The organism is Ruegeria sp. HKCCE3926 (assembly GCF_017872515.1).
In the GTDB taxonomy this organism is placed as follows: domain Bacteria; phylum Pseudomonadota; class Alphaproteobacteria; order Rhodobacterales; family Rhodobacteraceae; genus Ruegeria.
Genome location: NZ_JAEDOU010000012.1, coordinates 1 through 56,591, shown reverse-complemented (window position 1 = coordinate 56,591; position 56,591 = coordinate 1). Strand labels below are relative to the sequence as shown.

Below are 56,591 nucleotides of genomic sequence, written 5' to 3'. Positions count from 1 at the left end.
GAAATCTGCGCATCCGTGGACGTAATCGATGTAGCGGAACCATCCGGCAAGCGGACCGATGCCACGACGCCATTCTTCAGGTCTCCGTTCACCGGAGTTGCAGACAGTACCGGGACGGTCAGGAACGCCTCATGCTCGTGTTCGCCTTCATCCCCCAGCAGGAACAATGTCGTGACGATGGCAATCATGACAACGCCGCCGGCCAGACCAAGCCCCCACGTTTTCAGAAAGGCATAGATTGTGACGGCGCGATGCGGGCCAAGAACCGCAGATAGAACGTTCAGCATGGCAAGTCCGTGAAAAAAGCCCCAGCCGAAATGGCCGAGGCTGTTTGCGTGTTATGTGCGAGGATCTTCTTCGTCTTCGTCATCCGCCCCACCCTTGGGCAGGTTGAAGAAGCTGTCTGCGTCGAGGATCGGCTCGTCGTCTTTCTCGTCCGACGGCTCGTCGGACAGCGAGAAGGTTTCCAGACCTTCAATTGCGGTCGGGATTTTCGGCGCTGCGTCCATTTCCAGCGACTGCTCGGTCGACACCAGCTTGCGACGTTCGTCATCGCTCATCACGCCGCCTTCAGCCGCTTTCTTGGCCGCCGCTTTCTGCACGGCGGTGTCCAGTTCGGACTGTTTGCACAGACCCAGAGCAACAGGATCAATCGGCTGCATGTTGGCGATGTTCCAGTGCGTGCGTTCGCGGATCGACTGGATGGTGGGTTTGGTGGTGCCCACCAACTTAGCAATCTGGCCGTCGCTGAGTTCCGGGTGGAACTTGACCAGCCACAGGATCGAGTTCGGACGGTCCTGACGTTTCGAAAGCGGCGTGTAGCGCGGACCACGGCGCTTTTCCTCACCGGCGGCCGATGGGTTGAACTTGAGCTTCAGCTTGTGAAGCGGGTTGTTCTGTGCCGCGTCGATTTCTTCCTGGGTCAGCTGGTTGTTGGCGATCGGGTCAAAGCCCTTGACGCCGGCGGCGACGTCGCCATCAGCGATACCCTGCACTTCCAACTCGTGCATTCCTACGAAATCCGCGATCTGCTTGAAGCTGATCGTGGTGTTATCCACCAGCCATACGGCGGTTGCCTTGGCCATAAGCGGTTTTGCCATCAGCCCGTCTCCTATACATACATCTGTCCCGTCGCCGGAATTCGGCGGCCCCTTGGTTTTGGGGCAGGTTTCCGTTGTCGGGGAACTTGGCCCGTATATAGTCGCGCAAAGGCAAGAAGGGAAGAGGCGAATGCGCCAAGGGATTACGGGGCTGGTTTTGTGGGTCTTGAGCGCGGTCGCTGCGCCGGCCGAGGGCGAAAAGGCGGGCGAGTTCGATTACTACGTGCTGTCGCTCAGTTGGTCGCCCAACTGGTGTGCCCGCGAAGGTGACGCGCGCGGCTCGGATCAATGTGACGATCGGCATGATCACGGCTGGATACTGCACGGGCTATGGCCACAGTTCCATCAGGGCTGGCCGTCCTACTGCCGTACCCCGGAAGGCCCACCTTCGCGACGCACGACGCGGGAAATGGAGGACATACAAGGCAGTTCCGGCCTTGCTTGGCATCAATGGAAGAAACACGGCACATGCTCGGGATTGTCGGCATCCGACTACTTTGCCTTGTCCCGGCGGGCTTACGAAGCCGTCAAGCGCCCTGAGGTGTTCCGCAAACTGGATTCATCCGTCAAACTGCCGGCTTCGGTGGTCGAGGAGGCATTCCTGAAGGCCAACCCGGAGTTGGAGCGCGACATGATCACGATCACCTGCAAACAGGGCTATATCGAAGAAGTCCGCCTGTGTCTGTCCCGCGATCTTGATTCCGTACCCTGTGGCCGCGACGTGATCCGCGACTGCACGGCCAAGGACGCGCTGTTCGATCCGATTCGTTAAAGCTTTTTGTTCTGGCAATCCCGCGCATAGTCCAGCGCCTTGGCGGTGCCTTTCAGATCGATGGCCATCACCACCTCACCTGCCGGATTGTAGACGGTCATCGTTTTGTTCTGAGCGATGGCGTTCACAAAGCTCCGGTCAGTGAAAAACACGGTTGCGCCCGGCACGTCGCGTTCGTTGAACCCGATGGCCGTCGCATCATAGCTTTTGCCGTCCAGATCAAAGCGGATCGGATAACTCTCACCCTGTTTAATGTCGCCCCATGCCTTGTTGTACACGGCGAAATACCCACGATTGCCCAAGGCATCATAGCCCAGCCGCACCACCGAGAGATCCTGATACACCGTCTGGATCAGGCACCCGTTGCCAAGCGCGGGGTCCATCATGATGTTCCAGCCGTCGACAAAGCCCTTGTCGATGAGGTCTTGGGCTAGGGCGGAGGTGGCTGTCAAAGCGGCGAAGGCGAGGGCGAGAAGGCGGGTCATAGTATATCCACAAATCAGACAATCTATTCATGTCATTGTAAATTGTTGTAGAAGTTAGACAATCCATTTATTTCCCGCGGGCCGTGTCAGGTCTCCTCGCCGTTGGAACAGATCTCAAGTCTCAGGTTAACAATTGCCTGGTTTGGAACGTCTTCTGAATTCAGCGATCCTCCGACAGCTAACCATTCGGAGAATTCAGGGTTAATGCAATCAACGTATAGAACGCCGAAAAAATCGCCGTACTTACCTTCACCGCGAACATAGACGTGCCTGTGTGTTTGTTCATCATACCTTTTGTCTTCTGGAATGGCGCTCCACCATTGTTTGTATGGCGGCGGTAAATCGTGCGTGTCTTCGAATAAGTAGAGAGTTTCAGCGGCAATAGGCGAGGCGAAAGCACCAACAATTGCAAAATACGCTAAGTGTTTCATCGTGTTTGATAATCCGTGGAATTAACAGAAAGAAACTCATCCAATAACTGTACAGCTGTCAAGCTAGTTACCGCGATACTTGAGCGTGCATCGTGCGTTGCGCTGGCACCGCCTAGCGCAAAGGCCTCGCGAAAAAAGAACCGGTAAGTTAGAGCTACAGTTCCTTCCGCGCCCTGAGCGCCGCCGTAATCGTCCCGTCGTCCAGATAATCCAGTTCGCCTCCAATCGGAACACCCTGCGCCAGTGAGGTCAGGCGGACCTGCCCCTCGAGCTGATCGGCGATGTAGTGGGCGGTGGTCTGGCCATCGACGGTTGCGTTCAGGGCCAGAATGACTTCGGAAATCCCTTCGGCCATCACCCGATCCTTGAGTCGGGGAATGCGCAGTTGGTCCGGGCCGACCCCATCCAAAGCCGACAGCGTGCCGCCCAGAACGTGATAGCGACCCTTGAAAACTGCAGCGCGTTCCATCGCCCAGAGGTCGGCGACGTCTTCGACCACGCACAGCTCTCCGGTCGCGCGATCCGCGCTATCGCAGATGTCGCAGATATCGGTGGTGCCGACATTGCCGCAGTTCAGGCATTCGCGGGCGGTGGCGGCCACTTGTTGCATCGCGTCCGAGAGGGGCGTCAGCAGCAGGGCGCGTTTGCGGATCAGGTGCAGAACCGCGCGGCGGGCCGAGCGCGGGCCCAGGCCCGGCAGTTTGGCCATCAGGTCGATCAGGTTGTCGATGTCGCTGTTCGAACTCATGGCCAATCCTGCATTGCGCCAGAGGGAGCCTCCGGCGGGAGTATTTGGGAAAAGATGAAGCTCAGAACGGCAGCTTGATGTCTTTGGGCAGGCCCATGCTTTCGGTCAGCTTGGCCATTTCAGCCTGCGAACGTTCGGTTGCCTTGGTCTGCGCATCCTTGATGGCGGCCAGGATCAGGTCTTCGACCACTTCCTTGTCATCGCCGTTGAAGATGGAAGGGTCGATATCCAGACCTTTGAGTTCACCCTTGGCCGTCGCCGTTGCCTTGACCAGGCCTGCACCGGATTCGCCGACAACCATCATGTTGTTCAGCTCTTCCTGCATTTCGGTCATCTTGGTTTGCAGGTCCTGCGCGGATTTCATCATCTTGGCCATGTCGCCCAGACCGCCAAGCCCGCCGAGTCCTTTCAGCATAGTATTCTCCTGTGTCTCCGTTTGCGCTCTAGATACGGGCAGCAGCGACATGGCACAAGGGTTCTCCCGCCGGTCGGAGGCTCATCCGTTCCGGTCGGCATGTTGATCAGCGCAGGCGTCAGCAGGAACGTGCTAACCATCTGCGACACCATATTTGCCAGCAGGCCCGACAAGCGCAGATCGTCCTTGGCGCGCATATGGTCTGCTGCCGAGACTGATTGCACGGAACACAGAAAATCTGGGCGGGGTTCGAATGGCTACGCAGTATCCGGATCAGAATTGTCACGGGCCGCCTTCCGCTGGCCGGTGTCGCAACAAACGATCTGAGACATGCGGGCGGATGTGTTCGATCGAAACCTCGGTCAGCTTCGTTTGAACCAGGGGATGACGGGCGGCGAGGTCAGTCTTCCTCGAACGGGTCCCACTCGTCTTCCACCTCGGGAAGCGCTTCGGTCTCGACCTTGGCGGCGCGTTGCTCCGGCGTTTCGATCCTAGTGATTTTCGCCTTTGGGAATTGCGCCAGTACCGCCTGCACCAAAGGATGTTGTTCGGCCTCGGATTTCAGTGCGAGCTCGGCCTCATCCCGTATTTCTGCAATCGTGGGGGCTTCTCCGTCCGAGACGATCGAGACAGCCCACCGATTTCCTGTCCAGCGTTGCAAGGCAGTGCCCAGTCGTGGCGCCAGATCCGCCGGTGCCTGGGTGGCGGGTGTGAATTCGATTCGTCCGGGTTGATAGGAGACGAGGCGCACGCCGTTTTCCACCTCGACCAGCAACTTTACGTCGCGATTGGTCCGGATCAGTTCCACCACGTGGTCGAAGGTCGGGTAATGGGCAAGGGCCGTCTGGGCATCCTGCGCCAGGGCTGCAACCGGTGCGCCACCGGAACCGCGAGGGGACGGCGCGTAGGCAGGTGGATGGGTCGCGCCAGCCGGCGCCGGACCGGCGCCCGGTCGGGATATCGAAACGCCGCCATTGGGCCCGCCCGGCGGCGGTGGCGGGGTATCTTGCAACCGTTTGATCAGCTCTTCGGGGCTGGGCAAATCCGCCACATGGGTCAGGCGAATAACGGCCATTTCAGCGGCCATCATGGCGTTGGGCGCAGCCGAGACTTCCTCGAGCGCCTTCAGCAGCATTTGCCACATCCGGGTCAGAACCCGCATCGGCAGAGCCTCGGCCATGTGTTGGCCCCGGGTCCGTTCGTCCGGAGAAACCGTCGGATCCTGCGCCGCGTCAGGCGTGATCTTCACGACGGACACCCAATGCGTGATCTCGGCCAGATCGCGCAGCACCGCCAGCGGGTCTGCGCCTTCGGCGTATTGGCCGCTCAACTCGGTAAGTGCTCCGGCGGCATCGCCGCGCAGGATCATATCCATAAGGTCCAGAACCCGGCCACGGTCTGCCAGTCCAAGCATTGCACGGACCTGATCGGCGGTCGTCTCGCCAGCCCCATGCGAAATCGCCTGATCCAGCAACGAGGTCGCATCCCGGGCCGATCCTTCCGCTGCTCGGGTGATCAGCGCCAGCGCGTCTTCGGCGATCTGGGCGTTTTCCGCTTCGGCGATCTTGCGCAGCAGGCCAATCATGTCTTCGGGTTCGATCCGGCGCAGGTCGAAACGCTGGCAGCGGGACAGCACAGTGACAGGGACTTTGCGGATTTCAGTGGTTGCGAAGATGAACTTCACATGCGCGGGCGGTTCTTCCAACGTCTTGAGCAGCGCGTTGAACGCACTGGTCGAGAGCATATGAACCTCGTCGATGATATAAATCTTGTAACGCGCGCTGGCGGCGCGATAGCGGACACTGTCAATGATCTCGCGGATGTCGTTGACGCCCGTACGGCTGGCGGCGTCCATCTCCATCACGTCGACATGGCGGCCTTCCATGATGGCGACACAATGTTCACACTGACCGCAGGGTTCGGTCGTGGGGCCACCGGTTCCGTCGGGTCCGATGCAGTTCATCCCCTTGGCGATGATCCTTGCGGTCGTGGTTTTGCCGGTGCCGCGAATACCGGTCATGATGAAGGCCTGCGCGATCCGGTCGGCCGCGAACGCGTTTTTCAGGGTGCGCACCATGGCATCCTGACCCACCAGATCGGCAAAGGTTTCCGGGCGATATTTGCGGGCGAGAACCTGATAGGCGGGGCTGGAGCTGTCTGTCATGTCTTCTCGTTGGGATTCGGTGCTTGGGCACAGCGTAGTGGCCACCGTTGCCCGCGTCCACAGCGGGGCGCGATGATTTTTGATTTAGAAACGAGTCGCTTTCGCACTAAACTGCATCAGCGGATTTAATGGCTCATTTTTGTATAGAGTTCTTTGGGGAGGACAGGATTCATGTCGCAGTTGGTGATCTACGCCCTGCAAGTCGGTGGCGGAACGCTGGCGCTGACCTCGATGCCCGGACGCGGCGGAGATTACTCCAGCGATCTGGATATGATCGCAGCCTGGCAGCCTGGGCTTGTTGTTTCGATGACGACGGATGTCGAAATGCTTCAGGACGGGGCGCAGGAATTTGGCAGCGATATTCAAAGCCGCGCCAGCCGTTGGGTTCACCTGCCGATCGAAGATTTCGGAGCGCCGACAAAAGCGATTGATGACGCGTGGCCGTCCGTCAGCGCCGCGGCCCGGCACGCGCTGTCCGGCGGAGGTCGCGTATTGGTACACTGCCGCGGGGGCTGTGGCAGGTCAGGTATGATTGTCCTGCGGCTGATGGTCGAATGCGGCGAAGGCGCGGACACGGCGCTGCAACGATTGCGGGCGGTGCGCCCTTGCGCCGTCGAAACGGATGCGCAACTGGCCTGGGCCTCTCGGCGTGCCCAGGCACAGGTCAGTCTGGATTCAGATTGAAATCTGCGCGGGCGCGCAAGCAGGTTTTCGAGGCCGGATCGTAGAAACTTCGATCATCGCGCAGGGTGGGGTTTTCACGACGCCGGATGGCATCGCACTGAACGTGTTTCCGAAGATCAGGTCGGCATAGCCGTTCAGCGGCTCAATCGTGGTTTCGGGCTGCGTCCCGCAAAAGACACGAATGCGGTCTGATTGCGCGCGGAAAATTGCATGACATCCTTCGCTGCAATGTGACAGCTCGCTGCTGCCCTCAATCTCGAAATCGTCACTTGTGGCCGAGGTCGCCTGGGCCATGGCTTCGGATATCGAGCGCGCCAGCCGCGCCAAAGCGGGACAGGTTTTGCCCGTCCGCTGACATACTGTTGCACTGAATTCATGTGTCTTTGTCTTCCAGATCATCCTGCGCCCTCCGCGCTTGGTGGACAGGATATTTGGGACAGGTGGGACAGCGTGATGCCGTCAGGACCTGCCCGGACACCCCGCCCGAGTTTCGGTTTCGTTTCCGATGGCAGGTCTCCTGACTTGCGGGTCATCGCTTTGCCGACCTTCCCAGCCTTTGGGCCAGTGGTGTTTCGGCATCGCTTACCGCTTACAGTTGCGGGGGCAGTCGCGGATTTGGTTGTTGCCTGCATGACCAGACATTACCGCACCGTGTTCCCTTTTCATTCCGACCCCTTGTGGAGGCCGGAAACCATCACACAACCGCTAGCGTTTGAGCACGCATCGAGTCAAGCCGATCTTTTGACCGGACGCTTGGTCATGCTGGATACGGTGTTGGTTCATGCATAGTGTCGAGGGCGTTGAGGTTCGGAAACCGGATTTACCAAGCGCAAAGCCAGAGATCATGTTGGACACAGAGCAAACGGTAATGACCGAAGAATTTCGCTTTCCGTCCGGGCAGAAAACACTGTCTGCCCGGTTGTACAGCCCGCTGTCTTCGCCCGAAATCGTCGTCGTGCTGAACAGTGCAACGGGTGTGCCGCGCGATTATTACCGTCATTTCGCACGATGGCTTGCTGCCGAGCGGGGTATGGCCTGCCTGACCTATGACTATCGCGATTACGGGCATTCCTTGACCGGCCGCCTGAAAGATTCGCGTGCGACCATGGCGGATTGGGCCTTGATCGACATGCCCGCGGCACGGGCAGAAATGCGCAGACGGTTTCCCGATTCGCAGCATTGGACCATCGGCCATTCGATCGGCGCGATGTTGGGGCCTGTGCAGCCGGATATCGATCTGATTGATCGCATGATCTGTGTGTGTTCGGGGCTGGTAACCCTAAGCGACCATCCATGGCCCTATCGTGGTTTGGCAGGATTGTTCTGGTATGGTCATGCCCCGCTTTTGGCCCGAGCCCTTGGCTACCTTCCCGGAAAGGCGATCGGGTTCGGCTCGGATCTGCCGGCATCGGTCTATTGGCAGTGGCGCAAATGGTGTACGGCGCCTTTGAACTATGTGCCTGAAATCGGGCATGAGTTACCTGCGGCGCAGTGGAAGGATTCTGGAACGCCCGTGGATCTGTTCACCTTCGAGGACGACCAGATGGTGCCGCCGGAAGCGGTTTGGCGGCTTGCGGATCTTTACGGCCCCGATGCCAACCGCCACCTGCTGAGCCCTGCCGATTTCGGGTTGCCTGAGGTTGGTCATATCGGAGCATTTGCCCGGCGCAATGCAGCGGTTTGGCCGCGACTGATCGCTTGATCAGACGCGGCGCAGGACGGGCCGGGCACCGTCCAACGATCACCGGTTGCGAAGTTTCTTTTCCTTCATGACGCCACGGACCATCTTGCCGAACGCTTTGTCCCGCGCCCGGGACTGCGCGACGGTTTCAGAATTGCGCTGATCTTCGCGCCGAAGCTTGCGCCACCGGTCCAATCGAGCCGGATCAAGCGTGCCGTGGCTTATTGCCTTTTGCACGGCACATCCGGGCTCGGAGCTGTGCTGGCAATCCGAAAAACGGCAGTCCCGGCTCAACTCGGCAAGGTCCGAGAAAACGTCGTCGATCCCGTCCCGAGCGTCCAGCAGGCGCAACGCGCGCATTCCGGGTGTATCGATCAACCAGCCACCGTTGCGCATCCGGTGCAATGCGCGTGCGGTCGTCGTGTGCCGGCCCCGCGCGTCATCCTCGCGAATGTCCGAGGTGGCGAGATCCTGATCGGTCATGGTATTGGCAAGTGTCGTCTTGCCAACGCCCGACGATCCAACCAGCGCTCCGGTCTGGCTTTTGGGGCACCAGGACAGAACCTTTTCAACCTCTGCCGGGTCCAGCGCGTTGATCGCCAGAACCGTCAGGAACGGATCCAGAGATTGCACCTGCCCCGAGAAACTGTCGGGGTCCGCCGATTTGTCGGCCTTCGTCAGAACAACGACCGGGTAACACCCGGCCTGATGCGCGAGCGCCAGATATCGTTCCAGCCGGGGCAGTTTGAAATCGGCATTGCACGAGCTGACGATGAACAGCACATCGACATTGGCTGCGATCAGTTGCGTCGCGGCGCCTGTACCCGCGGCGCGTCGGTGCAGCAGGCTGCGCCGGTCGAGCAAATGGCGCACGCGTTTGTCGTCATCGGCGAGAACCCAATCGCCAACAGCATAGCTGCCGGTCGTTTGATCGGGGGTCAGTAACGGGACTTCGCCGTCAGGGTTAAGCCCTATCAGGCGGTCCCGATGAACGGAAGTGATGCGAAAAGGCGTGCAGGAAGGATAAGCCGCGTGTTGCGCGGCAAAGTGAGAGGACCATCCCAGGTCCGAAAGTGCAAGAAACATTGGTTTGCCTGTCGTCAGAAACAGCACTCCCGACGGATGGCGATCGCTCATCCCCGGGTCATGTGTTCAGGCAGTCAGTCGATACCGTGAGGTCAGAACCGTGCTGCCCGAAGGATCTTTGCTACAATCATAAAGCCCTCCTGCGGCCAAGGTTCGTAAAGTGAGAGGTTGGACATCGACCCAAGCGGGGCTCGTTGTGGCTGCTTCCTTCCGGACCTGACCAGGTTGGCGAGGCGCTCGCCCGCGCCAACCTCTCGACTCTGGATATAGGGAAGGCTTCGGCAAAAGACAACCCGTCAGAGCGTCAGCCGAATGCGAGCAAAACCGTTTTCGTCAGGTTCCAGAATCTTGGGGGCAAACCTGTTCAATTCGTCAACATACTTCAAAGCACCGGGACCGGTCCGAAGAATGGTCGTCACCCCCGATTTCGGCATCAGAGAGAACGGGTAAGGTTGCCGGGCCAATGGGTCGGGTGGCAGGCGGTGCGTCATGTAGTCCCGCAAAATGTCCCGGATATCCAGCGGGGGCAGATCGATGGCCGGGGCCGACGACACATGCGGGAAATGTCCGCCCCCGCTTGCGCGATAATTATCGAGCGCGACGACAAATGCCTGATCAGGTTGCACGGCTTGGCCTGCGCAAGTCAGATGATGCACCCGCCTGTGGCCGGGATGGATCATTTGCCCCCCGACATCGTAACGCGCCGGTTGCGACGGGTCGATCTGATAGGACAGGCCAAAGATGACATCGAAATTGTACCCCGCCCGATCCCGGTCGAATAGCTCTGCCTCGGCGTCGGGGAATTGTTGGTTGAAGGCGCTGGCTGACATCTCCAACCACTCCAGCAGCTGCGCGCCCGTGATCTGAACCGCGCGCAATTCGTTTGGAAAGACATGCAGGTCCGCCACGTGACGCAGACAGATTTCACCGGGCGGCACGTCCGTATAGTGCCTGGGGCCAGAGCGTCCGCCGCATTTGGCCGGCGACGCGGCTGACAACAGCGGCAGCTCTGCAAGCGTGGTGCCGTGTAAAAAAGGGCGCAACGCGGCTGCCTGTGCGGCGGCCACAAGCGTCAATCCACGATCCGGCGCACAGAAACTGAAATAGCTGTGCAATGTGTCCGAGACGCGCGCAACGGGCGCGGCCATGTCCTGACGGGTCTGCTGATGTGCGGGTTCAACCAGATGCGCGATTTCCAAATCTTCGCCAATCGCGGTGCCGTCCACCGAAACCGGGCGCAATTCGGCGTGGCTGTCGACAACGCGCAGCCTCGACTGGGGCTGTAGGGTAACGGCCAGATCGATTACTCCAAGATATGCGCCTGCCGAACCGGGCATGACAACCGGCGTTCCATGCACCAGCCCTTTCACGTAATCCACATTCGGGGTTTGCGCGCCGGTGCGTGCGGGAAGGGTCAGGTGCGTGTGCCCGGCGACGACAGCGTCGATGCCCTCGTTCGCGGCCAGGGGAATAACGGCATTTTCAATGTCGGTCGCTGCGTCCGGGTGTCCAAGCCCGGAATGGGCGAGCGCCACGATCAGATCGCACCCCTTTTCGCGCAAGATACGCGTCAGGGACTGTGCCGCGACAACGATGTCGTCCGCCTCTACGGTTTCGTTCAGATTGTGTTCTTCCCAACGTGTTGTCTGCGGTGGCAGAACCGAAAACACGCCGACGCGAATGGGCACATCCTTGTTTCCCACCCTAACGAGACGGTCAAGGATTGCAAAACGCTGCCAAGATTGGTGTTCTCCGGACCGATGAAGATTGCCGCACAGAACCGGGCACGGGGCTTGTGCAAGGGTCTTGTCCAATGTCGGCAGCCCGAACCCGAAATCATGGTTGCCCAGACCAATCGCATCATAGTCCAGCGCCTTGAATGCCTGCATCATCGGGTGGGGATTGTCGTTCCGAACGGCCCATTCGCCCATCGGCGTTCCCTGAAGCGAATCCCCGTTGTCGAACATCAGCACCAGCGCGTCTGTGGCCTCGTGTCGGGCCTTGCGGATCAGGCTGGCGGTGCGTGTCAGCCCAAGCGTCGGGTCCGGTGTGTCCGCGTAATAGTCAAAACCAGTCAGATGCATATGCACGTCGGAGGTGGCAAGAATACGAATACGCCCACGGTCTTTTGTGGGTTGCACCTGCGTCGATGGGGTTTGCTTCACTTTTGTTGTTCTGCTTTTGAGTGTGGTAATGGGCTAAAATCATCAAAACGCAGTCTAGATGATTTTTCCGAGGCCGCCATGCGGCTTTTCGGTGGCGTGTCCCTGCGTTTTGCGCCTTGAATTGCCATTGCAACAGGGCCTGAGACATGGCAGCCCTGTGCGCAAGACCAGAAGGAATTCCAATGAAAAACGCAGAGCAGGTGACTTTCGGCGGCTCGGGCCTGAATCGGGCAGCGCATCTTCGTGGGGATTCAGAGAAGCTGTCCGAGATGGCGGGCGACCCTGCTGCGCGATGCATATTGTTGTGGCGAGGCAAGCTTCTGGTCGTGGGCGCGGCGCTGGATCAGCTTGCCCTGACGCAGATGACCCACCCGCTGGTATGCGATGGCCCCGGCGGCGTGATCGAAGCACCGGTTTTTTTGGGCCTGAGCGCAGAGGGCGCACCCCTGTTTGCCGCAGATATCTCGGCCTGGGGGGCAGAGGGATTGGATCTGACCGGCCTGGGAGAGTTCGTGGACAGATCCGAACAGCAGCACCCGGATTTGCCTGAAGGGCATGTTTTTGCCGAGCTCCGCCGGATCATGGCGCGATTGTCGCCTCGTGATGCCGAGTTGGCCGCATCGGCCAAGGCGGTTGTCGGTTGGCACGAAACACATCGCTTCTGTGCTCGCTGCGGCGCAGCCAGCGATATGTCGCAAGCGGGATGGCAGCGCAGTTGCCCGTCATGCGGCGGGCAACATTTTCCGCGCACGGATCCGGTTGTGATCATGCTGATTACGCATGGGGACAGCGTGCTTATGGGGCGGTCTCCGGGTTGGCCCGAGGGAATGTTTTCCTTGCTGGCGGGATTTGTCGAACCCGGCGAAACGCTCGAAGCGGCGGTGCGCCGCGAAGTGATGGAAGAGGCAGGCGTACCGGTTGGTGCGGTGTCGTACCTGTCCAGCCAGCCCTGGCCGTTCCCGGCATCCCTGATGTTCGGATGCGCCGGCGAGGCCCTGTCGCGTGACATCGTTATCGATCCGGTCGAGATCGAAGAGGCGATGTGGGTCAGCAAATCCGAAATGATGCAGGCATTTGCCGGCGAACATCCCCGGTTGTTGCCGGCTCGCAAGGGGGCTATCGCTCATTTTCTGCTTCAGAACTGGCTTGCGGATACGCTGGACTGAAGAAAAACTGGTGAAGCCATAAACAGCAAAGGTCATTATGCAGTTTTCAGCGCGCGAAGATATCGAAGCCCCGATCAATTCGGTGTTCGACATGGTGTCGGATTTCGAAAGGTTCGAACGTATGGCGATGCGTCGTGGCATCGACGTGCGGCGTCTGGACACTGATGCGATGGTGGTTGCCGGCACTGAATGGAAAACCGAATTCAAGTTGCGTGGAAAGCCGCGCCAGATGTCGGTGGTGATGACGGATTTCGACAAGCCGTCGCAAATGCGGTTCGAGGCGGCCAGCAAAGGGATGACCGGCCTGACGACAGTAGATTTTCTGGCCTTGTCTCCGCGCCGGACACGCCTGAGCATCGAGATGTCCTTGGCCGCAAAGTCCTTGCCCGCGCGGTTGCTGTTGCAGTCCATGAAGCTTGGACAGTCAAAGTTCCGCAAGCAATTCCAGGTGCGGTTCAGCGAGTTTGCGCGTGAACTGGAACAGCGTCACCTGCACGGGGCGTGAACGGCGTCCGCTGGGCTGATCGGGGCAAGGATTGGAAAAGAAACCTCGGATGTCGCACATTATTTTTCTGCATGGCGCATCAAGCAGTGGAAAATCGACAATCGCGCGGGCTTTGCAGCAGAAGATAGAGAAGCCGTTCTGGCATATCTCGATCGACCACCTTCGCGATTCTGGTGTTCTGCCGCTGGATCGCTATCGCCGTGGCGAGTTCGATTGGTCCGACGACCGATCGACTGTCTTTGATGGGTTTCATCAGTCGCTAGCTGCCTACGCGGCCTCGGGCAACAATTTGATTTTGGAACATATTCTGGATACGCCGGGGTGGGACAAAGATTTGCGCGACCTCTTGCGCCCGTTTGATGTTCTGTTCGTAGCTGTCCATTGCCCGGTTCCCGAGTTGAACGCGCGCGAACGATTACGCGGCGACCGTCCGGTGGGAAGCGCCCAGCGGGACCAAACCATGATCCATGCTGGTAGAGTTTACGATATCGAGATTGATTCCATGGACGGCATTGAAGCCAACGTGCAGACAATTCTTCAGGCATGGCGCAGTGACCTGCGCCAATCGGAATTCAGCCAGTCTTTCGCGTGACCTGTCAGCCGCGAGGATGGGCCGCAGGGTAGACGCCAAGAACCTCGACATTGGTCGTGAAGTGTTCCAGTTCGTCCATTGCCAGCTGCACGTTGCGGTCTTCGGGATGTCCAACAATATCCGCATAAAACTGCGTTGCCGTGAAGGACCCGTCGACCATATAGCTTTCCAGCTTGGTCATGTTGATCCCGTTGGTGGCAAAGCCACCCATGGCCTTGTACAGCGCGGCCGGGATGTTGCGGACCTGAAACACGAAACTGGTGATCATCCCATGATCGCCCCGGCGGGACAAATCCGTTTCGCGTGACATGACAAGAAAGCGGGTCGTGTTGTCGTCATTGTCCTCGATATGGCGGGCCAGCACGTTCAGGTCGTAGATTTCAGCCGCAAGCTCGCTTGCCAGAGCGGCGGAATGCAAGTCCCCGATTTCGGCCACTTCGCGCGCGGCGCGGGCATTGTCGGGACTGACACGGCCACGAATACCGTGTTCTTTCAGAAATTCTGAACATTGCGGCAGCAGCACCAGATGCGAATGCGCTTCGGTGATGTCTTCCAGTTTTGCGCCGGGTACACCAAGAAGGTTGATGTGAACACGCACGAACGCTTCATCGATGATGTGAAGCCCGCTATGGGGCAACAGCCGGTGAATATCGGCAACCCGACCGTAGGTCGTATTTTCGACCGGCAGCATCGCCAGATCGGCCGCGCCCGAGCGAACTGATTCGATCACATCCTCGAATGTGCGGCAGGGCAAGGCCTCCATTTCGGGTCGTGCGTTGCGGCAGGCCTCGTGACTGTAGGCGCCGGGTTCGCCCTGAAAAGCAATGCGATTGGTCATTTGGTCGATTCCATGCAACAAGTTCGCGATTTGGTCGTTTCGTCGCGGTGTCTATACCTTGCCTCTCGCAAGTGGAAGCCTTAGACACCTGCGCAGACAGCTGAAATGGACACGCGATCAATGTTCGACACGATGACAGTTACGAAGGCCGCCGCAGGCCTGTTCGGCACTTTCCTGGTGCTGCTTCTGGCCAAATGGGGGGCTGACATCCTCTATTCTTCCGGTGGCCATGGCTCGGCTGAGGCCGCCTACATTATCGAAACCGAAAGCTCGGGCGAAAGCGCCGACGGCGAAGAAGTGGTCTTTGAAGATCTGCTGGCCGCCGCTGACGTTGAGAAGGGCGCGAAAGTATTCCGCAAGTGCACCGCGTGCCACAAGCTGGAAGACGGGGCGAATGGAACCGGCCCTTACCTGTATGGCGTAGTTGATCGCCCGGTTGCCTCGGCAAAAGGTTTCACCGGTTACTCAGCCAGTATGCAGGCCCATGGCGGCAACTGGACGCCCGAAGCGTTGGATGCTTTCCTGGAACGCCCAAGCGCCTATATCTCGGGAACATCGATGAGTTTTGCTGGCTTGAAAAAACCTCAGGACCGCGCGGACTTGATTGCTTATCTGCAGACAATTGGCAACTGATTGCCTGAGAGACCATTGAAGTTCAGAGCCGCTGCCCCGCGCAGCGGCTTTTTTGTCTGAAGGGAACTTCACAAAGCGCTCACGCATTCTAAACTTGAAACTGTCAGCGTTGGCACATTAGCTAGCGTATGCGACATAAAAGATTACAATAACCCAGAGGATGAGCCCCATGATGTCCCTAATGCCTGCTGCATGTGATCTTAAGGTCAGGCCATTGGCTGGCATATTCGGGCTTTGTGCTGTTCTGCTCTCACCGCAAGCTGCTTTGGCATTGGATGAGGGGGTTACCCGCAGTCATGGATATTCGTATTTCGGCAATCTGGATTACCCTGCTGACTATCCGCATCTGAATTACGTGAATCCAGATGCGCCCAAAGGTGGTGAGTTGTCCTTGGCGGCTTCGGGGACGTTCGATTCCTTGAATCCCTATTCCCGCAAGGGGCGCGCAGGCGCCTTGACGACGCTGCAATATGACCGCCTGTTCGAAAGCTCTGATGACGGTGTCGGGCAGTATTACGGCGTGCTGGCGGAAAGTCTGGAATATGATGAAGGGCGCAACTACGTCATTTTCCATTTGCGACCCGAAGCAACCTTTTGGGATGGCACGCCGGTGACGGCCGAAGATGTTGTCTACAGCCATCGCCTGTTCATCGAACAGGGCCTGCCTTCCTACGCCCAAGCCGTGGGCCGCATGGTGACGGGGGCCGAAGCGCTGGATGATCACACGGTCAAATTCACGTTCAATCCGGAAGTCACCCGCCGCAGTTTGATCGAGACCGTCGGGTCGACCCCCGTCTTTTCGAAAGCATGGTTCGAAGCGGACGAGTCCCGGCGTCTGGATGAGCCGCGTCTGGAAGTGGCGGTCGGCTCGGGTCCCTATAAACTCGACAGCTATGACATCAATCGCCGTATCGTTTACAAGCGACGTGACGACTATTGGGGTAAGGATCTGCCATTCAATGTCGGTCGCAACAATTTCGATACCATTCGCGTCGAGTATTTCGCCGATCAGACAGCGGCGTTCGAGGGGTTCAAGGCCGGTGAATACACGTTGCGGATTGAAAGCGATCCCAAGCTTTGGGCGACGGCGTATGATTTTCCGAAGCTGAACGAAGGTGTGATCGTACGGGACGAGATACCGGATGGCAGCCCGCCAACACCGTCCGGCTTCGTCTTCAATCTCGGAAAACCGCAGTTTTCCGACAAGAACGTACGCAAGGCCCTTGCCTTGGCCTTCAATTTCGAATGGGCAAATGAATCCCTGCTGTTTGGTCTGAATTCACCGCGCAATTCCTTTACACAAGGCACCCCGCTGGAAGCGCAAGGCCTGCCCGAGGGCGATGAACTGGCGTTTCTTCAAGCGCTGGGTGAGGTTGTGCCCGAGGACCTTCTTTCAGAACCTGCCGTGACGGTTCACGAGTCAAACCCCGCGCGCCTGAACGATCGCAGAAATCTGCGAAAAGCCGCGAAACTGCTGGACGAGGCCGGGTGGCCGGTCGGCGATGGCAATGTGCGGCGTAACGCGGAAGGGCAGACACTGAAGGTTAATATCCCCTATCCTTCAAACCTGCCGACTTCGACGGCCACGATGATTGAAACCTATGTCCAGAACCTGCAAGCCATTGGCGTGGATGCGTCGGCGGAAAAGGTTGACCCGGCGCAATACACGCTGCGCAGCCGCGAGCGGGACTATGACATGGTCTATTCCACTCGTTACGGGTCTTTTTTGTCGACCGGTGGCGGGTTGAGCCAGATGTACGGGTCGGAAGAGGCCGCATTCAGTCTTTTCAACCCGGCCGGATTGGCAAGCCCATTGGTTGACGCAATCATCGAAGCATCCTTTGATACTGACAATCAGGCGGATCAGGACATGGCGTTGAAGGCGTTGGATCGCGCTTTGCGGTACGAGTTCTTCGTGATCCCCGTAGGATACATCGCTGACCACTGGGTGGCATATTACGATATGTATGAATACCCGGAAAACCTGCCGCCTTATTCGCTGGGCTATTTGGATCTGTGGTGGATCAATCCGGAAAAAGAGACTGCACTGAAAGCGAAAGGCGCGCTGCGATAACATGGGCGCCTATATTCTAAGACGTTTGTTGCTGATCATCCCGACCCTTCTGGGCATCATGATCGTCAACTTCACGCTGGTACAATTCGTGCCTGGCGGGCCGGTTGAACAGATCATTGCCCAGATCGAAGGTCAGGGGGATGTTTTCGCCGGTTTTGCGGGTGCGGGCGATGCCGGCGCGGGGTCAGAGCCGGCGGGCGGCGTTTTCGACGACAAATATGTCGGTGCACGGGGCCTGCCGCCCGAGTTCATTGCTGAACTTGAAAAGGAATTCGGCTTCGACAAACCGCCCCTGGAACGTTTTCTGATCATGATGGGCAACTATCTGACGCTGGACTTCGGCGAGAGCTATTTCCGCTCGATCAGCGTGATTGATCTGGTGCTCGAGAAAATGCCGGTCTCGATCTCGCTGGGTCTGTGGTCAACGCTTATCGCCTATCTGGTTTCGATCCCTCTGGGCATTCGCAAGGCGATCAGGGACGGTTCGCAGTTCGACACGTGGACCAGCGCAGCGATCATCGTGGCTTATGCGATCCCTGGCTTCTTGTTTGCCATTCTGCTGTTGGTGCTTTTCGCCGGTGGATCCTATTGGCAGATCTTCCCGCTTCGGGGGCTGACATCTGACAACTGGGACAGCCTGAGTCTTTTTGGCAAAATCGCAGATTATTTCTGGCATATCGCGTTGCCGACCATCGCGCTGACGATCTCGGCCTTTGCGACATTGACGCTGCTGACCAAGAACTCGTTTCTCGATGAAATCAAAAAGCAATATGTCATGACCGCCCGCGCCAAAGGCCTGAGCGAACGCAAAGTGCTGTATGGCCATGTGTTCCGCAACGCGATGCTGATCGTCATAGCCGGATTTCCGGCCGTGTTCATCGGCGTGTTCTTCGGAGGTTCGATCATCATCGAAACGATCTTCTCACTTGATGGTCTAGGACGTCTGGGTTTTGAAGCCGCCGTGGCGCGGGATTACCCGGTGATTTTCGGCACGCTGTTCATCTTTGGCCTGATGGGGCTGGTGGTCGGCATCATCAGCGATCTGATGTATGTGCTGGTCGACCCGCGCATCGATTTTGAAAAGCGGGAGGGGTAAATGGCATTGTCCCCCCTGAACCAGCGCCGCTGGAGCAACTTTTGCCGCAACAAGCGCGCCTTCTGGTCGTTGATCATCTTCGCCGTGTTGTTCGGCCTGTCGCTGTTTGCCGAGTTCATCGCCAATGACAAACCGATTCTGGTGAAATACCGGGGCGAGTTCTACATGCCGGTCTTCAACTTCTACGCGGAAACCGATTTTGGCGGAGACTTCCAGACAGAGGCGATCTATCGCGACCCCGAGGTTCAGTGTCTGATAGACAGCGGCGGCCTGGAAGACTGTTTTGACGATCCCGAAGGCATTATCGAACAGATCGACGCCGGTACGTTCCAGGCGGAGGGGTTCGAGCGTGGCTGGTCGCTTTGGCCGCTGATCCCTTATTCCTACAACACGTCTGTGGACCGCCCCGGGGCTGCACCCTTGCCGCCCAACGGCCAGAACCTGCTGGGCACCGATGACACCAAGCGCGATGTGCTGGCACGGGTGATTTACGGCTTCCGCCTGTCGATCCTGTTCACGCTGCTGGTGACGGGTGCTGCCAGCCTGATCGGTATTTTCGCCGGTGCCGTACAGGGTTTCTTCGGCGGTTGGCTGGATCTGATCTTTCAGCGGATCATCGAGATCTGGTCCGCAACCCCGTCGCTTTATGTCATCATCATCATGTTCGCGGTGTTGGGGCGAAGTTTCTGGCTGCTGGTCGCGTTGATGATCCTGTTCAGCTGGACCGGGCTGGTTGGCGTGGTGCGCGCAGAATTCCTGCGGGCGCGAAACCTTGAATATGTGCGCGCTGCACGGGCATTGGGTGTGGGCAACATGACGATCATGTTCCGCCACATGCTGCCCAACGCAATGGTGGCCACGCTGACCTTCATGCCCTTCATCGTCACGGGCACCATAGGCGGGCTGGCTTCGCTGGATTATCTGGGTTTTGGTCTGCCGTCTTCGGCCCCCTCGCTGGGGGAGCTCACCTTGCAGGCAAAACAGAACCTTCAGGCCCCATGGCTGGCTTTCACGGCCTTTTTCACCTTTGCTATCATGCTGTCCCTGCTGGTCTTCATCTTTGAAGGCGTACGGGATGCGTTCGATCCCAGAAAGACCTTCTCATGAGCCTGCTGGATGTAAACAACCTGAAAGTCTCGTTCCGGCAGGACGGTCGGATCAGTGCTGCGGTTCGGGGCGTGTCATTCCATGTCGATCGCGGGGAAACCGTGGCGCTGGTGGGCGAATCCGGGTCGGGCAAATCTGTCACCGCGCTCAGCACCGTATCGTTGCTGGGCGACAGCGCGATCGTCGAAGGGTCCGTCACCTATGACGGGCAGGAGATGATCGGCGCCTCGGAGCAACGCCTGATGGATGTGCGCGGCAATGACATCAGCTTTATTTTCCAGGAGCCGATGACATCGCTGAACCCGCTGCACACGATCCAGAAGCAGATGGCGGAATCGCTGGCCCTGCATCAGGGGGTCACGGGTGATGTCGCGCGCGAACGAATTCTTGAACTGTTGAACAAGGTCGGTATCCGCGACCCCGAAGACCGGCTGGACAGCTATCCGCACCAGTTGTCGGGCGGACAGCGGCAGCGCGTGATGATCGCCATGGCGCTGGCGAACAAGCCGGACATCCTGATCGCCGATGAACCGACGACGGCGTTGGATGTAACCATTCAGGCACAGATCCTCGAGTTGCTGGCCAGTTTGCAGAAATCCGAAAACATGGGGATGCTGTTCATCACCCACGATCTGGGCATCGTGCGGCGCATCGCCGACCGGGTTTGCGTGATGAAGGATGGTGAGATCGTCGAGACCGGCGCGACCGCCGAGATCTTCGACAACCCGCAGCACCCCTATACCCGCAAGCTCCTGGCCGCGGAACCTTCGGGTCAGCCAGACGCCGTTGCAACAGATGCCGAGGAAGTCGCGCGTACGGATCATCTGAAAGTCTGGTTCCCGATCCAGCGCGGGTTTCTGAAACGCACGGTCGGCTATGTGAAGGCGGTGAATGACGCCACGCTGAGTGTACGCGCGGGTGAGACCTTGGGGATCGTGGGCGAAAGCGGGTCGGGCAAGACCACGCTGGCGCTTGCGATCATGCGCCTCATCGCGTCCGAAGGCGGCATCACCTTCCGCGATCAGGATGTGCGAAGATGGTCTACCCGCGAATTGCGCCGGCTGCGCAAGGATATGCAGATCGTGTTTCAGGACCCGTTCGGCAGCCTCAGCCCACGCATGACCTGTCAGCAGATCATCGCGGAAGGTCTGGCCATTCACAACATTGATCCTCATCGCGCGCCGCGCGAGCTGGTCGCTGAGGTGATGGCCGAGGTGGGCCTGGATCCTGCGGCCATGGACCGATATCCGCACGAGTTTTCGGGCGGTCAGCGTCAGCGCATCGCGATTGCGCGCGCGATGGTCTTGCGGCCCAAGCTGCTGGTTCTGGACGAACCGACCAGCGCGCTGGACATGACGGTTCAGGTTCAGATCGTCGATCTGCTGCGCGATCTGCAAAAGAAATACGGGCTGGCGTATCTGTTCATCAGCCATGACCTGAAAGTTGTGCGGGCGATGTCGCACAAGGTGATCGTCATGCGAAACGGAGATGTGGTTGAAATGGGCACGGCCGAGGATTTGTTCGAAAACGCCCAGACCGACTATACCCGCGAATTGATTGCTGCGGCGGGCTGAGATCAGCCCGCCATCGTCAGGCCATCAGGCGCTGGCTTTTTCTTTGGCCGCCGTTTTCGGCACCGGCCCGCGCAGTTCTTCATAGTGATCAAAGCTCAGCTTGACCCACCCGGTTCCGCGCGTGGCACTGGCAAGAGTGCGATGCAACTCATCTTCGGCAACGGAGGGAATCAGAGCGTTGAAAATCTCCCAGCCTGATGCGTTCGGGTTGCCCTCAAATCCCAGAACCTGCCCTTGCAGAGAGCTGATCGTCGGTACGAGGTCGCCGACAAAATCAGAAGGCAGGTGGATTTCAGCGTTCAGGATCGGCTGCAAAACAACGGGCTTGGCCTGAGGCAGCGCTTCGCGCACGGCGTTCTTGCCCGCGGTACGGAAGGCATAATCCGAACTGTCTACGTTGTGATGCTTGCCGTCATGCAGCGTGACCTTCACATCCACCACCGGAAAACCCTCGGGGCCTTGCTCCAGCGCGTCTCTGGCGCCCTGTTCCACGGATGGAATGTAATTCTTGGGCACCGCGCCGCCCTTGACCACCTCTTCGAACTGGAACCCAGATCCGCGCGGCAGCGGCGCGACCGAGATCACCACATCCGCGAACTGCCCAGCCCCGCCGGATTGTTTGCGGTGTCTGTGGCGATGTTCGACAGGTGTTCGGATGGTTTCGCGATAGGCGGTTTCGACCGGGTCGGCTTCAATCTCGATCCCGAAATCCTCGGCCAGCTTGGCGGTCACGCGTCGCATGTGCTGCGGACCTTGAGACCCAAGAACGGCATGGCCGGTAAGCTCATCCTGTTGCAGGTGAAGGCCAGGGTCGATTTCGGCCAAGCGGCTCAGGGCGTTTGACAGGCGCACATCGTCCCGCTCATGCGCGGGCGAGACGATCTGACGATGCGCCACCGGATGCGAGGCCGCCCATTCCGGCAGTTCCGTCGCCGAATTGCTGTCGTAGATGTAGCCGGGTTCGAGGTGATCGGATTTCACCGCCAGACCAATCTGCCCGGCCTCCAGCGTGGCGATCTGGGTTTTGGCATCCAGCGTTGTCAGATTGCCGACGGTCTCACCGCCCAAGGCTTCATGGGCTTGCACGCCGTCCCCCAGGCCGCGCAGAACCACGATTTTTCCGATGTGTTTTTTGACATCCGCGAAACCGGCAATGGCGCGGGCGCTGTCAGCGGCCTCGTCGCGCCCGGCGGCGATGTCAAATTCGGGGGCTTCGTGCCGCAGCGCCTTCATCAGACGCGTCAGCCCGTTGCCGTGACTTGCGGCACCCAGGCAGGCGGGAATCAACTGATGGTTCTGCAAAACCTGTGCCGCCAGATCATAGACCTCGCCACTTGGCGGCTGTTTGTCTTCTATCAGCTGTTCCAACAGGTTGTCATCAAAATCGGACAGGGTTTCGAGCAGCTCGGTTCGCGCTTCCTGCTCGCGGTCTTCGACGGATTGAGGCAGTTCGATCAGGGCCGAGGGCTGGCCCTCCTGATATTTCCAGGCCCGTTCCGAGATCAGATCAACCGCCCCGATGATCGTATCCCCTTCGCGGATCGGCACCTGACGCAGGGCAATGTGGTGGGTGCAGTATGTTTGCAGAGCGGCGATGATATCGCGGACGCGGCCATTGGGGTTGTCCATCCGGTTGATGAACAGAAAACAGGGGATGCCGGCCTCTTCGACCAACCGCAGGTAGGGCGCGCACAGAACGGCGGCATTCGGGTCGGGGGGCACCACGACCACGGCGGCGTCCGAAATCGCCATTGCGGGGCCGACATAGGCCAGCGCATCGCCGCCCCCATCGACGTCGATCGCGCACCAGGGCTCGTCCAGGTAAGAAAAACCGTGCAAATGCACGGTTCCGGAAACATCGAATGTGGTGGGGCGCCCGTCGAGGCGGCTGATGGCCTCGACAAGCGTAGATTTGCCCGATTGGCTGGGCCCGAGGACGGTGAAAACGCGCATGAGTGTTGTCCCTCTTTCAGGTTGCAGATTGGCTACACGAAAGGGACCGACCGACGCGTTGGCGCCGACAAGGGTTGTCTGTATTTTGCCCGCCTCAGACCGCAGAGCGAGATGCCGCCCTACAGCATGAGTGTGGGAAAAACCGCAGGCGTGCGTCAAGCCCCTGATGTGTTTTGCGCGTCACGGGCCGAATGTTGCCCGCCGAAAAAGGGTCAGATGGCCGAGCTGTGCCCGGCTTTGCTGAGGTCATAGGCGTCAAAGCTGCGGGCGATCATCCGGGTCAGCGCGCGCGCTTCGGGCGGTATGAAAAGCCCGGCTTCAGTGATTTGCAGCATCCCGTCGAAAGATGCATTGGCTGCGTGATACATCTCGTCCAGGTCAGAGGCTGAAATATCGTGATCCCGCAGGATTTCTGCTGAGTCGATCTTGAAATCGCACATTAATGCTTCGATCAGGCGGGCACGCAGAATGTCCTGACCTTTGAAAAGGTGCCCTCGGGATGTCGAAAACTGCCCATCGCGAATGGCTTTGGTATGGGCAGAGGTGGCCGGAGCGTTCTGCGCGTAACCTTGCGGGAAACGAGAGATCGAGCTGGCCCCGACACCAATCAGAACATCGGCCTGATCGTCGGTGTAACCCTGGAAGTTCCGCTTGAGGCGGCCCGCGCGCAACGCGTGGGTCAGCCCGTCATCCTGAGTGGCGAAATGGTCGATGCCGATTTCGGCATAATTGTCCCAAAGGAACAAACGCCGGGCTGTGTCGAACAGTTCAAGGCGTTGTTCGGGCGTTGGCAGTGCGTCCGACGGAATCAGCTGCTGCCGCTTGGCCATCCAGGGTACGTGGGCATAACCATAAAGTGCCACGCGATCCGGGCTGAGCGACAGGAGTTTCTGTACGCTTTCCGTCATGCGCGCCTTGGTCTGATGTGGCAGGCCGTAAAGAATATCCGCATTCAGGCTGGTGATGCCACGTTCACGGATCATGTCGATAGCGTCGCGCGTGGTGTCATAGCTTTGAATACGGCCTATGGTTTTCTGGATTTCGTCATCGAAATCCTGCACCCCAATCGAGGCGCGGTTCATGCCCGCGTCAGCCAGCGCATCCAGACGCGCCTCGTCAATCTCGTTCGGATCGATCTCGACCGAGAATTCGGCATCCGACCCCATGGGGACGATACCCAGGATGTGTTGTGCCAATTCGCGCATCAATTGGGCGTTCAGCAACGTTGGTGTGCCGCCGCCCCAGTGCAGACGCGACAGGACCACACCCTCAGGCAGACGTGCCGCCAGAAGGTCCAGTTCGGCCTTCAGAACATCGACATAGGCGATTACCGGGTTGTCGGTTTGTGTGCCTTGTGTCCGGCAGGCGCAGAACCAGCATAACCTGCGGCAGAATGGGACATGAATGTACAGCGAAATTGCACTGCCGGGTTTGATCCCGGAAATCCAGTCGCCAAACATATCTGCTCCCACGTCGTTGTTGAAGTGGGGGGCGGTGGGGTAGCTTGTGTAACGCGGTACTTTCGCGTCAAAAAGTCCAAGCTTTGCCAATTGTGGTTTCACTATCATGGCGATACCCTTATGCGACAGGCGACACAGGTGCTTTGATGGAGATCAAGTGGGAACGCGCATGACAGTAAAAGCACAATTTGACCATTCAAATTGCGGAGATTGCCCGATTCGTCATCGCGCCGTCTGTGCCCGTTGTGATGCCGATGAGCTGGAAGAGCTTGAAAGCATTAAATATTACCGCAGTTTTGAGGCGGGTCAGACGATTATCTGGTCGGGGGATCAGATGAGTTTTGTCGGCTCGGTTGTGGCCGGAATCGCGTCGTTGACCCAGACGATGGAAGATGGCCGCACCCAAATGGTTGGTCTGCTGCTGCCAAGCGACTTTGTTGGCCGCCCGGGTCGCGATACTGCGCCTTATGATGTTCAGGCCACGACGGATGTCGTGATGTGCTGTTTCCGCAAGAAACCGTTCGAAGAGTTGATGGACCACACCCCGCATATCGCCCATCGTCTTTTGCAGATGACTTTGGACGAGCTTGATGCCGCCCGCGAGTGGATGCTGGTTCTGGGGCGCAAAACGGCGCGTGAGAAGATTGCCAGTTTGTTGTCAATTATCGCCCGCCGGGACGGTTCAATCAGTCAAAAAGCTGTATCAGGACCCATTGTGTTCGACCTGCCCCTGACCCGAGAAGCAATGGCGGATTACTTGGGTTTGACATTGGAAACGGTCAGTCGCCAAATATCAGCTTTGAAAAAAGACGGGGTGATCACGCTTGAAGGAAAGCGGCACGTGACCATCCCCGATTTGGGCCGCCTGATGGAAGAGGCGGGTGACGATTCGGATGGCGGCTTTCCGGTCTGACGTAATAGGCTTTTGACCACTGACAGCCGCCGCAGTCTTTTTCGCGGGATATCTAATTCAGGAGCTCGGCATGGAATTTACCAGTTTGTTGGCAATGCTTTTGGTCGGCGCAATCGCCGGTTGGCTTTCCGGAAAGATCATGGAGGGCAGGGGTTTTGGCCTTTTCGGAAACGTAGTTGTCGGAATCGTAGGCGCGTTTCTGGCGGGGTTGATATTTCCGGCGCTTGGATTTGCCGTTGGCGGCGGCCTGTTATCGTCTATCCTATTCGCAACAGCGGGTGCCGTGATCCTGTTGTTCCTGATAGGCCTGATCCGCAGAGGATGACAAAAGAGAGGATGACAAAAGCCGCCAAGTCGGGCGGCTTTTGATGGGCGTATCAATGGGCCAGGAATACCGGTACGCCAGACTGCTCCAGCATGTTGCGTGTTGCGCCGCCCAGAATGGCCTCGCGAAAACGGGAATGACCGTAAGCGCCCATGACGATCAGATCCGATTCTGTATCGGATGCGTGACGGTTGAGAATATCCGACACGCGCGTCATGCTTTTGCTTAGCACATCAATCTCACATTTGACCCCGTGACGGGACAGCATCTGTGACAGCATTCCGCCCGGATCAGACCGGTCCGGACCATGGCGAGGCGGATCGATGACCACGATTCGGACCAGCTCGGCCTGTTTCAGGAAGGGCAGGGCGTGACGAATGGCGCACATGGCCTCTACGCTTTCGTTCCAACCTATCATGATATTGCGCGGCACCGTCAGGGGCTCGACGTCGTCCGGTACGACCAGAACCGGGCAATGCCCTTCGAACATGGCGGCTTCGATGATGGGCTCGGCCTCGGCACCGCGGTCTTTTCCATAAGGGTGCGGCAGGACCACCAGATCGGAAAACCGTGCCCTATGCGCGACATGGCGTCCGATATCGGCAATCTGCGCGACACCATGCTCGGCGGACCAGCGAACGCCGGACGTGCCAAGGTAGTCATTGGCAAAATTTAACAGCTCCTGGGCCTCGGCGTTGGCCCGGCTCAGTGTTTCCTGAACGATCAGCGCATTGGCACCCGCATAGTAGTAACCTGTCTGACTGCGATCGACGCCAAGGCACAGGGCTTCGGCATGTGCATCCTGCGATTCCGCCAGGGCCACCATCTGCGCCAGAGCGGCGGGTGCTGTCTGCGTTTCGGTCATGACAGTGAGTAGAGATTTGTAAGTCATTGCGACCTCATGATTCGGGCATTTGGTCTCATGTGACCAGTTGGCCTGTTTCCTTTACAATGCGTGTCACAGAAAACGCAGAACTGTCTTGATACAGATCAAAGCAGTAACAGCCGCCGTGCTTCAGAACGGCAGCCAGTCAAATGGGTTTCGCGCGTATAAGAATCAAAAACGCGCGGGGCATGGCAAAGGGACGCAATATGTCGAATTACATCAAGCTGATCGTGCTTGGTCTGATCGCGCTGTTTGCAGCGATCGGAACCAATTATGCACGCGATTTGGCGTATCAGGTACATGCACTGCTGGTGATGCTTATCGCCGGTGGCCTGTTTATCTGGACGCTTCGAAACACTGACGAGCCAGATATTCTAGTCGACCGCTCGGGCGAATACATGGATGACGTGATCCGCTATGGCGTGATCGCAACCGCCTTCTGGGGCGTGATCGGGTTTCTGGCCGGGACCTTCATCGCATTTCAGCTGGCTTTTCCGGTGCTGAACTTTGAATGGGCGCAGGGGTATCTGAATTTCGGTCGTTTGCGTCCGCTGCATACGTCGGCAGTGATTTTTGCCTTTGGCGGAAACGCATTGATCGCAACGTCGTTCTACGTCGTTCAGCGTACCAGCGCGGCGCGGCTTTGGGGCGGCAATCTGGCCTGGTTCGTTTTCTGGGGCTATCAGCTGTTCATCGTGCTGGCGGCGACGGGTTATGTTCTGGGCGGAACGCAGTCCAAGGAATATGCCGAACCTGAATGGTATGTCGATCTGTGGCTGACCATTGTCTGGGTCGCCTATCTGGCTGTCTACTTGGGTACGATCATAAAGCGGAAAGAACCCCACATATATGTGGCCAACTGGTTCTATCTGGCCTTTATCGTCACCGTCGCCATGCTGCATCTGGTCAACAACATGACCGTTCCTGTCAGCATCTGGGGTTCGAAATCGGTCATCGTCTGGTCGGGCGTGCAGGATGCCATGATCCAGTGGTGGTATGGCCACAACGCGGTGGGCTTTTTCCTGACTGCCGGCTTCCTGGGCATGATGTACTACTTCATTCCGAAGCAGGCCGAGCGTCCGGTGTTCTCGTACAAGCTGTCGATCATCCACTTCTGGGCGCTGATCTTCCTGTACATCTGGGCCGGCCCGCACCACCTGCATTATACTGCGCTACCTGACTGGGCCTCGACGCTGGGCATGGTGTTCTCGGTGATCCTGTGGATGCCGTCCTGGGGTGGTATGATCAACGGTCTGATGACCCTGTCGGGCGCGTGGGACAAGCTGCGCACCGACCCTGTGATCCGGATGATGGTGATCTCGGTCGGCTTCTACGGCATGTCCACCTTCGAAGGCCCGATGATGTCGATCCGCGCGGTGAACTCGCTGTCGCACTACACCGACTGGACAATTGGTCACGTGCACTCGGGCGCGCTGGGCTGGAACGGCATGATCACCTTTGGTGCGCTGTACTTCCTGGTGCCCGTCCTGTGGAAGCGTGAGCGTCTGTACTCGCTGCAGATGGTCAGCTGGCACTTCTGGCTCGCCACAATCGGCATCGTTCTGTACGCCGCGTCGATGTGGGTCACCGGTATCATGGAAGGCCTGATGTGGCGCGAAGTGGATGCCAACGGCTTCCTGGTGAACTCGTTCGCCGACACCGTGGCTGCCAAGTTCCCGATGTATGTGGTGCGTGCTCTGGGTGGCGTGATGTTCGTCGCCGGTTCGCTGATCATGTGCTACAACCTGTGGATGACTGTGCGGAAAGCGCCGGCCAAAGAGGCCAGCCTGACCGTCGCGGTCCCGGCTGAATAAGGAGGGCCGGAGCAATGGCAATTCTCGACAAACACAAGATCCTCGAGACCAACGCGACCCTCCTGCTGATCTTCAGCTTTTTGGTCGTGACCATCGGTGGCATCGTACAGATCACCCCGCTGTTCTATCTTGAGAACACAATCGAAAAGGTGGAGGGCATGCGCCCTTACACCCCCCTCGAGATGGCGGGTCGCGAGATCTACATCCGCGAAGGCTGCTATGTCTGCCACAGCCAGATGATCCGTCCGATGCGGGATGAGGTCGAACGCTATGGCCACTACTCGCTGGCGGCGGAATCGATGTACGATCACCCGTTCCAGTGGGGGTCCAAACGGACCGGACCGGATCTGGCGCGTGTCGGTGGCCGCTATTCCGATCAATGGCATGTCGACCACCTGCGGGATCCGCAATCCGTTGTACCTGAATCGGTGATGCCGAAATACGGCTTCCTCGAACATCGCAAAATTGACGGCAAGTTCATCGGTGATGTGATGGCCGCCAATGCTCTGGTCGGGACGCCTTATTCCGAAGAGATGCTGGAAAACGCACAAGCCGACTTCCTCGCTCAGGCTGACCCGGACAGCGACTATGACGGGCTGCTGGAGCGCTATGGTGACAAGGTCAACGTGCGCAACTTCGACGGCCAGCCCGAGTTGACCGAAGCTGATGCGTTGGTTGCCTATCTTCAGATGCTGGGCACGTTGGTCGATTTCTCGACCTTCACCCCGGACGCAAGCCGCTAAAGGAGGATCGTGATGGAAGAATACACAATTCTCAGGCAGTTCGCGGATAGCTGGATGCTGCTGCTGTTGTTCGCCTTCTTCGTTGGTATCGTCATCTGGGTATTCCGCCCCGGTGCCAGCAAGGAATACAAGGACACCGCCAACATCCCCTTCCGGCATCAAGACAAACCCGCCACATCCAAGGAGGCGCGGCAATGAGCAAGACACCTGAAAAACAGCCGGGTGATCCGAACACAACCGGGCACAGCTGGGACGGGATCGAAGAGTTCGACAACCCGATGCCGCGCTGGTGGCTGTGGACCTTCTACGCCACTATCTTCTGGGGCGTGATCTACACGATCATGTATCCAGCATGGCCCCTGGTCCAGTCGGCCACCGCCGGCGTCATGGGCTGGTCTTCACGGGCTTTGGTCCAGCAGGAGATGGTCGCATTCGAAGAGGCAAATGCACCCTGGAACGCCAAACTGGTGGAAACACCGCTGGAAGACATCGCGCAGGACGCTGAGCTTCAGCAATATGCCGTGAACTCTGGCGGTGCCGTGTTCCGTACATGGTGCGCGCAGTGCCACGGTTCCGGTGCGCAGGGCGCGCCGGGTTTCCCGAACCTGCTGGATGACGCCTGGCTGTGGGGTGGTACGATGGAAGATATCGTCTACACCGTCAGCTATGGTATCCGGAACGAAGAAAGTGACGATGCGCGCTATTCCGAGATGCCTGCCTTCGGTGAAATCCTGGAGCATGGCGAAATCACGCAGGTGGTTCAGTATGTCATGTCGCTGAGCAATGCTCAGACCGATGACGCGGCGGCACAGGCGGGCAAGGTTGTTTTCGAAGACAACTGCGTGTCCTGCCATGGTGAAGATGGCAAAGGTGACATCTTCCAGGGGGCGCCGAACCTGACCGACGCGATCTGGCTTTATGGCGGTAGCGAAGAAGCTCTGACCGAAACAGTGACCTACAGCCGCTTTGGCGTCATGCCGAACTGGGATACCCGCCTGACCGAGGCGCAGATCCGTGCGGTATCCGCCTATGTCCACCAGTTGGGTGGTGGCCAGTAAGACCTAGAGGGCACCTTCGGGCGGCTGGCCGCCCGAAGGCTGTAGCACCGGCTGTTCCATCTGTTCGCGCGTTTCCTGAACAGCCGGTGCTTTTTTACACTGAATTCCTTTTGTTTTGCCATTCTGTTCTTCGCAACGACGGCTGATCACCCGCGTTCGGGCAGGGCTGACCCGGGGCTGCGACAATTGGTCGGTACTTGGAAAACTGCATGTACCACGTGCAGCTGGTATCGTGCCACAAGCAGATATTCCGCCAAAATAGGCTCAAAATCGGGTAAAATACCTGATTTCCAGCGCCGGTAAGAAGGGGGGATCTTCAAAAGATGTTTACTCGATGCGCTTTTTGACCCATGTCAAAGTTCGCCTAGGCATGATCTGGAACAAGACGTCTTCAGAAGACCCATTTGTGGAGCCAGCCAGTGAGCGATTCCGATCCCGCCCCCAGCCTTTACGCCGCGCGTGAGCCGATTTTTCCAAGACGTGTTTCGGGGCCGTTTCGAAACCTGAAATGGATCATCCTCATCGTGACGCTGGGCATTTACTATGTGACGCCCTGGATCAGATGGGATCGTGGCCCCAGCCTGCCTGATCAGGCTGTCCTGCTGGATCTTGCAAATCGACGTTTTTATTTCTTCTGGATCGAGATCTGGCCGCACGAATTCTACTTTGTCGCTGGTCTGCTGATCATGGCAGGTTTGGGTCTGTTCCTGTTTACGTCGGCTCTGGGTCGCGTTTGGTGCGGATACGCATGCCCGCAAACCGTCTGGACGGACCTGTTCATTCTGGTCGAGCGGTGGATTGAAGGCGACAGAAACGCCCGCCTGCGCCTGCACCGTCAGGAAAAGCTTGATTTCCGAAAGGCTCGCTTGCGGGTCACCAAATGGGCGGTCTGGTTTCTGATCGGTTTGGCGACAGGTGGTGCCTGGGTGTTCTATTTCGCGGATGCACCCACGCTGGCCCGTGATCTTGTGACGGGCAACGCGCATCCCGTTGCCTACACGACGATGTTGATCCTGACGGGTACAACCTTCTTTTTCGGCGGGTTCGCCCGCGAGCAGATCTGTATCTATGCCTGCCCTTGGCCGCGCATTCAGGCGGCGATGATGGATGAGGACACGCTGGTTGTCGGCTATCGTGAATGGCGGGGTGAACCGCGCGGCAAAGGCAAGCGGACGGCCGATTCTGAGTTGGGGGATTGCATCGACTGTATGGCCTGCGTGAATGTCTGCCCTGTCGGGATCGATATTCGGGATGGCCAGCAGCTGGAATGTATCACCTGTGCCCTTTGTATCGACGCGTGTGATGACATGATGGCCAAGATCGGAAAGCCACGAGGGCTGATCGACTACATGGCGCTGAGCGATGAAGCCCATGAGCGATCCGGCGAGCCCGCCAAGAATGTCTGGAAGCACATTCTGAGGCCGCGTACGATTTTGTACACCGCATTGTGGGCGCTGGTCGGGTTCGGGCTGCTGTTTGCGCTCTTCATCCGTTCTGACATTGATCTGACTGTTGCACCGGTTCGCAACCCCACTTTCGTCACCCTGTCGGACGGTACAATCCGCAACACCTATGACGTTCGTCTGCGCAACAAGCACGGTGAGGACCGTCTTTTCAAACTGTCATTGGCGGGCGATCCGGCGATGCGACTGGAAATCGAGGGAACCAATATCGATACTGTGAATGTCACGGCGGATACGGCACAATTGACCCGTGTATATATCGTGGCCTCCCGCAATAGCGATCCGGCCGCAGCAGATGCGACACCAGTACGGATCTGGGTCGAAGACCTCAGCAGCGGCGAACGCGCATACAAGGACACCACGTTCAACGGACGAGGGAACTGATCATGGCCGAACGTAAATTCACCGGAAAGCACGCCCTTGCCGTGTTTGTCGGCGCTTTTGGCGTGATCATCGCGGTGAACCTCGTGCTGGCGTACAATGCGGTGAAAACCTTTCCCGGGCTGGAGGTCAAGAACTCCTACGTCGCCAGCCAGGAGTTCAACGAGCGCCTGAAAGAGCAGCAGGCGCTGGGCTGGACAGTTCGGGCGGAAACCAAAGGCGGCCTTCTGATCCTGCACATCACCGACGAAAGCGGTGCGCCGGTTGAGGTGAGCGAATTGCAGGCCGTGGTCGGTCGGGCAACCCATGTGCGCGACGACTTCGTGCCGGATTTTACGTTCGACGGTACAGCCTATGCCACGCCTGCTACACTGGGCAAGGGCAACTGGAACATCCGGTTGGTGGCGCGTGACGGAAACGGCGCCGAATTCTCGCAGCGCGTCCCGCTTTACGTAAAGGGGTAAGCATGACGGCTCAGCTTTCATCCGGCACAGCAGCCTGCCCGGGCTGCCTTGCGGCCCCGGCAGAACCGGCCCGGCCCATACCGGAGGATGTGCAGATCGCTTTGTCGCTGCCGGGCATTCATTGCTCGGCCTGTATCGCGACGGTCGAGCGTGAACTGAACGCGCATCCCGGTGTCGAAGACGCCCGGGTGAACCTGACGCTCAAACGCGCGATGATCAAAGCCACGCCGGAAACGCGTGCAAGCGATCTGATCCCGGTGCTTGAACAGGCAGGATTCGAAGCACATGAGCTTGATCCGGGGGCTTTGTCCGCAACCCAGACGGACAAGGCCGGGCGTGATCTTCTGATGCGGCTGGCCGTGGCCGGGTTTGCATCCATGAACGTGATGTTGCTGTCGGTGTCGGTCTGGTCCGGTGCGACGGATGCAACGCGGGACATGTTCCACTGGATTTCAGCGGCCATCGCGCTGCCGGCCATTGCGTTCTCGGCCCAGCCGTTCTTTGCCAATGCCTGGAGCGCCCTGCGCGTGCGACGGCTGAATATGGATGTGCCGATTGTACTGGCGATCCTGTTGGCGCTGGTCACGTCGCTGTGGGAAACCGCGTTGAGCGGCGAGCATGCCTATTTCGACGCAGCCCTGACATTGACCTTCTTTCTGCTGGCCGGGCGGTATCTGGATTACCGCACCCGTGCCGCGGCGCGATCTGCGGCCGAAGAATTGACCGCGTTGGAAGTTCCCCGCGCCGTTCGTGTCGCCGATGGGGTTGAAGATGAAGTTCCCGTTGCCGAGTTGCGCGTCGGTGATCTGATCCTTGTCCGACCGGGTGGGCGCATGCCCGTGGACGGCCAGATCGTGTCGGGTCAGTCCGAACTGGATCGATCCCTTCTGACGGGCGAGACGGTGCCAGTCTTTGCCGAGGCCGGGCAGGCTGTGAGCGCGGGTGAAGTCAACCTGACGGGTCCGTTGACAATCCGGGCAACGGCGGTCGGGGAAGACACGTCGCTCCATCGTATGGCTGATCTGGTCGCCATCGCCGAGTCTGGCCGGTCCCGGTACACCTCGTTGGCCGATAAGGCTGCCAAGCTGTATGCGCCCGGCGTTCACATTCTGTCGGCGCTCAGCTTTGTTGGGTGGTACATCTATTCCGGTGATTTGCGCACGGCGCTGAACATCGCGGCGGCTGTTCTGATTATTACCTGCCCCTGTGCGTTGGGTCTGGCCGTGCCAGCGGTAACCACGGCCGCGTCGGGCCGGTTGTTCCGCAAGGGAATGCTGATCAAGCACGCCACAGCACTGGAACGGCTGTCCGAAGCTGACACAGTTGTATTCGACAAGACGGGAACGCTGACATCCGGCGCACCGGAACTGGTCAATCTGGCAGACCATGCACGGGCCAAGGTCGAGGTCGCTCTGGCGCTGGCCGAGGCTTCTGCACATCCCTTGTCCGTATCATTGGCAAAAGCGGCGCGTGCGGCAGGCATCAAACCAGCAAATGTGCGGGGAGTAGCCGAGGTTCCCGGCTATGGCACCGAGGGCGAATTCCGTGGTCAGCGTGTTCGTCTGGGGCGGGCCGCCTGGGTCGGCGCGGATCAGAGCACAGACACTTCGGCCTGGCTGGCAATCGGCGAGGAAGCACCCGTGGCCTTCCGATTCTCGGACGCGTTGCGCCCGGGCGCCGCTGAGGCGGTGGATGCCCTGCGTGCTTCGGGCAAGCGTGTACTTCTGATTTCAGGGGATTCGCAGGGGGCAGTGCGCGCCTTGGCGGAAAAACTGGGAATTGAGGACTGGATTGCCGAGGCTTTGCCGCAGGACAAGGCAAGACGCATTCAGGATCTCAGCGATGAAGGCCACAAAGTTTTGATGGTTGGCGACGGGCTGAACGATACCGCCGCTTTGGCGGCGGCGCATGTGTCGATCTCTCCGGCCTCTGCGCTGGATGCGGCGCGGGTCGCGTCAGATATCGTGCTGTTGGGCAATGATCTTTCGCCCATTGCGGATGCGTGTGACACGGCCGTCAAAGCCACCAGACGCATTCGCGAAAACTTCCAGATCGCAACCGTTTACAATGTGATCGCCGTTCCTCTGGCCGTGATCGGACTGGCGACACCGCTGATCGCGGCCTTGGCGATGTCGACCTCGTCCATTACCGTGTCCCTGAACGCCCTGCGGTTGAGGTAATCTGAATGGAAGTGCTTGCTTATCTGATCCCGATTTCCCTGTTTTTGGGGGGCGTTGGTCTGGCGGCCTTCGTATATACCGTTCGTACGAACCAGTACGAAGACCCCGAAGGTGACGCGCGCCGGATCCTGAGCGACGAATGGGATGACAAACCCAAACCCTGAACGAATGCCCCATATGGGCAGAGTTGAACCAACTGCCCTTGAAATTGCCGCAATGCCCGGCTATGTCCGGCCCATCCGCTAGCAGAGAGAACACGCCAAATGGCCACCACCAATCCGATCCAGTTCATTCAGCAAGTCCGTGCCGAAGTCTCCAAGGTCGTCTGGCCGACCCGGCGCGAGGTGCTGTTGACCACGGTAATGGTCTTCATCATGGCGGCGCTGACGGCTGTATTTTTCGCTTTGGTCGATTTGGGTATCCGGGGTGGTCTTCAACTGATCCTGGGTGCTTTCAGCTAGACGGGATCAGCGCGCTGAAACGTCTCTGCCCCCTTGCGCTGCGGGCAATGTCAGAGTAGGTGACGCGGTACTATTCGGAATGGGCGTGTGGCGATTCGGGCTGCGCGCCGCTTTTTATTCCGGATGGCGTGGCAAGATTTTAATGACGGGTGTGTCCGGTACGCTTGATACCCCGAAGACAAACAAGGACGACAGGTTCATGGCGAAACGGTGGTACTCGGTCAGCGTTCTTTCGAATTTCGAAAAGAAGATCGCAGAACAGATCCGCACGTCGGTGGCTGAACAGGGCCTTGAGGACGATATCGACGAAGTTCTGGTGCCCACCGAAGAGGTGATCGAAGTGCGCCGGGGCAAGAAGGTCACGACCGAACGCCGATTTATGCCTGGTTACGTTCTGGTGCATATGGAAATGTCGGATCAGGGGTACCACCTGATCAACTCGATCAACCGCGTCACCGGTTTCCTGGGCCCGCAAGGCCGCCCGATGCCGATGCGCGACGCCGAAGTGAACCAGATCCTGAACCGTGTTCAGGAAGGTGAAGAAGCACCCAAGCTGATGATCAGCTTCGAGGTCGGTGAGAAGGTCAAAGTCAACGATGGCCCGTTCGAAGATTTCGACGGCATGGTCGAAGGTGTGGACGACGAAAACCAGAAGCTGAAGGTTTCGGTTTCGATCTTCGGCCGGGAAACTCCGGTCGAGCTGGATTTCACGCAGGTCACCAAGCAGAGCTGAGGAAACGTTCCTCGAGAATTGAAACGCCGCGATGCCAAGGGCAACGCGGCGCTTTTTGTTTGGGTATTCGCTGAAAACGTAACGACCTATTGCGCCTGAACCATGGCCGCGCGCAAGAGTTGCGGGCGGTCGGTCTGGGAAGGCAGGAACACAGCCTGCGATCCGGCGTCCAGGGCCGACAGGCTCGCGTCATACCACTGCATCGCAAGATCGCGACGTTTCTGTACACCGAAGCCTTCGCGCAGATGGTGGCCAATCAGTTCGCCATAGGCGGGCTCACCCATTGCGACCAGCATAAGGGCAGACCCAAGTGCGGCATCCATGTTGTCCTGACGATAGCCAATCGCAAGGCAAACCTTACTTGTCGCGGCAAGATCTTGGGGGCTGAGGCCCGAGTCCAGCGCCAGCTTGCGCATCTGGGTTTCAGCCTCGGTTTTCGAATTGATAGACAGAGCATCAACCTGAGGCGCCACCATTTCACCATACGAGTCGCATTGAGCACTCACCTGCTCCGGCGTCAGCCCCTGGATATCCTGAATCAGATCTTCACCGCGCGCCATCGCGTAGCTGCGGGCAAGACAGAACTGCTCGCTGAGCGCAAAGTCGGGATCGGACATGTTCGCCAGGGTCGTATAGCCGCCATTGGTAGATGTTTGCAGCATGACCCCGCTACAGCGATTGGCCAGCGACGGGCCTCCGGTGCCGCCGGAAAACAGGCTCGGCAGGCTGGCAGACGTTGTTTCGGTTGTCTCCGGCTCAGGTTCTTGCGGTGTCGCAACCGGAACAGGTTGTGCCGGGGCGGCTTGTGCCGGCGCCTGAGGGGCAGTAGCCAAAGCAGATCCCGTCTGCACCTGACGGCGATACGCCATCAGAAGCGGTTGGCCCGCAAGTTGAGTCGTTGCCTGTCCACCGCTTGTGGCCCAATAGTAGGCTTGCATCAGAAAATCATACTGATACGGCTGAAAATCATAGCCGTTTATAGGATAACCCATCGAGGCCTGATAGCGTTCGATTGCGGACCGGGTGCCACGACCGACCTGACCATCGACCCTTCCTGCATTGTACCCGAAGTAATTGAGCGCAGTCTGGGTTTGCGCGCCTTGCGTGGTCGACGGAATGCCTGACCGATAGGTGCGGTTCGATGTAGTTGTTCTCTGAGATTTCTTCTTTTGTTGGTCCTTGCCGATTGCGTAACCAACGATCCCGCCGACGACCGCACCACCAAGAAACTCTCCAGCGTCGGCCCGCGCCGTTTGAGGGATGGCAGCAGCAAGAGAAAAGGCGATGCCAAGAGTTAAAGCTAAACGAAGTATCATAATTAACCTCCACCAATAATCACAATTTTTAAGGAGTATAGCACGGTCATCTGCGTTGTGGCGAAGCAAGCGCCAATGTCGCGTTCAATTGGCTGAAAACTGGCGGTTTTACATGTCTTTGCAGATTGTTAGAGGAATTTGGAACCGCGCGGACATTCGCGTGTAATCACGCAGGCAGCAAGAATCCTCTCAGGGTTTGATTCGGTACAACCCGAATGGTGCGCCAACCACTTGTCATCTCTCCTGATCCCATGTAAACGCCGCCTCTATCGTCTTCGGGCGAGATTCTCTCGTGGGAGGTTGCCGGGGTCGCGATCCCGGACCGGACCACGCAACATAATCTGGGTGGGACGCGTTTCACCCAAGTTGAAAGGAAAACCAAATGGCCAAGAAGCTTGCTGGTACAATGAAACTGCAGGTTCCTGCAGGTCAGGCGAACCCGTCACCGCCAGTTGGTCCGGCGCTGGGTCAGCGCGGCATCAACATCATGGAATTCTGCAAGGCGTTCAACGCCAAGACCGCAGACATGGAGCAGGGCGCACCTTGCCCAACCGTGATCACCTATTATCAGGACAAGTCCTTCACCATGGACATCAAGACGCCGCCCGCGTCTTATTACCTGAAAAAAGCAGCTGGTCTGAAGCCGGTCGGCAAGCGTAACCGCCCCCGTGGCGCGGAAAACCCCGGTCGTGAGACCGTGGCCACCGTGACCTCGAAGCAGGTTCGTGAAATCGCCGAAGCCAAAATGAAAGATCTGAACGCCAACGACGTCGAAGGCGCAATGCAGATCATCCTGGGCTCGGCCCGCTCTATGGGCATCGAGGTGAAGTAAGATGGCAAAACTCGGTAAACGTACCCGCGCTGCGCGCGAAGCTGTCGCCGGCAAGGAAAACCTGTCGGTTGAAGAAGCAGTTGCCCTGGTCAAAGCCAATGCAACCTCGAAATTCGACGAGACCATCGAAATCGCACTGAACCTGGGCGTTGACACCCGCCACGCAGACCAGATGGTTCGCGGCGTTGTCGGTCTGCCGAACGGCACCGGTAAAGCGATGCGCGTTGCTGTTTTCGCTCGCGGCCCCAAGGCCGACGAAGCGAAAGAAGCAGGTGCGGACATCGTTGGCGCAGAAGACCTGATGGAAACCATTCAGGGCGGCACCATCGAATTCGATCGCTGCATCGCAACCCCGGACATGATGCCGATCGTCGGTCGTCTGGGTAAAGTTCTGGGCCCCCGCAACCTGATGCCGAACCCCAAGGTTGGCACCGTGACCATGGACGTGAAAGCGGCCGTGGAAGCAGCCAAGGGCGGTGAAGTTCAGTTCAAGGCGGAAAAAGGCGGCGTTGTGCATGCCGGTGTTGGCAAAGCGTCGTTCGACGAAGCCAAACTGGCTGAAAATGTCCGCGCGTTTGTCTCGGCTGTTGCCAAGGCGAAACCGTCGGGCGCCAAAGGCACCTATATGAAGAAAATCGCGCTGAGCTCGACCATGGGCCCCGGTGTGACCGTTGATGTAGCAGAGGCCTCGGGCGAGTAAGCCAGACAAATCTGCTGTAAAGTATTGATCCCGGGTGGTGCAAACTGCCCGGGATTTTCATTTTGCCGGGTTCGGTGCGAAGATAAATCGCATGCATTTCAGTTCTGGCAATCGAACGGACCATGGCTATGGAAACTAAGCGCGAACTCCTTCAAAGATTTCTTAAGGGTTTGGAAACCGGTGACGCCATGGCGGCAGCGGTTGTGAATGAAGAGAAGTACATCCAGCACAACCCTCAAACTCACGAAGGCAGCGAAGGTATTGCCGACCTGTTCGCAAGGCTGTCCAAAACCTCGCCCAAGGTTACATTCAAAAGGGTTTTCGAGGATGGCGACTTTGCCTTTGCGCATATCGAGTACGATTTCAGTAGCCTGCGCGCCGCGTTTGAGGTGTTTCGGTTCGAAGATGGCAAAGCCGTAGAGCATTGGGACAACATTCAGCCCTTGCGCGGTCCAAACCTTTCTGGGTGTGGAATGCTGGATGGTCACACCGAAGTAACGGACCTGGAGAAGACGGAAGAAAACCGAGCCGCTAGCAGCATGTTTGTCACAGACGTTCTGATAAAGCGCAGGTTTGACAGATTGGCGGACTTTGTTGCAGAGGATCTAAAACAGCACAATCCGGACATGGCCGACGGAATCGTAGCGCTCAAGAACGTGTTGGAAGGAACAAGCGAAAGCGGGACAAAATTTGTCTACAAGCATTTGCATCGGGTTTTGGCAGAGGGAAATTTCGTCCTTTGCGTGTGCGAAGGGGAAAGAAATGGGGTGCATTCCAGCTTTTATGATTTGTATCGCTGGGACGCTGATCGGATCGTCGAACATTGGAACACCATCGAAGCGGTTCCGCCGCGCGAGGAATGGAAAAACGACAACGGGAAGTTCTGAAACATGCCCTTGGAATTTGGGTGTTGTATGATCTGAATTGGGTGTAATTTACCCCTTGGAAACCTCCTCTATCTGCCCTAAGAAGACCTGCGGAACAAAGCGTGCGATTCGTCGTGCGCTTTGTTTCGTTTCGTCCAAGACGGTGGGTGGGTCCATTCGGCCCCTTAATTCCCTGCCTGAGACGGGTAAGACCAAAGAATTCTGGGGGTCCCACCCTCGGGCGCATTTTGGCCAATCCCGTAACAAGGACCTGAACGCCGGAGCGAAAGCTGCGGCAAATATGAGCCGGGGTGAGATTTCGCCCCTAACTTGGAGAGAACTGTGGATAGAGCCCAGAAAGAGAAAGTGGTCGAGGAACTCGGCCAAATCTTCGAAAGCTCTGGCGTCGTAGTGGTTGCCCACTACGCCGGTCTGACAGTTGCCGAGATGCAGGACCTGCGCGCGCGTGCACGCGAAGCGGGCGGTTCCGTGCGTGTTGCCAAAAACAGGCTCGCCAAAATCGCCCTTGAGGGTAAGCCGTGTGAAAGCATGGCCGACCTGCTGACAGGGATGACCGTTCTGACCTATTCCGAGGACCCTGTGGCAGCAGCCAAAGTGGCCGAGGACTTCGCCAAGGAGAACAAGAAGTTCGAAATCCTTGGCGGTGCAATGGGCGAGAACGCTCTGGACCGCAAAGGCGTCGAAGCTGTTTCGAAAATGCCGTCTCGCGAGGAGCTTATTGCTTCGATCGTGGGCTGCATTGGCGCACCTGCTTCGAACATCGCCGGCGCGATTGGCGCACCTGCAAGCAATATCGCAAGCATCCTTTCCACCATCGAAGAGAAGGCGGAAGCTGCGTAAGCGGTTGGCACTGAATGATCTGCGTGGGGCATTTGCCCTGACGTTGGAACACACACTGTAAACGGAAAGAGCTGATAAAATGGCTGATCTGAAAGCACTCGCAGAAAGCATCGTGGGTCTGACCCTGCTGGAAGCACAAGAACTGAAAACCATCCTCAAAGACGAATACGGCATCGAGCCCGCAGCTGGCGGCGCCGTAATGGTCGCAGGTGCAGCTGGCGACGCCGGCGGTGCAGCTGAGGAAGAAAAAACCGAATTCGACGTCGTTCTGAAGAACGCCGGCGCATCGAAAATCAACGTCATCAAAGAAGTTCGCGGCATCACCGGCCTGGGCCTGAAAGAAGCCAAAGAACTGGTCGAAGCCGGCGGCAAGATCAAAGAAGGCGTGGACAAAGCAGAAGCAGAAGACGTCAAAGCCAAGCTGGAAGCAGCTGGCGCCGAAGTCGAGCTGGCCTAAGCTTGGTCTCAGGTGCATCGCTGATGTGCCGAAAAATTTGGCTGGGTCCGGAGAAATCCGGGTCCAGCCGAACCTGTCTTAGAAAGGGCCTCAAGACGCGAGGCGTTTTCTAAGACACGGTTTTCGGATCGGGAGGCCGCCTTCGGGACGGTGGCCATGAATTGATCCGGACGTGTTGTCTCGATTGTGCAAGATGCCGGGGCCCGACGGTGTCTTTGCCCGCTGAGAACATCGAAAGGTGACATCTGACATGGCTCAAACGTTCCTTGGCCAGAAACGTCTTCGTAAATATTACGGCAAAATCCGCGAAGTGCTGGAAATGCCGAACCTCATTGAGGTCCAGAAATCTTCTTATGATCTTTTCCTGCGCTCCGGCGATGCAGAGCAGCCCACTGACGGCGAAGGCATCAAAGGCGTGTTCCAGTCGGTTTTCCCGATCAAGGATTTCAACGAAACCTCCGTTCTGGAATTCGTGAAATACGATCTGGAAAAACCCAAATACGACGTCGAAGAGTGCATGCAGCGCGACATGACCTACAGCGCACCGCTGAAGGTTACCTTGCGTCTGATCGTGTTCGATGTCGATGAGGACACCGGCGCAAAATCGGTAAAGGACATCAAGGAGCAGGATGTCTTCATGGGCGATATGCCTTTGATGACGCCGAACGGCACTTTTGTCGTGAACGGGACCGAGCGTGTGATCGTATCGCAGATGCACCGTTCGCCCGGCGTGTTCTTTGACCACGACAAAGGCAAGACGCATTCCTCGGGCAAGCTGCTGTTTGCCTGCCGCATCATCCCGTATCGCGGCAGCTGGCTGGACTTCGAGTTTGACGCCAAGGACATCGTGTTCGCCCGGATCGACCGTCGCCGCAAACTGCCTGTGACAACCCTGCTTTATGCGCTGGGTCTGGATCAGGAAGCGATCATGGACGCGTATTACAACACCGTGTCCTACAAGCTGGACAAGAATAAGGGTTGGGTGACACCGTTCTTCCCCGAGCGCGTGCGCGGCACCCGTCCGACCTATGATCTGGTTGACGCCAAGTCCGGTGAAGTGATTGCCGAAGCGGGCAAGAAAGTTACCCCACGCGCGGTCAAGAAGCTGATCGACGAAGGCACCGTCACTGATCTGCTGGTTCCGTTTGATCACATCGTCGGCAAGTTTGTCGCCAAGGACATCATCAACGAAGAAACCGGCGCGATCTATGTCGAAGCCGGTGATGAGCTGACCCTGGAATACGACAAGGATGGCGACCTGATCGGCGGTACCGTCAAGGAACTGATCGACGCGGGTATCACCGACATCCCGGTACTGGACATCGACAACGTCAATGTCGGCCCCTACATGCGCAACACCATGGCTCAGGACAAGAACCTGAACCGTGAAAGCGCGCTGATGGACATCTACCGCGTCATGCGTCCGGGTGAGCCGCCCACCGTCGAGGCTGCGTCGGCTCTGTTCGACACGTTGTTCTTCGACAGCGAGCGGTATGATCTGTCCGCTGTTGGCCGCGTGAAGATGAATATGCGTCTGGCACTGGATGCGCCTGACACCCTGCGTACCCTGCGCCGCGAAGACATCGTGGCCTGCATCAAGGCGCTGGTGGAGCTGCGCGACGGCAAAGGCGATGTGGACGATATCGACCACCTCGGCAACCGTCGTGTGCGTTCGGTCGGCGAACTGATGGAAAATCAGTACCGCGTCGGCCTGCTGCGCATGGAGCGCGCAATCAAAGAGCGTATGTCGTCAGTCGAGATCGACACCGTCATGCCACAGGACCTGATCAACGCGAAACCGGCGGCGGCCGCGGTTCGTGAATTCTTCGGCAGCTCGCAACTGTCGCAGTTCATGGACCAGACCAACCCGCTGTCCGAGGTTACCCACAAACGCCGTCTTTCGGCGCTTGGCCCCGGTGGTCTGACTCGTGAACGTGCGGGCTTTGAGGTGCGCGACGTTCACCCAACCCACTATGGCCGGATGTGCCCGATCGAAACGCCCGAAGGTCCGAACATCGGTCTGATCAACTCGCTGGCCACCTTCGCCCGCGTGAACAAGTACGGCTTCATCGAAACCCCTTATCGCGTCGTACAAGACGGGCAGGTGACCGACGAGGTCCACTACATGTCCGCGACCGAGGAAATGCGTCATACCGTGGCACAGGCCAACGCGACGTTGGATACGGATGGCAAGTTCATCAACGATCTGGTTTCGACCCGTCAGGCGGGTGACTACACGCTTGCCCCGCGCGAGAATGTGGACCTGATCGACGTGTCGCCGAAACAGCTGGTCTCGGTTGCTGCATCGCTGATCCCGTTCCTTGAAAACGACGACGCCAACCGCGCTCTGATGGGTTCGAACATGCAACGTCAGGCGGTTCCGCTGCTGCGGGCCGAGGCACCGCTGGTCGGTACCGGCATCGAGGAAAAGGTTGCGATCGACTCGGGTGCTGCGATCCAGGCGAAACGCGCCGGTATCATCGACCAGGTCGATGCCCAGCGTATCGTTATCCGTGCCACTGAAGATCTGGAACTGGGCGACGCTGGCGTTGACATCTATCGTCTGCGCAAGTTCCAGCGTTCGAACCAGAACACCTGCATCAACCAGCGTCCGCTGATCAAGGTGGGTGACACCGTCCAGAAGGGCGAAGTCATTGCCGATGGTCCGTCGACCGATATGGGTGAACTGGCCCTGGGTAAGAACGTGGTCGTCGCGTTCATGCCGTGGAACGGTTACAACTACGAAGACTCGATCCTGATCTCGGAGCGTATCGCGCGTGACGACGTCTTTACCTCGGTTCATATCGAGGAATTTGAAGTCGCCGCCCGTGACACCAAGCTGGGTCCGGAAGAAATCACTCGCGACATCCCGAATGTCGGTGAAGAAGCGCTGCGCAACCTCGACGAGGCGGGCATCGTTTACATCGGTGCGGATGTTGAACCGGGCGATATTCTGGTCGGCAAGATCACTCCGAAGGGCGAAAGCCCAATGACCCCGGAAGAAAAGCTGCTGCGCGCCATCTTTGGTGAAAAAGCATCTGACGTGCGCGACACCTCGCTGCGCGTGAAGCCGGGCGACTACGGTACGGTCGTTGAGGTTCGCGTCTTCAACCGTCACGGTGTCGAGAAAGACGAGCGTGCGCTGCAGATCGAGCGTGAGGAAGTCGAACGTCTGGCCCGTGACCGGGACGACGAGCTGGCGATCCTTGACCGCAACATCTATGCGCGTCTGCAAGGTCTGATCCTGGGTAAAACCGCTGTCAAAGGCCCGAAAGGCGTCAAGGCAGGGTCGGTGATCACCGAGGAGCTGCTGGAAACCCTGACCCGTGGTCAGTGGTGGCAGCTGGCGCTGGAAGACGAGCAGGATGCACAGATCGTTGAGGCTCTGAACGAGCAGTACGAAGTGCAAAAGCGCGCTCTGGATGCCCGTTTCGAGGATAAGGTCGAGAAAGTCCGTCGTGGCGACGATCTGCCGCCGGGTGTGATGAAGATGGTCAAAGTCTTCATTGCCGTGAAGCGCAAATTGCAGCCGGGCGACAAGATGGCTGGTCGTCACGGGAACAAGGGTGTGATTTCCAAGGTTGTTCCGATGGAAGACATGCCGTTCCTGGCCGATGGTACGCCGGTTGACTTCTGTCTGAACCCGCTGGGTGTGCCGTCGCGTATGAACGTTGGTCAGATCCTTGAAACCCACATGGGTTGGGCCGCACGCGGTCTGGGTCTGAACATCGATGAGGCGCTACAGGAATACCGCCGTTCGGGCGATCTGACGCCGGTACGTGACGCGATGAAACACGCCTATGGCGAGGATGTCTATGAAGAGGGCATCAGCGGCATGGACGAGGACCAGCTGATCGAAGCGGCCAGCAACGTCACTCGCGGTGTTCCGATCGCAACCCCGGTCTTTGACGGCGCCAAAGAGGCTGACGTCAACGACGCGCTGGTGCGCGCGGGCTTCTCGGAAAGCGGTCAGTCGATCCTGTTCGACGGTCGTACCGGTGAGCAATTCGCGCGTCCGGTCACCGTGGGCATCAAGTACCTGCTGAAACTGCACCACCTTGTGGACGACAAGATCCACGCGCGTTCGACCGGGCCGTACAGCCTGGTGACCCAGCAGCCGCTGGGTGGTAAGGCGCAGTTCGGTGGTCAGCGCTTTGGTGAGATGGAGGTCTGGGCTCTGGAAGCTTACGGCGCCGCCTACACCCTGCAGGAGATGCTGACGGTGAAATCGGATGACGTCGCCGGCCGGACCAAGGTCTATGAGTCGATCGTCAAGGGCGAGGATAACTTTGAAGCGGGCGTGCCGGAATCGTTCAACGTTCTGGTGAAAGAAGTCCGTGGCCTCGGCCTGAATATGGAACTCCTGGATGCGGAGGTTGAGGAGTAAGGGCGCTGCCCTTTCTCCCGTCCCCCCTTCCGCAAGATTTGAGGTAACAAATGAACCAGGAAATCACCAACAACCCGTTCAACCCGCTGACGCCGCCGAAAGTATTCGACGAGATCAAGGTCTCACTGGCGTCGCCCGAGCGGATTCTGTCTTGGTCCTATGGCGAGATCAAGAAACCCGAAACCATCAACTACCGGACGTTCAAGCCTGAACGTGACGGCCTGTTCTGCGCGCGCATCTTTGGCCCGATCAAAGATTATGAATGTCTGTGCGGCAAATATAAGCGGATGAAGTATCGCGGCGTTGTCTGCGAGAAATGCGGTGTGGAAGTCACCCTGCAAAAAGTCCGCCGCGAGCGTATGGGTCATATCGAACTGGCCGCGCCCGTTGCGCATATCTGGTTCCTGAAATCGCTGCCGTCCCGCATTGGTCTGATGCTGGACATGACGCTGCGCGATCTGGAACGCGTTCTGTACTTTGAAAACTACGTCGTCATCGAGCCCGGTCTGACCGACCTGACCTACGGCCAGATGCTGACCGAAGAAGAGTACATGGACGCGCAGGATGCTTATGGCATGGACGCGTTCACCGCGAATATCGGTGCTGAAGCCATCCGTGAGATGCTGGCCCAGATCGATCTGGAAGCCGAAGCCGAGCAGCTGCGCGCTGATCTGGCCGAAGCAACCGGCGAGCTGAAGCCCAAGAAGATCATCAAGCGTCTGAAGGTTGTTGAATCCTTCCTCGAGTCGGGCAACCGTCCCGAATGGATGGTGATGACCGTGATCCCGGTCATTCCGCCGGAACTGCGTCCGCTGGTTCCGCTGGATGGTGGCCGTTTCGCGACCTCGGATCTGAACGATCTGTATCGCCGCGTGATCAACCGGAACAACCGTCTGAAGCGTCTGATCGAACTGCGCGCGCCTGACATCATCGTCCGCAACGAAAAGCGGATGCTGCAGGAATCCGTTGACGCTCTGTTCGACAACGGCCGTCGTGGCCGCGTGATCACCGGCGCCAACAAGCGCCCGCTGAAATCGCTGTCGGACATGCTGAAAGGCAAGCAGGGTCGCTTCCGTCAGAACCTTCTGGGGAAACGCGTCGACTTCTCGGGCCGTTCGGTCATCGTGACCGGTCCGGAACTCAAGCTGCACCAGTGTGGTCTGCCCAAGAAGATGGCGCTGGAACTGTTCAAGCCGTTCATCTACTCGCGCCTTGAAGCCAAGGGTCTGTCTTCGACTGTGAAACAGGCGAAGAAACTGGTCGAGAAAGAGCGTCCCGAAGTGTGGGATATCCTCGACGAGGTGATCCGCGAACACCCTGTCATGCTGAACCGTGCGCCGACGCTGCACCGTCTGGGCATTCAGGCGTTCGAGCCGGTCCTGATCGAAGGTAAAGCCATCCAGCTGCACCCGCTGGTCTGTTCGGCCTTCAACGCCGACTTCGACGGCGACCAGATGGCCGTTCACGTCCCGCTGAGCCTTGAGGCGCAGCTGGAAGCCCGTGTTCTGATGATGTCGACGAACAACGTTCTGTCGCCTGCAAACGGCGCGCCGATCATCGTTCCGTCGCAGGATATGATCCTGGGTCTGTACTATGTGACCCTGGAACGCGAAGGCATGCCGGGTGAAGGCAAGGTCTTTGGTTCGATCGACGAAGTTCAGCACGCGCTGGACGCGGGTGAGGTGCATCTGCACTCGAAAATCACTGCCCGGATCACGCAGATCGACGAGGAAGGCAACGAAGTTCAGAAGCGCTATGAAACCACTCCGGGCCGTCTGCGTCTGGGTGCGTTGCTGCCGATGAACAACAAGGCGCCGTTCGAGCTGGTCAACCGCTTGCTGCGGAAGAAAGAAGTGCAGCAGGTGATCGACACTGTCTACCGTTACTGCGGTCAGAAAGAGTCGGTTATCTTCTGTGACCAGATCATGTCGATGGGCTTCAAAGAAGCGTTCAAGGCGGGCATCTCGTTCGGCAAGGATGACATGGTCATCCCAGGCGACAAGTGGAGCATCGTCGATGACACCCGCAGTCAGGTGAAAGACTTTGAACAGCAGTACATGGACGGCCTGATCACTCAGGGCGAAAAGTACAACAAGGTTGTTGATGCCTGGTCGAAGTGTAACGACCGCGTGACCGAGGCAATGATGAGCACGATCTCGGACGTTGCCAAGGCCGAAGACGGGTCGGACATGGAGCCGAACTCGGTCTACATGATGGCCCACTCGGGTGCGCGTGGCTCGGTTACTCAGATGAAACAGCTGGGCGGTATGCGTGGCCTGATGGCCAAACCGAACGGTGACATCATCGAGACGCCGATCATCTCGAACTTTAAAGAAGGTCTGACCGTTCTCGAGTACTTCAACTCGACCCACGGTGCCCGTAAGGGTCTGTCGGATACCGCTCTGAAGACGGCGAACTCGGGTTACCTGACCCGTCGTCTGGTGGATGTGGCGCAGGACTGCATCGTTCGTGAGATCGACTGCGGCACCGAGCGTGCGATCACCGCCGAAGCAGCCGTGAACGACGGTGAGGTTGTCGCCTCGCTGGCCGAACGTGTGCTAGGCCGTGTGGCGGCTGACGATGTTCTGCGTCCGGGCACCGATGAGGTGATCGTCGCAGCCGGTCAGCTGATCGACGAACGTATGGCCGACACGATCGACGAAGCCGGCGTTCAGTCGATGCGCATCCGCTCGCCTCTGACCTGTGAGTCCGAGGAAGGCGTCTGTGCAACCTGCTATGGTCGTGACCTTGCACGCGGTACGATGGTGAACACAGGTGAAGCTGTCGGCATCATCGCGGCGCAGTCGATCGGTGAACCCGGTACACAGCTGACCATGCGGACCTTCCACATCGGTGGTGTTGCGCAGGGTGGTCAGCAGTCGTTCCAGGAAGCCAGCCAGGAAGGTATCGTTTCCTTCGAGAACCCGCAGATTCTGGTCAACGCAGCCGGCGAAAGCCTGGTCATGGGCCGGAACATGAAGCTGGTGATCAAGGACGAACACGGCGAAGAGCGTGCCAGCCACAAGCTGGGCTACGGCTCCAAGCTGTTCGTCAAGGACGGCACCAAGGTGGCCCGTGGCGACAAGCTGTTCGAGTGGGATCCCTACACCCTGCCGATCATCGCCGAGAAAGCCGGTACTGCAAAATATGTCGATCTGGTTTCGGGCCTCGCTGTCCGCGACGAGACCGACGAAGCAACTGGCATGACCCAGAAGATCGTGATCGACTGGCGCGCCGCCCCCAAGGGCAGCGACCTCAAGCCCGAGATCATTCTGGTTGGCGAAGATGGCGAGCCGGTCCGCAACGATGCGGGCAACCCGGTTCACTATCCGATGTCGGTGGATGCGATCCTGTCGGTCGAAGACGGCCAGAAGGTCGAAGCCGGTGACGTCGTCGCGCGTATCCCGCGCGAAGGTGCCAAGACCAAGGACATCACAGGTGGTCTGCCGCGTGTGGCCGAACTGTTCGAAGCCCGCCGTCCGAAAGATCACGCGATCATCGCCGAGGCCGATGGTTACGTGCGCTTTGGCCGCGACTACAAGAACAAACGCCGCATCAGCATCGAGCCGGCTGACGAGTCCATGGAGACCATCGAGTACATGGTGCCCAAGGGCAAGCACATCCCGGTCGCCGAAGGGGACTTCATCCAGAAGGGTGAATACCTGATGGACGGTAACCCGGCTCCGCATGACATCCTGTCCATCATGGGTGTCGAAGCGCTGGCGGATTACATGATCGACGAGGTGCAGGACGTGTATCGTCTGCAGGGCGTGAAGATCAACGACAAGCACATCGAGGTCATCGTGCGCCAGATGCTGCAGAAGTGGGAGATCCTGGATTCGGGTGACACCACCCTGTTGAAGGGCGAACATGTCGACAAGCAGGAGTTCGACGCGGCCAACGAAAAGACCATCGCCCGCGGTGGTCGCCCTGCTCAGGGTGAGCCGATCCTGTTGGGGATCACCAAGGCCTCGTTGCAGACGCGCTCGTTCATCTCGGCGGCGTCGTTCCAGGAGACCACCCGCGTGCTGACCGAAGCTTCGGTTCAGGGCAAGAAGGACAAGCTGGTCGGCCTGAAAGAGAACGTCATCGTCGGTCGTCTGATCCCCGCCGGTACCGGTGGGGCGACGCAGGCTGTCCGCCACATCGCGCAGTCGCGTGACAATGTGGTGATCGAAGCCCGCCGGGAAGAGGCCGAGGCCGCCGCCGCCCTGGCCGCACCGATCATGGATGATGATATGGTCGGGGATGAGCTGGACGTTCTGGTCGAAACACCGGAAAGCCGCGAATAAACCGCGTCATTCAAAACCAAAAAAAGGCCCTGCGATTTCGTGGGGCCTTTTTTGTTGCCGCTCCAGGTGCGCAATTGTGAACCGTCGTGACAGAGCACAGCCTTTGACCCGATTGCATCAGGCTTGTGGTTCTGCAATCGGTGGTTTAGCGATATTCTGTGTTTTCGGATTATATTGAGCTGAACAATGGACACCAAAGGCAACTCTTTCGAGGACCGTGTGGCACGGATCAAGAAGCGTTCAGAAGAAAGCACACGCAAGTCGCCTCTGCCTCGAACCGAGAGTATCTGGCAACGTCTGGGTTATCCCGCTGCGTTTCTGGGGGCTTTTATACTGGGTGTTATTGCGGTCTTCCTGTCCCGCCTGATTCAATATCAATCGGTTGGCATTCCGGTGCCCGGCAAAGTGGGAACGCAGGATTTCGTCAGCCTCGGCCTCGCAGGCGGGGCCTGCATCATGGTTATGCTGTTTTTGAAAGGTAAACTGCGAGAGTTCGCCGGGGCGCTCACGGTTGGTGCGTTGGTGACGACCTTTTCCTTTCATAATTTCGTGTGGAAATATCCTGTGTTTTTCGAACTTGTATACGGGGAAGACTGGGTTGAGTTTGTAAAAGACACGACAGAGCCTTCCAGCCTGAACCTGTTCGGGACCATCCTCCCATTCGGTTGATGATCTCTGTACCCCGTGGTGCGTTATTGACATCCAGCCCGACTCGGCGGCCAATGCGGGGCGATCAATAGCCCTGGAGCCCGAAGCAGCATGACTCCAAACACCAAAGGCGCTTTGCTGATGATGGGCAGCATGGCTGCCTTTACCTTGAACGATACGCTGGTGAAGGTTGCCTTGCAGGATCTGCCATTGTTTCAGTTGGTGGCCATGCGCGGGTTCCTGGCTGTATTTCTGATCTATGTACTTGCCCGGTCACTGGGCACGTTGCATCTGAATTTTTCGCGCCATGACAAATGGCTGGTTGCACTGCGCTGCCTTGCGGAGCTGGCGGCAACATTCTTTTTCCTGACGGCGCTGAAGAACATGCCGCTTGCCAATGTTACGGCCATTCTTCAGGCATTGCCGCTTACGGTAACATTGGGTGCTGCTTTGGTTTTTTCCGAACAGGTTGGTTGGCGACGCGCTTTGGCAATCGCCGTGGGGTTCGTCGGAATGCTGCTGATCGTAAGACCCGGGCCAGAGGGGTTCAGCGTGTATTCCATCTATGCGCTGGTTGCAGTGGTTTCGATTACAGTTCGGGACCTCATCACGCGACGCATGTCAGCCGACGTGCCGTCAATGCTGGTTACCCTTGCCACCTCGGTTTCCATAGCGGGGGCCGCGGCAATAGCCTCGGTTTTCGAAGGATGGGTTGTGGTTTCGGCAACGGCGGGTTCCCTGGTCGCGGCGGCGGCCGTGTTTGTGCTGCTTGGCTATTTGTTCAGCGTCATGGTCATGCGTCAGGGAGATGTCGGATTCGTTGCACCATTCAGATATTCCAGTCTGATCTGGGCGCTCGGGTTGGGTTGGGTCGTGTTTGACGAATGGCCTGACAGCCTGACGATGCTGGGTGCTGTCCTGATCGTGGGTGCCGGTCTGTTCACCTTGTTCCGGGCACGTGCGCGTCAGGGCTTGGCGTGACTCCGTCTGACCATGTCCGGATCAATGGCGAAACGGGTTTGAAACTCGAGCTCCTGCTGCCGGGTAAGAGGGTTGAGCGCGACATCCATGTTTCTGGTTCGCGGTGAGTCATTGAACCGGTTCAATCCTCTTACCCACATCGGACTGTCGGGTCGGGTCACAACGGGCATCGCGCGGTTGATCGTGTTATGGGCAAAATTCATGATCGACTTCCGCTGCCCGCCCCGCACGTACATTCCCAGACCGGCAGTGATCAACGGGCGATGCACGCGCGTGGCCTGTATCCCCTCGGAATTGGCGCGGGCCAGATAACCGCAGTTGAAGTCAACGGCGACCATCGCGTGCCTTTCGAACAAGCCGACACATTCCCTGACACAGCCCCGGAACCGCTCGACAAGATCCACGGCAACTGCATCATCATCGTCGTGGCGAAACTGAAGGCAGGGTTGGTCGGGATCGGTCCGTGCCGAATTCAGGACATCCTGCATGACTTTTCTGTGCCGCCCCGGAGGTTTCGCGACTATGCGCGCCTGTTTCAGCCCACCGGTCAGATCGTTGAGGCGGTCAAATGCCAGCTTGGGCAGGCAGTGGCCGACCACGATCACCAACTGGAAATCTTCGTCGGACTGTTTTTTGAAACCGGGCAGGGCGACCGTCTCGAACAGGCGAAACCGTTCTTCCAACCTGTCGTGCTGGTACAGGAATTGCCGTCTATCTTCGACGCTCTCGTGCGTTGTCTGAAAGCCGCCAATTGCGGGATAGGAAAACCGGCAAAGACCGATGACCTGCATTTTCTCAGCGCGCCGCATATCTGGCCTCGAACGCGTCAGGGTCGATCGAGAACCGTACCCGCAAGTCTTCAGCCTGTTCAGGCGTGAAAGGCGACAACTCGCTGGTATCTTTGCGCGCGTGGTCCGAGTCGTTGAAATCGTGCAGCATCCTAACCCACATGGGCGTGTCCGGATAGCTGACCACGGGCATGAACCGGGCGAGCCTGTTGTGCAACCGGTCAAATATCGTCCGCGTGCTTCCGGCTTGAACATGCATGCCCAGGCCAACGCCCAGCAGCGATCGATAGACCCGAGCTGCCCGAATTCCGTGGGCTTCGCGCCGGGCGATGTACCCTTGATTGAAATCTATACCGACGGACTCGCTCTGCAGCATCAGCCCTGTGTTTTCGACAACAGCAGCGCGGAGGCGTTCTATGAAATCAACGGAAACGGCGTCATCGTCATCATGCCGAAACTGTAGGCACGGCTGATGCGGGTCCGCGCGGGCGGTGTTCAGCACCTCTCGTACAATCTGCTTATGATCCCCTGGTTTTTTTGCAATGATACGGATCTGTTTAATCCCGGCGGTCAGGTCGCGCAGCCGGTCCGCATGGATCTGAGGCAGGCACGTCCCGGTCAAAACAAACAACTCGAACGTCTCATCGGTCTGGCTGCGAAAACCGGGCAGGGTGATCGCCTCGAAAAGACGAAAGCGTTCTTCCAGCCTGTCGGGGGCATACAGAAATTGCCGTTGCTCTTCGATCGTATCCCGGTTCAGCCGAAAACCGCCGGTTGCGGGATAGGAAAACCGGCAAAGGCCAATCACTTGCATCTGTAATCCATCAGCACATATTCGACCCGACTATGCCCTTGCGGCGGTTCAGCCGCAACCGGGACAGCGGCGCGCAGGAATGGCAATCCTACAGGCTGCATTCAACGCGCGCGCCGGGGCGCCGGTATCGTGCTGTTGACACTTGGGCCGACTCCCCCTATACGCGCGTCATCTCGGTACCGGGGGCCGCCCCGTAGCCGATTCCAGTAATGAACTGGTCAAGGCCCGGACAATTTTGCAGTTCGCGCCCTCTGAGAACCAACCGCGACGTTCACCTCGGAATGGGAACGCTCGTGGGTTTTGCGCTTGTGGACGCATAAGTGCAGCGAATTTAGCCGCACGCAACGCGCGTGCATGTCATGTGTGTTGCAAAACGGGGAAAGAACCGGAATGCCAACTATTCAACAGCTGATCCGCAAGCCGCGGCAGCCCAAAGTCAAACGCTCGAAGTCCATGCACCTGGAGCAGTGCCCGCAAAAGCGCGGTGTCTGCACACGTGTCTATACCACAACGCCTAAAAAGCCGAACTCGGCGATGCGTAAGGTTGCCAAGGTGCGCCTGACCAACGGGTTCGAGGTCATCTCGTACATCCCTGGTGAAAGCCACAACCTGCAGGAACACTCGGTTGTTCTGATCCGTGGCGGCCGTGTGAAAGACCTTCCCGGTGTGCGTTACCACATCCTGCGCGGTGTTCTGGATACTCAGGGCGTCAAAGATCGTAAGCAACGTCGTTCGAAATACGGCGCGAAGCGTCCCAAGTAAGAAGGAGAGGCTGATATGTCACGTCGTCACGCCGCCGAAAAACGCGAAGTCCTGCCTGACGCCAAATTTGGCGACAAGGTACTGACCAAATTCATGAACAACCTGATGATCGACGGCAAGAAGTCGGTCGCAGAGCGCATCGTCTACAACGCATTTGACCGCGTTGAGAACAAGGTAAAGCGCGCTCCTGTCGAAGTGTTCCACGAAGCGCTCGACAACATCAAACCTTCGGTCGAGGTTCGCTCGCGCCGGGTTGGTGGTGCAACCTACCAGGTTCCGGTCGAAGTGCGCCCCGAGCGCCGCGAAGCTCTGGCCATCCGCTGGCTGATCACCGCTGCGCGCGGCCGCAACGAAAACACCATGGAAGAACGCCTCGCCGGCGAACTGCTGGACGCCGTACAGTCCCGCGGTACTGCCGTTAAGAAGCGCGAAGACACCCACAAGATGGCCGAGGCGAACAAAGCCTTCAGCCATTACCGCTGGTAATTCTAGAGGCTTATCCAAATGGCACGCGAATATCCGCTCGAACTATACCGTAACTTCGGTATCATGGCGCACATCGACGCAGGTAAGACCACCTGCTCGGAGCGTATCCTGTATTACACTGGTAAATCCCACAACATCGGTGAGGTGCACGACGGTGCAGCCACCATGGACTGGATGGAGCAGGAGCAGGAACGCGGCATCACCATCACTTCGGCTGCGACCACCACGTTCTGGGAACGCACCGAGGACGGTAAAACCGCCGATACCCCCAAGCACCGCCTGAACATCATCGACACCCCCGGCCACGTTGACTTCACCATCGAAGTCGAACGCTCGCTGGCGGTTCTCGACGGTGCCGTCTGCGTTCTGGACGCAAACGCCGGTGTTGAGCCCCAGACCGAAACCGTGTGGCGTCAGGCTGACCGCTACAAGGTTCCGCGTATGGTTTTCGTTAACAAGATGGACAAGATCGGCGCAGACTTCTTCAACTGCGTTCGCATGATCGAAGACCGCACCGGCGCACGTGCTGTTCCGGTTGGTATCCCGATTGGCGCCGAATCTGAGCTGGAAGGTCTGATCGACCTGGTCACCATGGAAGAATGGCTGTGGCAGGGTGAAGACCTGGGCGCAAGCTGGATCAAAGCTCCGATCCGCGACAGCCTGAAAGACATGGCTGAAGAATGGCGCGGCAAGATGATCGAAGCGGCCGTCGAAATGGACGACGACGCGATGATGGAATACCTGGAAGGCAATGAGCCCGACGTTCCGACCCTGCGTAAACTGCTGCGCAAGGGCACACTGGAAATCGCGTTCGTTCCGGTACTGGGTGGTTCTGCGTTCAAGAACAAAGGCGTTCAGCCGTTGCTCAACGCTGTGATCGACTATCTGCCCAGCCCGCTGGACGTTGTCGATTACATGGGCTTCAAACCCGGTGACGAGGAAGAAGTTCGTGACATCGCCCGTCGTGCTGACGACAACATGGCGTTCTCGGGCCTGGCGTTCAAAATCATGAACGATCCCTTCGTCGGTTCGCTGACTTTCACCCGGATTTATTCGGGCGTGCTGAACAAGGGTGACTCGATCCTGAACTCGACCAAAGGCAAGAAAGAGCGCATCGGTCGTATGATGATGATGCACTCGAACAACCGGGAAGAGATCGAAGAAGCGTTTGCAGGCGACATCATCGCGCTGGCGGGTCTGAAAGACACCACCACCGGTGACACCCTGTGTGACGCGAAGGATCCGGTGGTTCTGGAAACCATGACTTTCCCCGATCCGGTGATCGAGATCGCGGTCGAGCCCAAAACCAAGGGCGACCAGGAGAAAATGTCTCAGGGTCTGGCCCGTCTGGCCGCCGAAGACCCGTCCTTCCGTGTGGAAACCGATCTGGAATCGGGTCAGACCATCATGAAGGGCATGGGCGAACTTCACCTGGACATCCTGGTGGACCGTCTCAAGCGCGAGTTCAAGGTTGAAGCGAACATCGGTGCACCGCAGGTGGCCTATCGTGAAACCATCTCGATGCCGGTCGAGCACACCTACACCCACAAGAAACAGTCGGGTGGTTCGGGTCAGTTCGCAGAAGTCAAGCTGGAGATCCAGCCCACCGAGGCGGGCGAAGGTTATTCGTTCGAAAGCCGCATCGTTGGTGGTGCCGTTCCGAAGGAATACATCCCCGGTGTTGAAAAAGGCATCAACTCGGTCATGGACAGCGGCCCTCTGGCTGGCTTCCCCGTGATCGACTTCAAGGTTGCCCTGCTGGACGGTAAGTTCCACGACGTTGACTCGAGCGTTCTGGCGTTCGAAATCGCGGCCCGTATGTGTATGCGTGAAGGCATGCGCAAAGCTGGCGCGAAGCTGCTGGAACCGATCATGAAGGTCGAAGTGATCACTCCGGAAGAATACACCGGCGGTATCATCGGCGACCTGACCTCGCGTCGTGGCCAGGTGTCTGGTCAGGAACCGCGCGGCAACGCAATCGCGATCGACGCGTTCGTTCCGCTGGCAAACATGTTCGGCTACATCAACACTCTGCGTTCGATGTCGTCGGGCCGTGCCCAGTTCACCATGCAGTTCGACCACTATGATCCGGTTCCGCAGAACATCTCGGACGAGATCCAGGCGAAATACGCATAAGCGAAGATTTGAGGGAGCGTGGGTATCACGCTCCCTTCATTACCGAAAAAGGAGGCCATCATGGCAAAGGAAAAGTTTGAGCGTACAAAACCGCACGTCAACATCGGCACGATTG

52 protein-coding genes, 1 other RNA gene and 1 riboswitch (1 of these 54 running past the window's edge) are annotated in these 56,591 nt (G+C 58.2%); of the genes, 35 read left to right on the top strand and 18 right to left on the bottom strand.

Annotated features, from left to right (window positions below; translation table 11 throughout):
* Both I9184_RS20035 and I9184_RS20030 read right to left on the bottom strand, forming a co-directional pair.
* A protein-coding gene (locus tag I9184_RS20035) for a hypothetical protein (protein WP_209835528.1) crosses the window boundary here: on the bottom strand, window positions 1–287 show its 5' portion. The gene continues 103 nt to the left of window position 1, outside the view; the window shows 287 of its 390 coding nt (coding positions 1–287); it begins with the start codon at window positions 285–287; the stop codon falls past the left edge of the window.
* Window positions 288–338: 51 nt separating this feature from the next.
* A complete protein-coding gene (locus I9184_RS20030; RefSeq protein WP_209835527.1) occupies window positions 339–1,100 on the bottom strand; it encodes a cell cycle transcriptional regulator TrcR in 762 nt (253 codons plus the stop codon).
* A 130-nt stretch (window positions 1,101–1,230) separates the two neighbouring features.
* Between I9184_RS20030 and I9184_RS20025 the strand changes: the two genes are divergently transcribed.
* Window positions 1,231–1,872, top strand: a complete 642-nt coding sequence (locus I9184_RS20025) for a ribonuclease T2 (protein ID WP_209835526.1) — start codon at window positions 1,231–1,233, stop codon at window positions 1,870–1,872.
* Here the strand turns inward: I9184_RS20025 and I9184_RS20020 are convergent.
* From I9184_RS20020 to I9184_RS20000, 5 genes are all read right to left on the bottom strand, one after another.
* The gene (locus tag I9184_RS20020) at window positions 1,869–2,357 is read right to left on the bottom strand and encodes a hypothetical protein (RefSeq protein WP_171638293.1); all 489 of its coding nucleotides are present in this window, start codon (window positions 2,355–2,357) and stop codon (window positions 1,869–1,871) included. The two genes, I9184_RS20025 and I9184_RS20020, sit on opposite strands and share 4 nt — an antisense overlap.
* An 86-nt stretch (window positions 2,358–2,443) precedes the next feature.
* The gene (locus I9184_RS20015; RefSeq protein ID WP_209835525.1) at window positions 2,444–2,788 is read right to left on the bottom strand and encodes a hypothetical protein; all 345 of its coding nucleotides are present in this window, start codon (window positions 2,786–2,788) and stop codon (window positions 2,444–2,446) included.
* A 154-nt stretch (window positions 2,789–2,942) separates the two neighbouring features.
* The gene (gene recR, locus I9184_RS20010) at window positions 2,943–3,536 is read right to left on the bottom strand and encodes a recombination mediator RecR (protein ID WP_209835524.1); all 594 of its coding nucleotides are present in this window, start codon (window positions 3,534–3,536) and stop codon (window positions 2,943–2,945) included.
* Between the two features lie 61 nt (window positions 3,537–3,597).
* On the bottom strand, window positions 3,598–3,951 hold the full coding sequence (locus I9184_RS20005) for a YbaB/EbfC family nucleoid-associated protein (RefSeq protein WP_171725104.1): 354 nt from the start codon (window positions 3,949–3,951) through the stop codon (window positions 3,598–3,600).
* 400 nt (window positions 3,952–4,351) lie between these two features.
* Entirely contained in the window at window positions 4,352–6,148 is a 1,797-nt protein-coding gene (locus I9184_RS20000; RefSeq protein ID WP_280922509.1) for a DNA polymerase III subunit gamma/tau, read from the bottom strand.
* A 138-nt stretch (window positions 6,149–6,286) separates the two neighbouring features.
* On the opposite strand from I9184_RS20000, the gene I9184_RS19995 reads away from it, so the two are divergent.
* Entirely contained in the window at window positions 6,287–6,799 is a 513-nt protein-coding gene (locus tag I9184_RS19995) for a dual specificity protein phosphatase family protein (protein ID WP_171638284.1), read from the top strand.
* Here I9184_RS19995 and I9184_RS19990 read toward each other — a convergent pair.
* Entirely contained in the window at window positions 6,791–7,198 is a 408-nt protein-coding gene (locus I9184_RS19990; RefSeq protein WP_171725107.1) for a hypothetical protein, read from the bottom strand. The genes I9184_RS19995 and I9184_RS19990 overlap by 9 nt on opposite strands.
* A gap of 90 nt (window positions 7,199–7,288) precedes the next feature.
* Window positions 7,289–7,510, bottom strand: a riboswitch (cobalamin riboswitch).
* A gap of 157 nt (window positions 7,511–7,667) precedes the next feature.
* On the opposite strand from I9184_RS19990, the gene I9184_RS19985 reads away from it, so the two are divergent.
* Entirely contained in the window at window positions 7,668–8,501 is an 834-nt protein-coding gene (locus I9184_RS19985; protein ID WP_348539556.1) for a hypothetical protein, read from the top strand.
* A 39-nt stretch (window positions 8,502–8,540) separates the two neighbouring features.
* Here the strand turns inward: I9184_RS19985 and rsgA are convergent, their stop codons facing one another.
* The 3 genes from rsgA to I9184_RS19970 form a co-directional block, all read right to left on the bottom strand.
* Window positions 8,541–9,617, bottom strand: coding sequence for a ribosome small subunit-dependent GTPase A (rsgA, locus tag I9184_RS19980; RefSeq protein ID WP_245218231.1), 1,077 nt, complete (start codon window positions 9,615–9,617; stop codon window positions 8,541–8,543).
* A 107-nt stretch (window positions 9,618–9,724) separates the two neighbouring features.
* An RNA gene (gene ffs, locus I9184_RS19975) (signal recognition particle sRNA small type) lies at window positions 9,725–9,823 on the bottom strand.
* A gap of 39 nt (window positions 9,824–9,862) precedes the next feature.
* Window positions 9,863–11,731: a bifunctional 2',3'-cyclic-nucleotide 2'-phosphodiesterase/3'-nucleotidase gene (locus I9184_RS19970; protein ID WP_348539555.1), complete on the bottom strand. Its 1,869-nt coding sequence runs from the start codon at window positions 11,729–11,731 to the stop codon at window positions 9,863–9,865.
* A gap of 182 nt (window positions 11,732–11,913) precedes the next feature.
* On the opposite strand from I9184_RS19970, the gene nudC reads away from it, so the two are divergent.
* The 3 genes from nudC to I9184_RS19955 are packed head-to-tail and all read left to right on the top strand — an operon-like array spanning window position 11,914 to window position 13,994.
* Window positions 11,914–12,897: an NAD(+) diphosphatase gene (nudC, locus tag I9184_RS19965; RefSeq protein WP_171638280.1), complete on the top strand. Its 984-nt coding sequence runs from the start codon at window positions 11,914–11,916 to the stop codon at window positions 12,895–12,897.
* A 37-nt stretch (window positions 12,898–12,934) separates the two neighbouring features.
* Window positions 12,935–13,402, top strand: coding sequence for an SRPBCC family protein (locus I9184_RS19960; protein WP_171638278.1), 468 nt, complete (start codon window positions 12,935–12,937; stop codon window positions 13,400–13,402).
* A gap of 49 nt (window positions 13,403–13,451) precedes the next feature.
* Window positions 13,452–13,994, top strand: a complete 543-nt coding sequence (locus tag I9184_RS19955; RefSeq protein ID WP_171638276.1) for an AAA family ATPase — start codon at window positions 13,452–13,454, stop codon at window positions 13,992–13,994.
* A 4-nt stretch (window positions 13,995–13,998) separates the two neighbouring features.
* Here I9184_RS19955 and I9184_RS19950 read toward each other — a convergent pair whose 3' ends face one another.
* Complete coding sequence (locus tag I9184_RS19950) at window positions 13,999–14,832, bottom strand: prephenate dehydratase (protein ID WP_171638275.1); 834 nt, start codon at window positions 14,830–14,832, stop codon at window positions 13,999–14,001.
* A 120-nt stretch (window positions 14,833–14,952) separates the two neighbouring features.
* On the opposite strand from I9184_RS19950, the gene I9184_RS19945 reads away from it, so the two are divergent.
* From I9184_RS19945 to I9184_RS19925, 5 genes are all read left to right on the top strand, one after another.
* Window positions 14,953–15,465 carry a cytochrome c family protein gene (locus I9184_RS19945; RefSeq protein ID WP_152459925.1) on the top strand — a complete coding sequence of 171 codons (513 nt, stop codon included), beginning with the start codon at window positions 14,953–14,955 and terminating at the stop codon, window positions 15,463–15,465.
* A gap of 169 nt (window positions 15,466–15,634) precedes the next feature.
* Window positions 15,635–17,539 carry an extracellular solute-binding protein gene (locus I9184_RS19940; protein WP_209835522.1) on the top strand — a complete coding sequence of 635 codons (1,905 nt, stop codon included), beginning with the start codon at window positions 15,635–15,637 and terminating at the stop codon, window positions 17,537–17,539.
* A gap of 1 nt (window position 17,540) precedes the next feature.
* The gene (locus I9184_RS19935) at window positions 17,541–18,635 is read left to right on the top strand and encodes a microcin C ABC transporter permease YejB (protein ID WP_152459198.1); all 1,095 of its coding nucleotides are present in this window, start codon (window positions 17,541–17,543) and stop codon (window positions 18,633–18,635) included.
* Window positions 18,636–19,742, top strand: a complete 1,107-nt coding sequence (locus tag I9184_RS19930; RefSeq protein WP_209835521.1) for an ABC transporter permease — start codon at window positions 18,636–18,638, stop codon at window positions 19,740–19,742. It abuts the gene before it with no gap.
* Window positions 19,739–21,316, top strand: a complete 1,578-nt coding sequence (locus I9184_RS19925; RefSeq protein ID WP_209835520.1) for an ABC transporter ATP-binding protein — start codon at window positions 19,739–19,741, stop codon at window positions 21,314–21,316. The genes I9184_RS19930 and I9184_RS19925 overlap by 4 nt, the downstream gene beginning before the upstream one ends.
* Window positions 21,317–21,340: 24 nt before the next feature.
* On the opposite strand, the gene I9184_RS19920 is transcribed toward I9184_RS19925, so the two are convergent.
* On the bottom strand, window positions 21,341–23,269 hold the full coding sequence (locus I9184_RS19920) for an elongation factor G (protein WP_209835519.1): 1,929 nt from the start codon (window positions 23,267–23,269) through the stop codon (window positions 21,341–21,343).
* A gap of 212 nt (window positions 23,270–23,481) precedes the next feature.
* Window positions 23,482–24,837 (bottom strand): oxygen-independent coproporphyrinogen III oxidase, encoded by a 1,356-nt coding sequence (gene hemN / locus I9184_RS19915; protein ID WP_209835518.1) that lies wholly within the window; start codon window positions 24,835–24,837, stop codon window positions 23,482–23,484.
* A 61-nt stretch (window positions 24,838–24,898) separates the two neighbouring features.
* Between hemN and I9184_RS19910 the strand changes: the two genes are divergently transcribed.
* The gene (locus I9184_RS19910) at window positions 24,899–25,642 is read left to right on the top strand and encodes a transcriptional regulator FnrL (RefSeq protein ID WP_171638263.1); all 744 of its coding nucleotides are present in this window, start codon (window positions 24,899–24,901) and stop codon (window positions 25,640–25,642) included.
* 70 nt (window positions 25,643–25,712) lie between these two features.
* Window positions 25,713–25,967: a GlsB/YeaQ/YmgE family stress response membrane protein gene (locus tag I9184_RS19905; protein ID WP_171638261.1), complete on the top strand. Its 255-nt coding sequence runs from the start codon at window positions 25,713–25,715 to the stop codon at window positions 25,965–25,967.
* 52 nt (window positions 25,968–26,019) lie between these two features.
* Here the strand turns inward: I9184_RS19905 and I9184_RS19900 are convergent, their stop codons facing one another.
* Window positions 26,020–26,859, bottom strand: a complete 840-nt coding sequence (locus I9184_RS19900; protein ID WP_209835517.1) for a universal stress protein — start codon at window positions 26,857–26,859, stop codon at window positions 26,020–26,022.
* A 200-nt stretch (window positions 26,860–27,059) separates the two neighbouring features.
* Between I9184_RS19900 and ccoN the strand changes: the two genes are divergently transcribed.
* From ccoN to nusG, 10 genes are all read left to right on the top strand, one after another.
* Window positions 27,060–28,667 (top strand): cytochrome-c oxidase, cbb3-type subunit I, encoded by a 1,608-nt coding sequence (gene ccoN, locus I9184_RS19895; protein ID WP_171638257.1) that lies wholly within the window; start codon window positions 27,060–27,062, stop codon window positions 28,665–28,667.
* A 14-nt stretch (window positions 28,668–28,681) separates the two neighbouring features.
* The gene (gene ccoO / locus I9184_RS19890; RefSeq protein ID WP_209835516.1) at window positions 28,682–29,410 is read left to right on the top strand and encodes a cytochrome-c oxidase, cbb3-type subunit II; all 729 of its coding nucleotides are present in this window, start codon (window positions 28,682–28,684) and stop codon (window positions 29,408–29,410) included.
* A gap of 12 nt (window positions 29,411–29,422) precedes the next feature.
* Window positions 29,423–29,608 carry a CcoQ/FixQ family Cbb3-type cytochrome c oxidase assembly chaperone gene (locus I9184_RS19885; RefSeq protein WP_050605006.1) on the top strand — a complete coding sequence of 62 codons (186 nt, stop codon included), beginning with the start codon at window positions 29,423–29,425 and terminating at the stop codon, window positions 29,606–29,608.
* The gene (ccoP, locus tag I9184_RS19880; RefSeq protein ID WP_209835515.1) at window positions 29,605–30,468 is read left to right on the top strand and encodes a cytochrome-c oxidase, cbb3-type subunit III; all 864 of its coding nucleotides are present in this window, start codon (window positions 29,605–29,607) and stop codon (window positions 30,466–30,468) included. Before I9184_RS19885 ends, ccoP begins: the two co-directional genes overlap by 4 nt.
* 419 nt (window positions 30,469–30,887) lie before the next feature.
* A complete protein-coding gene (ccoG, locus tag I9184_RS19875) occupies window positions 30,888–32,315 on the top strand; it encodes a cytochrome c oxidase accessory protein CcoG (protein ID WP_171638252.1) in 1,428 nt (475 codons plus the stop codon).
* A 2-nt stretch (window positions 32,316–32,317) separates the two neighbouring features.
* Window positions 32,318–32,776, top strand: a complete 459-nt coding sequence (locus I9184_RS19870; protein WP_171638250.1) for a FixH family protein — start codon at window positions 32,318–32,320, stop codon at window positions 32,774–32,776.
* A gap of 2 nt (window positions 32,777–32,778) precedes the next feature.
* Window positions 32,779–34,956 (top strand): heavy metal translocating P-type ATPase, encoded by a 2,178-nt coding sequence (locus I9184_RS19865; protein ID WP_209835514.1) that lies wholly within the window; start codon window positions 32,779–32,781, stop codon window positions 34,954–34,956.
* A gap of 5 nt (window positions 34,957–34,961) precedes the next feature.
* Window positions 34,962–35,120, top strand: coding sequence for a cbb3-type cytochrome oxidase assembly protein CcoS (gene ccoS / locus I9184_RS19860; protein WP_152459183.1), 159 nt, complete (start codon window positions 34,962–34,964; stop codon window positions 35,118–35,120).
* Window positions 35,121–35,219: 99 nt separating this feature from the next.
* Window positions 35,220–35,417, top strand: coding sequence for a preprotein translocase subunit SecE (gene secE, locus I9184_RS19855; RefSeq protein ID WP_050605011.1), 198 nt, complete (start codon window positions 35,220–35,222; stop codon window positions 35,415–35,417).
* Between the two features lie 199 nt (window positions 35,418–35,616).
* On the top strand, window positions 35,617–36,150 hold the full coding sequence (gene nusG, locus I9184_RS19850) for a transcription termination/antitermination protein NusG (RefSeq protein ID WP_152459924.1): 534 nt from the start codon (window positions 35,617–35,619) through the stop codon (window positions 36,148–36,150).
* Window positions 36,151–36,236: 86 nt separating this feature from the next.
* Here the strand turns inward: nusG and I9184_RS19845 are convergent, their stop codons facing one another.
* Window positions 36,237–37,466, bottom strand: a complete 1,230-nt coding sequence (locus I9184_RS19845) for a peptidoglycan-binding domain-containing protein (protein ID WP_171638246.1) — start codon at window positions 37,464–37,466, stop codon at window positions 36,237–36,239.
* 382 nt (window positions 37,467–37,848) lie between these two features.
* Between I9184_RS19845 and rplK the strand changes: the two genes are divergently transcribed.
* The 9 genes from rplK (at window position 37,849) to I9184_RS19800 (ending at window position 51,490) form a co-directional block, all read left to right on the top strand.
* Window positions 37,849–38,298 carry a 50S ribosomal protein L11 gene (gene rplK, locus I9184_RS19840; protein ID WP_037314971.1) on the top strand — a complete coding sequence of 150 codons (450 nt, stop codon included), beginning with the start codon at window positions 37,849–37,851 and terminating at the stop codon, window positions 38,296–38,298.
* Between the two features lies 1 nt (window position 38,299).
* The gene (gene rplA / locus I9184_RS19835) at window positions 38,300–38,998 is read left to right on the top strand and encodes a 50S ribosomal protein L1 (protein WP_171638244.1); all 699 of its coding nucleotides are present in this window, start codon (window positions 38,300–38,302) and stop codon (window positions 38,996–38,998) included.
* A 128-nt stretch (window positions 38,999–39,126) separates the two neighbouring features.
* Entirely contained in the window at window positions 39,127–39,885 is a 759-nt protein-coding gene (locus I9184_RS19830; protein ID WP_171638242.1) for a nuclear transport factor 2 family protein, read from the top strand.
* Window positions 39,886–40,206: 321 nt separating this feature from the next.
* The gene (gene rplJ / locus I9184_RS19825; protein WP_171638240.1) at window positions 40,207–40,725 is read left to right on the top strand and encodes a 50S ribosomal protein L10; all 519 of its coding nucleotides are present in this window, start codon (window positions 40,207–40,209) and stop codon (window positions 40,723–40,725) included.
* Between the two features lie 79 nt (window positions 40,726–40,804).
* Window positions 40,805–41,182, top strand: coding sequence for a 50S ribosomal protein L7/L12 (rplL, locus tag I9184_RS19820; RefSeq protein ID WP_152459178.1), 378 nt, complete (start codon window positions 40,805–40,807; stop codon window positions 41,180–41,182).
* A gap of 250 nt (window positions 41,183–41,432) precedes the next feature.
* On the top strand, window positions 41,433–45,569 hold the full coding sequence (gene rpoB, locus I9184_RS19815) for a DNA-directed RNA polymerase subunit beta (protein ID WP_171638238.1): 4,137 nt from the start codon (window positions 41,433–41,435) through the stop codon (window positions 45,567–45,569).
* A gap of 50 nt (window positions 45,570–45,619) precedes the next feature.
* Window positions 45,620–49,861 carry a DNA-directed RNA polymerase subunit beta' gene (gene rpoC / locus I9184_RS19810; protein ID WP_171638236.1) on the top strand — a complete coding sequence of 1,414 codons (4,242 nt, stop codon included), beginning with the start codon at window positions 45,620–45,622 and terminating at the stop codon, window positions 49,859–49,861.
* A 186-nt stretch (window positions 49,862–50,047) separates the two neighbouring features.
* Window positions 50,048–50,530, top strand: a complete 483-nt coding sequence (locus tag I9184_RS19805) for a hypothetical protein (protein ID WP_171638234.1) — start codon at window positions 50,048–50,050, stop codon at window positions 50,528–50,530.
* Window positions 50,531–50,620: 90 nt separating this feature from the next.
* Entirely contained in the window at window positions 50,621–51,490 is an 870-nt protein-coding gene (locus I9184_RS19800; RefSeq protein WP_171725118.1) for a DMT family transporter, read from the top strand.
* On the opposite strand, the gene I9184_RS19795 is transcribed toward I9184_RS19800, so the two are convergent.
* A complete protein-coding gene (locus I9184_RS19795; RefSeq protein ID WP_348539554.1) occupies window positions 51,475–52,299 on the bottom strand; it encodes a glycosyltransferase in 825 nt (274 codons plus the stop codon). The genes I9184_RS19800 and I9184_RS19795 overlap by 16 nt on opposite strands.
* Window positions 52,286–53,092, bottom strand: coding sequence for a putative rhamnosyl transferase (locus I9184_RS19790; protein WP_209835513.1), 807 nt, complete (start codon window positions 53,090–53,092; stop codon window positions 52,286–52,288). Before I9184_RS19790 ends, I9184_RS19795 begins: the two co-directional genes overlap by 14 nt.
* 390 nt (window positions 53,093–53,482) lie before the next feature.
* On the opposite strand from I9184_RS19790, the gene rpsL reads away from it, so the two are divergent.
* Genes rpsL through fusA form a run of 3 tightly spaced genes read left to right on the top strand, consistent with a single transcriptional unit; the run spans window position 53,483 to window position 56,476 of the window.
* Window positions 53,483–53,854, top strand: a complete 372-nt coding sequence (gene rpsL, locus I9184_RS19785) for a 30S ribosomal protein S12 (RefSeq protein WP_005621086.1) — start codon at window positions 53,483–53,485, stop codon at window positions 53,852–53,854.
* A 15-nt stretch (window positions 53,855–53,869) separates the two neighbouring features.
* Window positions 53,870–54,340 carry a 30S ribosomal protein S7 gene (gene rpsG, locus I9184_RS19780; RefSeq protein ID WP_010441203.1) on the top strand — a complete coding sequence of 157 codons (471 nt, stop codon included), beginning with the start codon at window positions 53,870–53,872 and terminating at the stop codon, window positions 54,338–54,340.
* A gap of 18 nt (window positions 54,341–54,358) precedes the next feature.
* Window positions 54,359–56,476 (top strand): elongation factor G, encoded by a 2,118-nt coding sequence (gene fusA / locus I9184_RS19775; protein ID WP_170347258.1) that lies wholly within the window; start codon window positions 54,359–54,361, stop codon window positions 56,474–56,476.
* The last annotated feature ends 115 nt before the right edge of the window (window positions 56,477–56,591 follow it).

What these genes read in the sequence shown, in the direction of transcription:
- rplA (WP_171638244.1), top strand. Translation starts at nt 38,300, where the DNA reads ATGGCAAAACTCGGTAAACGTACCCGCGCTGCGCGCGAAGCTGTCGCC.
- I9184_RS19910 (WP_171638263.1), top strand. Translation starts at nt 24,899, where the DNA reads ATGACAGTAAAAGCACAATTTGACCATTCAAATTGCGGAGATTGCCCG.
- I9184_RS19945 (WP_152459925.1), top strand. Translation starts at nt 14,953, where the DNA reads ATGTTCGACACGATGACAGTTACGAAGGCCGCCGCAGGCCTGTTCGGC.
- I9184_RS19800 (WP_171725118.1), top strand. Translation starts at nt 50,621, where the DNA reads ATGACTCCAAACACCAAAGGCGCTTTGCTGATGATGGGCAGCATGGCT.
- I9184_RS19920 (WP_209835519.1), bottom strand. Translation starts at nt 23,269, where the DNA reads ATGCGCGTTTTCACCGTCCTCGGGCCCAGCCAATCGGGCAAATCTACG.
- I9184_RS19950 (WP_171638275.1), bottom strand. Translation starts at nt 14,832, where the DNA reads ATGACCAATCGCATTGCTTTTCAGGGCGAACCCGGCGCCTACAGTCAC.
- I9184_RS20020 (WP_171638293.1), bottom strand. Translation starts at nt 2,357, where the DNA reads ATGACCCGCCTTCTCGCCCTCGCCTTCGCCGCTTTGACAGCCACCTCC.
- I9184_RS19865 (WP_209835514.1), top strand. Translation starts at nt 32,779, where the DNA reads ATGACGGCTCAGCTTTCATCCGGCACAGCAGCCTGCCCGGGCTGCCTT.
- rpoB (WP_171638238.1), top strand. Translation starts at nt 41,433, where the DNA reads ATGGCTCAAACGTTCCTTGGCCAGAAACGTCTTCGTAAATATTACGGC.
- I9184_RS19940 (WP_209835522.1), top strand. Translation starts at nt 15,635, where the DNA reads ATGATGTCCCTAATGCCTGCTGCATGTGATCTTAAGGTCAGGCCATTG.
- fusA (WP_170347258.1), top strand. Translation starts at nt 54,359, where the DNA reads ATGGCACGCGAATATCCGCTCGAACTATACCGTAACTTCGGTATCATG.
- I9184_RS19935 (WP_152459198.1), top strand. Translation starts at nt 17,541, where the DNA reads ATGGGCGCCTATATTCTAAGACGTTTGTTGCTGATCATCCCGACCCTT.
- I9184_RS19790 (WP_209835513.1), bottom strand. Translation starts at nt 53,092, where the DNA reads ATGCAAGTGATTGGCCTTTGCCGGTTTTCCTATCCCGCAACCGGCGGT.
- I9184_RS19995 (WP_171638284.1), top strand. Translation starts at nt 6,287, where the DNA reads ATGTCGCAGTTGGTGATCTACGCCCTGCAAGTCGGTGGCGGAACGCTG.
- ccoN (WP_171638257.1), top strand. Translation starts at nt 27,060, where the DNA reads ATGTCGAATTACATCAAGCTGATCGTGCTTGGTCTGATCGCGCTGTTT.
- I9184_RS19905 (WP_171638261.1), top strand. Translation starts at nt 25,713, where the DNA reads ATGGAATTTACCAGTTTGTTGGCAATGCTTTTGGTCGGCGCAATCGCC.
- I9184_RS19795 (WP_348539554.1), bottom strand. Translation starts at nt 52,299, where the DNA reads ATGCGGCGCGCTGAGAAAATGCAGGTCATCGGTCTTTGCCGGTTTTCC.
- I9184_RS19870 (WP_171638250.1), top strand. Translation starts at nt 32,318, where the DNA reads ATGGCCGAACGTAAATTCACCGGAAAGCACGCCCTTGCCGTGTTTGTC.
- nudC (WP_171638280.1), top strand. Translation starts at nt 11,914, where the DNA reads ATGAAAAACGCAGAGCAGGTGACTTTCGGCGGCTCGGGCCTGAATCGG.
- rplK (WP_037314971.1), top strand. Translation starts at nt 37,849, where the DNA reads ATGGCCAAGAAGCTTGCTGGTACAATGAAACTGCAGGTTCCTGCAGGT.
- I9184_RS20030 (WP_209835527.1), bottom strand. Translation starts at nt 1,100, where the DNA reads ATGGCAAAACCGCTTATGGCCAAGGCAACCGCCGTATGGCTGGTGGAT.
- rsgA (WP_245218231.1), bottom strand. Translation starts at nt 9,617, where the DNA reads ATGAGCGATCGCCATCCGTCGGGAGTGCTGTTTCTGACGACAGGCAAA.
- rpoC (WP_171638236.1), top strand. Translation starts at nt 45,620, where the DNA reads ATGAACCAGGAAATCACCAACAACCCGTTCAACCCGCTGACGCCGCCG.
- I9184_RS20025 (WP_209835526.1), top strand. Translation starts at nt 1,231, where the DNA reads ATGCGCCAAGGGATTACGGGGCTGGTTTTGTGGGTCTTGAGCGCGGTC.
- I9184_RS19985 (WP_348539556.1), top strand. Translation starts at nt 7,668, where the DNA reads ATGACCGAAGAATTTCGCTTTCCGTCCGGGCAGAAAACACTGTCTGCC.
- nusG (WP_152459924.1), top strand. Translation starts at nt 35,617, where the DNA reads ATGGCGAAACGGTGGTACTCGGTCAGCGTTCTTTCGAATTTCGAAAAG.
- rpsG (WP_010441203.1), top strand. Translation starts at nt 53,870, where the DNA reads ATGTCACGTCGTCACGCCGCCGAAAAACGCGAAGTCCTGCCTGACGCC.
- I9184_RS19900 (WP_209835517.1), bottom strand. Translation starts at nt 26,859, where the DNA reads ATGACTTACAAATCTCTACTCACTGTCATGACCGAAACGCAGACAGCA.
- I9184_RS19845 (WP_171638246.1), bottom strand. Translation starts at nt 37,466, where the DNA reads ATGATACTTCGTTTAGCTTTAACTCTTGGCATCGCCTTTTCTCTTGCT.
- hemN (WP_209835518.1), bottom strand. Translation starts at nt 24,837, where the DNA reads ATGATAGTGAAACCACAATTGGCAAAGCTTGGACTTTTTGACGCGAAA.
- secE (WP_050605011.1), top strand. Translation starts at nt 35,220, where the DNA reads ATGGCCACCACCAATCCGATCCAGTTCATTCAGCAAGTCCGTGCCGAA.
- ccoS (WP_152459183.1), top strand. Translation starts at nt 34,962, where the DNA reads ATGGAAGTGCTTGCTTATCTGATCCCGATTTCCCTGTTTTTGGGGGGC.
- ccoP (WP_209835515.1), top strand. Translation starts at nt 29,605, where the DNA reads ATGAGCAAGACACCTGAAAAACAGCCGGGTGATCCGAACACAACCGGG.
- I9184_RS20015 (WP_209835525.1), bottom strand. Translation starts at nt 2,788, where the DNA reads ATGAAACACTTAGCGTATTTTGCAATTGTTGGTGCTTTCGCCTCGCCT.
- I9184_RS19830 (WP_171638242.1), top strand. Translation starts at nt 39,127, where the DNA reads ATGGAAACTAAGCGCGAACTCCTTCAAAGATTTCTTAAGGGTTTGGAA.
- I9184_RS19925 (WP_209835520.1), top strand. Translation starts at nt 19,739, where the DNA reads ATGAGCCTGCTGGATGTAAACAACCTGAAAGTCTCGTTCCGGCAGGAC.
- I9184_RS19885 (WP_050605006.1), top strand. Translation starts at nt 29,423, where the DNA reads ATGGAAGAATACACAATTCTCAGGCAGTTCGCGGATAGCTGGATGCTG.
- recR (WP_209835524.1), bottom strand. Translation starts at nt 3,536, where the DNA reads ATGAGTTCGAACAGCGACATCGACAACCTGATCGACCTGATGGCCAAA.
- I9184_RS19930 (WP_209835521.1), top strand. Translation starts at nt 18,636, where the DNA reads ATGGCATTGTCCCCCCTGAACCAGCGCCGCTGGAGCAACTTTTGCCGC.
- rpsL (WP_005621086.1), top strand. Translation starts at nt 53,483, where the DNA reads ATGCCAACTATTCAACAGCTGATCCGCAAGCCGCGGCAGCCCAAAGTC.
- rplL (WP_152459178.1), top strand. Translation starts at nt 40,805, where the DNA reads ATGGCTGATCTGAAAGCACTCGCAGAAAGCATCGTGGGTCTGACCCTG.
- I9184_RS19955 (WP_171638276.1), top strand. Translation starts at nt 13,452, where the DNA reads ATGTCGCACATTATTTTTCTGCATGGCGCATCAAGCAGTGGAAAATCG.
- I9184_RS19805 (WP_171638234.1), top strand. Translation starts at nt 50,048, where the DNA reads ATGGACACCAAAGGCAACTCTTTCGAGGACCGTGTGGCACGGATCAAG.
- ccoO (WP_209835516.1), top strand. Translation starts at nt 28,682, where the DNA reads ATGGCAATTCTCGACAAACACAAGATCCTCGAGACCAACGCGACCCTC.
- I9184_RS20005 (WP_171725104.1), bottom strand. Translation starts at nt 3,951, where the DNA reads ATGCTGAAAGGACTCGGCGGGCTTGGCGGTCTGGGCGACATGGCCAAG.
- I9184_RS19990 (WP_171725107.1), bottom strand. Translation starts at nt 7,198, where the DNA reads ATGATCTGGAAGACAAAGACACATGAATTCAGTGCAACAGTATGTCAG.
- I9184_RS19960 (WP_171638278.1), top strand. Translation starts at nt 12,935, where the DNA reads ATGCAGTTTTCAGCGCGCGAAGATATCGAAGCCCCGATCAATTCGGTG.